The organism is Candidatus Methylopumilus universalis, from assembly GCF_006365315.1.
Lineage (GTDB): Bacteria > Pseudomonadota > Gammaproteobacteria > Burkholderiales > Methylophilaceae > Methylopumilus > Methylopumilus universalis.
Window position 1 is genome coordinate 628,602 of record NZ_CP040968.1, and the last position, 57,671, is coordinate 686,272.

60 protein-coding genes and 3 tRNA genes (2 of these 63 cut by a window edge) are annotated in these 57,671 nt (G+C 36.2%); 46 read left to right on the plus strand and 17 right to left on the minus strand.

Annotation, left to right across the window (positions count from 1 at the left end):
* The 5 genes from rpsR to radA all read left to right on the plus strand — a co-directional run.
* Positions 1-132 carry the 3' portion of a 30S ribosomal protein S18 gene (gene rpsR / locus FIT79_RS03405; protein ID WP_046487999.1) on the plus strand. It extends 96 nt beyond the left edge of the window, so 132 of the gene's 228 nt are visible here — the last part of the coding sequence; its start codon lies off the left edge, out of view; its stop codon occupies positions 130-132.
* Between the two features lie 12 nt (positions 133-144).
* On the plus strand, positions 145-597 hold the full coding sequence (gene rplI / locus FIT79_RS03410; RefSeq protein WP_139867652.1) for a 50S ribosomal protein L9: 453 nt from the start codon (positions 145-147) through the stop codon (positions 595-597).
* A gap of 67 nt (positions 598-664) precedes the next feature.
* Positions 665-2,044, plus strand: coding sequence for a replicative DNA helicase (dnaB, locus tag FIT79_RS03415; protein WP_139867654.1), 1,380 nt, complete (start codon positions 665-667; stop codon positions 2,042-2,044).
* Positions 2,045-2,049: 5 nt separating this feature from the next.
* Positions 2,050-3,126, plus strand: a complete 1,077-nt coding sequence (gene alr, locus FIT79_RS03420; protein WP_139875623.1) for an alanine racemase — start codon at positions 2,050-2,052, stop codon at positions 3,124-3,126.
* Complete coding sequence (gene radA, locus FIT79_RS03425; RefSeq protein ID WP_139870313.1) at positions 3,119-4,489, plus strand: DNA repair protein RadA; 1,371 nt, start codon at positions 3,119-3,121, stop codon at positions 4,487-4,489. Before alr ends, radA begins: the two co-directional genes overlap by 8 nt.
* Here radA and hpnD read toward each other — a convergent pair.
* Positions 4,471-5,328, minus strand: a complete 858-nt coding sequence (hpnD, locus tag FIT79_RS03430) for a presqualene diphosphate synthase HpnD (protein ID WP_139875624.1) — start codon at positions 5,326-5,328, stop codon at positions 4,471-4,473. The genes radA and hpnD overlap by 19 nt on opposite strands.
* The gene (locus FIT79_RS03435) at positions 5,325-6,161 is read right to left on the minus strand and encodes a squalene/phytoene synthase family protein (RefSeq protein WP_189644875.1); all 837 of its coding nucleotides are present in this window, start codon (positions 6,159-6,161) and stop codon (positions 5,325-5,327) included. Before FIT79_RS03435 ends, hpnD begins: the two co-directional genes overlap by 4 nt.
* Before the next feature lie 72 nt (positions 6,162-6,233).
* Here FIT79_RS03435 and FIT79_RS03440 point away from each other — a divergent pair, with 72 nt between their 5' ends.
* From FIT79_RS03440 to FIT79_RS03450, 3 genes are all read left to right on the plus strand, one after another.
* A complete protein-coding gene (locus FIT79_RS03440; protein WP_139875626.1) occupies positions 6,234-6,989 on the plus strand; it encodes an S-methyl-5'-thioinosine phosphorylase in 756 nt (251 codons plus the stop codon).
* On the plus strand, positions 6,990-7,523 hold the full coding sequence (def, locus tag FIT79_RS03445; RefSeq protein WP_139875627.1) for a peptide deformylase: 534 nt from the start codon (positions 6,990-6,992) through the stop codon (positions 7,521-7,523).
* A gap of 24 nt (positions 7,524-7,547) precedes the next feature.
* A tRNA-Ser gene (locus tag FIT79_RS03450) sits at positions 7,548-7,638 on the plus strand.
* A gap of 4 nt (positions 7,639-7,642) precedes the next feature.
* Here the strand turns inward: FIT79_RS03450 and glnD are convergent.
* Together glnD and map are read right to left on the minus strand one after the other, a co-directional pair.
* Positions 7,643-10,201: a [protein-PII] uridylyltransferase gene (gene glnD, locus FIT79_RS03455; protein ID WP_189644876.1), complete on the minus strand. Its 2,559-nt coding sequence runs from the start codon at positions 10,199-10,201 to the stop codon at positions 7,643-7,645.
* A gap of 3 nt (positions 10,202-10,204) precedes the next feature.
* The gene (gene map / locus FIT79_RS03460) at positions 10,205-11,005 is read right to left on the minus strand and encodes a type I methionyl aminopeptidase (RefSeq protein WP_420897689.1); all 801 of its coding nucleotides are present in this window, start codon (positions 11,003-11,005) and stop codon (positions 10,205-10,207) included.
* 163 nt (positions 11,006-11,168) lie between these two features.
* On the opposite strand from map, the gene rpsB reads away from it, so the two are divergent.
* From rpsB to rnhB, 15 genes are all read left to right on the plus strand, one after another.
* Positions 11,169-11,921, plus strand: a complete 753-nt coding sequence (gene rpsB, locus FIT79_RS03465; protein ID WP_139867674.1) for a 30S ribosomal protein S2 — start codon at positions 11,169-11,171, stop codon at positions 11,919-11,921.
* Positions 11,922-12,004: 83 nt separating this feature from the next.
* On the plus strand, positions 12,005-12,880 hold the full coding sequence (gene tsf, locus FIT79_RS03470; RefSeq protein WP_139875629.1) for a translation elongation factor Ts: 876 nt from the start codon (positions 12,005-12,007) through the stop codon (positions 12,878-12,880).
* A gap of 91 nt (positions 12,881-12,971) precedes the next feature.
* Positions 12,972-13,697, plus strand: coding sequence for a UMP kinase (pyrH, locus tag FIT79_RS03475; RefSeq protein WP_139875630.1), 726 nt, complete (start codon positions 12,972-12,974; stop codon positions 13,695-13,697).
* A 15-nt stretch (positions 13,698-13,712) separates the two neighbouring features.
* The gene (frr, locus tag FIT79_RS03480) at positions 13,713-14,270 is read left to right on the plus strand and encodes a ribosome recycling factor (protein WP_139875631.1); all 558 of its coding nucleotides are present in this window, start codon (positions 13,713-13,715) and stop codon (positions 14,268-14,270) included.
* Positions 14,270-15,010: an isoprenyl transferase gene (locus tag FIT79_RS03485; protein ID WP_223259617.1), complete on the plus strand. Its 741-nt coding sequence runs from the start codon at positions 14,270-14,272 to the stop codon at positions 15,008-15,010. The genes frr and FIT79_RS03485 overlap by 1 nt, the downstream gene beginning before the upstream one ends.
* A gap of 33 nt (positions 15,011-15,043) precedes the next feature.
* A complete protein-coding gene (locus tag FIT79_RS03490; RefSeq protein WP_189644842.1) occupies positions 15,044-15,811 on the plus strand; it encodes a phosphatidate cytidylyltransferase in 768 nt (255 codons plus the stop codon).
* Complete coding sequence (gene ispC / locus FIT79_RS03495) at positions 15,812-16,999, plus strand: 1-deoxy-D-xylulose-5-phosphate reductoisomerase (RefSeq protein ID WP_139875633.1); 1,188 nt, start codon at positions 15,812-15,814, stop codon at positions 16,997-16,999.
* Positions 16,996-18,315: an RIP metalloprotease RseP gene (gene rseP / locus FIT79_RS03500; RefSeq protein WP_139875634.1), complete on the plus strand. Its 1,320-nt coding sequence runs from the start codon at positions 16,996-16,998 to the stop codon at positions 18,313-18,315. The genes ispC and rseP overlap by 4 nt, the downstream gene beginning before the upstream one ends.
* Positions 18,315-20,642, plus strand: coding sequence for an outer membrane protein assembly factor BamA (gene bamA, locus FIT79_RS03505; RefSeq protein WP_139875635.1), 2,328 nt, complete (start codon positions 18,315-18,317; stop codon positions 20,640-20,642). The genes rseP and bamA overlap by 1 nt, the downstream gene beginning before the upstream one ends.
* A 34-nt stretch (positions 20,643-20,676) precedes the next feature.
* Complete coding sequence (locus FIT79_RS03510; RefSeq protein WP_139875636.1) at positions 20,677-21,171, plus strand: OmpH/Skp family outer membrane protein; 495 nt, start codon at positions 20,677-20,679, stop codon at positions 21,169-21,171.
* 21 nt (positions 21,172-21,192) lie between these two features.
* Positions 21,193-22,170: a UDP-3-O-(3-hydroxymyristoyl)glucosamine N-acyltransferase gene (lpxD, locus tag FIT79_RS03515; RefSeq protein ID WP_139875637.1), complete on the plus strand. Its 978-nt coding sequence runs from the start codon at positions 21,193-21,195 to the stop codon at positions 22,168-22,170.
* A 14-nt stretch (positions 22,171-22,184) separates the two neighbouring features.
* Positions 22,185-22,646 (plus strand): 3-hydroxyacyl-ACP dehydratase FabZ, encoded by a 462-nt coding sequence (fabZ, locus tag FIT79_RS03520; RefSeq protein ID WP_046489284.1) that lies wholly within the window; start codon positions 22,185-22,187, stop codon positions 22,644-22,646.
* Positions 22,647-22,666: 20 nt separating this feature from the next.
* On the plus strand, positions 22,667-23,440 hold the full coding sequence (gene lpxA / locus FIT79_RS03525) for an acyl-ACP--UDP-N-acetylglucosamine O-acyltransferase (protein WP_223259659.1): 774 nt from the start codon (positions 22,667-22,669) through the stop codon (positions 23,438-23,440).
* A gap of 2 nt (positions 23,441-23,442) precedes the next feature.
* The gene (gene lpxB / locus FIT79_RS03530; protein WP_139875639.1) at positions 23,443-24,579 is read left to right on the plus strand and encodes a lipid-A-disaccharide synthase; all 1,137 of its coding nucleotides are present in this window, start codon (positions 23,443-23,445) and stop codon (positions 24,577-24,579) included.
* Positions 24,580-24,581: 2 nt separating this feature from the next.
* Positions 24,582-25,157, plus strand: coding sequence for a ribonuclease HII (gene rnhB / locus FIT79_RS03535; protein ID WP_139875640.1), 576 nt, complete (start codon positions 24,582-24,584; stop codon positions 25,155-25,157).
* Here rnhB and FIT79_RS03540 read toward each other — a convergent pair.
* Genes FIT79_RS03540 through FIT79_RS03555 form a run of 4 tightly spaced genes read right to left on the minus strand, consistent with a single transcriptional unit; the run spans position 25,146 to position 29,719 of the window.
* Entirely contained in the window at positions 25,146-25,865 is a 720-nt protein-coding gene (locus tag FIT79_RS03540) for an SAM-dependent methyltransferase (RefSeq protein ID WP_139875641.1), read from the minus strand. The two genes, rnhB and FIT79_RS03540, sit on opposite strands and share 12 nt — an antisense overlap.
* Positions 25,865-26,440 (minus strand): Maf family protein, encoded by a 576-nt coding sequence (locus FIT79_RS03545; RefSeq protein ID WP_139875642.1) that lies wholly within the window; start codon positions 26,438-26,440, stop codon positions 25,865-25,867. The genes FIT79_RS03540 and FIT79_RS03545 overlap by 1 nt, the downstream gene beginning before the upstream one ends.
* A 12-nt stretch (positions 26,441-26,452) precedes the next feature.
* Positions 26,453-28,294, minus strand: coding sequence for a sodium-extruding oxaloacetate decarboxylase subunit alpha (oadA, locus tag FIT79_RS03550; RefSeq protein ID WP_139875643.1), 1,842 nt, complete (start codon positions 28,292-28,294; stop codon positions 26,453-26,455).
* Between the two features lie 6 nt (positions 28,295-28,300).
* A complete protein-coding gene (locus FIT79_RS03555; RefSeq protein ID WP_028817944.1) occupies positions 28,301-29,719 on the minus strand; it encodes an acetyl-CoA carboxylase biotin carboxylase subunit in 1,419 nt (472 codons plus the stop codon).
* Positions 29,720-29,830: 111 nt separating this feature from the next.
* Between FIT79_RS03555 and FIT79_RS03560 the strand changes: the two genes are divergently transcribed.
* The 17 genes from FIT79_RS03560 to FIT79_RS03640 all read left to right on the plus strand — a co-directional run bounded on the left by FIT79_RS03560 (position 29,831) and on the right by FIT79_RS03640 (position 41,761).
* Positions 29,831-30,322: a YceD family protein gene (locus FIT79_RS03560; RefSeq protein WP_139867707.1), complete on the plus strand. Its 492-nt coding sequence runs from the start codon at positions 29,831-29,833 to the stop codon at positions 30,320-30,322.
* Between the two features lie 14 nt (positions 30,323-30,336).
* Positions 30,337-30,516 carry a 50S ribosomal protein L32 gene (rpmF, locus tag FIT79_RS03565; RefSeq protein ID WP_028817942.1) on the plus strand — a complete coding sequence of 60 codons (180 nt, stop codon included), beginning with the start codon at positions 30,337-30,339 and terminating at the stop codon, positions 30,514-30,516.
* A 57-nt stretch (positions 30,517-30,573) separates the two neighbouring features.
* A complete protein-coding gene (gene plsX, locus FIT79_RS03570; RefSeq protein WP_139867709.1) occupies positions 30,574-31,605 on the plus strand; it encodes a phosphate acyltransferase PlsX in 1,032 nt (343 codons plus the stop codon).
* Entirely contained in the window at positions 31,602-32,555 is a 954-nt protein-coding gene (locus FIT79_RS03575) for a beta-ketoacyl-ACP synthase III (protein ID WP_139867711.1), read from the plus strand. The genes plsX and FIT79_RS03575 overlap by 4 nt, the downstream gene beginning before the upstream one ends.
* A gap of 36 nt (positions 32,556-32,591) precedes the next feature.
* The gene (gene fabD, locus FIT79_RS03580; protein ID WP_139875644.1) at positions 32,592-33,521 is read left to right on the plus strand and encodes an ACP S-malonyltransferase; all 930 of its coding nucleotides are present in this window, start codon (positions 32,592-32,594) and stop codon (positions 33,519-33,521) included.
* Between the two features lie 18 nt (positions 33,522-33,539).
* Positions 33,540-34,289 carry a 3-oxoacyl-ACP reductase FabG gene (fabG, locus tag FIT79_RS03585; RefSeq protein WP_139875645.1) on the plus strand — a complete coding sequence of 250 codons (750 nt, stop codon included), beginning with the start codon at positions 33,540-33,542 and terminating at the stop codon, positions 34,287-34,289.
* A gap of 93 nt (positions 34,290-34,382) precedes the next feature.
* Positions 34,383-34,619, plus strand: coding sequence for an acyl carrier protein (acpP, locus tag FIT79_RS03590; RefSeq protein ID WP_028817778.1), 237 nt, complete (start codon positions 34,383-34,385; stop codon positions 34,617-34,619).
* 51 nt (positions 34,620-34,670) lie between these two features.
* Positions 34,671-35,903, plus strand: a complete 1,233-nt coding sequence (fabF, locus tag FIT79_RS03595; protein WP_139875646.1) for a beta-ketoacyl-ACP synthase II — start codon at positions 34,671-34,673, stop codon at positions 35,901-35,903.
* A 63-nt stretch (positions 35,904-35,966) separates the two neighbouring features.
* Positions 35,967-36,782, plus strand: coding sequence for an aminodeoxychorismate lyase (gene pabC / locus FIT79_RS03600; protein ID WP_189508901.1), 816 nt, complete (start codon positions 35,967-35,969; stop codon positions 36,780-36,782).
* Entirely contained in the window at positions 36,779-37,759 is a 981-nt protein-coding gene (mltG, locus tag FIT79_RS03605) for an endolytic transglycosylase MltG (RefSeq protein ID WP_139875647.1), read from the plus strand. The genes pabC and mltG overlap by 4 nt, the downstream gene beginning before the upstream one ends.
* 2 nt (positions 37,760-37,761) lie before the next feature.
* A complete protein-coding gene (tmk, locus tag FIT79_RS03610) occupies positions 37,762-38,370 on the plus strand; it encodes a dTMP kinase (protein WP_189644880.1) in 609 nt (202 codons plus the stop codon).
* Positions 38,367-39,359, plus strand: coding sequence for a DNA polymerase III subunit delta' (locus tag FIT79_RS03615; RefSeq protein ID WP_139875649.1), 993 nt, complete (start codon positions 38,367-38,369; stop codon positions 39,357-39,359). The genes tmk and FIT79_RS03615 overlap by 4 nt, the downstream gene beginning before the upstream one ends.
* Positions 39,356-40,138 carry a TatD family hydrolase gene (locus FIT79_RS03620; RefSeq protein WP_139875650.1) on the plus strand — a complete coding sequence of 261 codons (783 nt, stop codon included), beginning with the start codon at positions 39,356-39,358 and terminating at the stop codon, positions 40,136-40,138. The genes FIT79_RS03615 and FIT79_RS03620 overlap by 4 nt, the downstream gene beginning before the upstream one ends.
* Positions 40,129-40,893 carry an MBL fold metallo-hydrolase gene (locus tag FIT79_RS03625; protein WP_139872350.1) on the plus strand — a complete coding sequence of 255 codons (765 nt, stop codon included), beginning with the start codon at positions 40,129-40,131 and terminating at the stop codon, positions 40,891-40,893. Before FIT79_RS03620 ends, FIT79_RS03625 begins: the two co-directional genes overlap by 10 nt.
* 8 nt (positions 40,894-40,901) lie before the next feature.
* A complete protein-coding gene (locus FIT79_RS03630; RefSeq protein ID WP_028817771.1) occupies positions 40,902-41,273 on the plus strand; it encodes a hypothetical protein in 372 nt (123 codons plus the stop codon).
* 5 nt (positions 41,274-41,278) lie between these two features.
* Positions 41,279-41,527, plus strand: coding sequence for a hypothetical protein (locus FIT79_RS03635; RefSeq protein WP_139875651.1), 249 nt, complete (start codon positions 41,279-41,281; stop codon positions 41,525-41,527).
* A gap of 9 nt (positions 41,528-41,536) precedes the next feature.
* Complete coding sequence (locus FIT79_RS03640) at positions 41,537-41,761, plus strand: hypothetical protein (protein WP_028817769.1); 225 nt, start codon at positions 41,537-41,539, stop codon at positions 41,759-41,761.
* Between the two features lie 60 nt (positions 41,762-41,821).
* Here FIT79_RS03640 and FIT79_RS03645 read toward each other — a convergent pair whose 3' ends face one another.
* From FIT79_RS03645 to smc, 4 genes are all read right to left on the minus strand, one after another.
* The gene (locus tag FIT79_RS03645) at positions 41,822-42,682 is read right to left on the minus strand and encodes a tetratricopeptide repeat protein (RefSeq protein WP_139875652.1); all 861 of its coding nucleotides are present in this window, start codon (positions 42,680-42,682) and stop codon (positions 41,822-41,824) included.
* Between the two features lie 5 nt (positions 42,683-42,687).
* Complete coding sequence (gene ligA, locus FIT79_RS03650) at positions 42,688-44,703, minus strand: NAD-dependent DNA ligase LigA (RefSeq protein ID WP_139875653.1); 2,016 nt, start codon at positions 44,701-44,703, stop codon at positions 42,688-42,690.
* Positions 44,704-45,672 (minus strand): cell division protein ZipA C-terminal FtsZ-binding domain-containing protein, encoded by a 969-nt coding sequence (locus FIT79_RS03655; protein WP_190243282.1) that lies wholly within the window; start codon positions 45,670-45,672, stop codon positions 44,704-44,706.
* Positions 45,673-45,748: 76 nt separating this feature from the next.
* Positions 45,749-49,249 (minus strand): chromosome segregation protein SMC, encoded by a 3,501-nt coding sequence (gene smc / locus FIT79_RS03660; RefSeq protein WP_189644843.1) that lies wholly within the window; start codon positions 49,247-49,249, stop codon positions 45,749-45,751.
* 77 nt (positions 49,250-49,326) lie between these two features.
* On the opposite strand from smc, the gene queF reads away from it, so the two are divergent.
* From queF to ppa, 4 genes are all read left to right on the plus strand, one after another.
* On the plus strand, positions 49,327-49,773 hold the full coding sequence (gene queF / locus FIT79_RS03665; protein ID WP_139870355.1) for a preQ(1) synthase: 447 nt from the start codon (positions 49,327-49,329) through the stop codon (positions 49,771-49,773).
* 55 nt (positions 49,774-49,828) lie between these two features.
* Positions 49,829-49,904: transfer RNA gene (locus FIT79_RS03670), tRNA-Ala, on the plus strand.
* 53 nt (positions 49,905-49,957) lie between these two features.
* Positions 49,958-50,033 (plus strand) — tRNA-Glu (locus FIT79_RS03675).
* An 80-nt stretch (positions 50,034-50,113) separates the two neighbouring features.
* On the plus strand, positions 50,114-50,644 hold the full coding sequence (ppa, locus tag FIT79_RS03680) for an inorganic diphosphatase (protein WP_139875656.1): 531 nt from the start codon (positions 50,114-50,116) through the stop codon (positions 50,642-50,644).
* Positions 50,645-50,647: 3 nt separating this feature from the next.
* Here ppa and FIT79_RS03685 read toward each other — a convergent pair whose 3' ends face one another.
* Genes FIT79_RS03685 through FIT79_RS03695 form a run of 3 tightly spaced genes read right to left on the minus strand, consistent with a single transcriptional unit; the run spans position 50,648 to position 53,544 of the window.
* Positions 50,648-51,025 carry a hypothetical protein gene (locus FIT79_RS03685; RefSeq protein WP_139875657.1) on the minus strand — a complete coding sequence of 126 codons (378 nt, stop codon included), beginning with the start codon at positions 51,023-51,025 and terminating at the stop codon, positions 50,648-50,650.
* Complete coding sequence (locus FIT79_RS03690; protein WP_139875658.1) at positions 51,026-51,763, minus strand: pseudouridine synthase; 738 nt, start codon at positions 51,761-51,763, stop codon at positions 51,026-51,028.
* A gap of 17 nt (positions 51,764-51,780) precedes the next feature.
* Positions 51,781-53,544, minus strand: coding sequence for a pyrroloquinoline quinone-dependent dehydrogenase (locus FIT79_RS03695; protein ID WP_139875659.1), 1,764 nt, complete (start codon positions 53,542-53,544; stop codon positions 51,781-51,783).
* Positions 53,545-53,735: 191 nt separating this feature from the next.
* Here FIT79_RS03695 and mnmC1 point away from each other — a divergent pair, with 191 nt between their 5' ends.
* Together mnmC1 and FIT79_RS03705 are read left to right on the plus strand one after the other, a co-directional pair.
* Entirely contained in the window at positions 53,736-54,938 is a 1,203-nt protein-coding gene (gene mnmC1 / locus FIT79_RS03700) for an FAD-dependent 5-carboxymethylaminomethyl-2-thiouridine(34) oxidoreductase MnmC1 (protein ID WP_139875660.1), read from the plus strand.
* 9 nt (positions 54,939-54,947) lie between these two features.
* Entirely contained in the window at positions 54,948-56,804 is a 1,857-nt protein-coding gene (locus FIT79_RS03705) for an O-linked N-acetylglucosamine transferase, SPINDLY family protein (RefSeq protein WP_139875661.1), read from the plus strand.
* On the opposite strand, the gene FIT79_RS03710 is transcribed toward FIT79_RS03705, so the two are convergent.
* Positions 56,801-57,661, minus strand: a complete 861-nt coding sequence (locus FIT79_RS03710) for a DMT family transporter (RefSeq protein WP_139875662.1) — start codon at positions 57,659-57,661, stop codon at positions 56,801-56,803. The two genes, FIT79_RS03705 and FIT79_RS03710, sit on opposite strands and share 4 nt — an antisense overlap.
* A protein-coding gene (gene miaA / locus FIT79_RS03715; protein ID WP_139875663.1) for a tRNA (adenosine(37)-N6)-dimethylallyltransferase MiaA crosses the window boundary here: on the minus strand, positions 57,658-57,671 show its end. 928 nt of this gene lie beyond the right edge of the window; 14 of the gene's 942 nt are visible here — the last part of the coding sequence; the start codon falls outside the window, past its right edge; its stop codon occupies positions 57,658-57,660. The genes FIT79_RS03710 and miaA overlap by 4 nt, the downstream gene beginning before the upstream one ends.

A 57,671-nucleotide genomic window follows, 5' to 3' on the forward strand; every position in this document is an offset into this window, starting at 1 on the left:
TTTATTACCGAAAATGGAAAACTTATTCCAGCTCGTATTACAGGTACTAAGGCGATTTATCAACGCCAACTCAATATTGCGGTGAAGCGCGCTCGTTTTTTAGCGCTTTTACCATACACTGATAAGCACTAAGGAGATTACAAGATGCAAGTTATTTTATTAGAGAAAGTAGCTAATTTAGGAAACCTTGGTGACATCGTTAAAGTTAAGGACGGCTTTGGCCGTAATTTTTTAATTCCACAAGGTAAGGCTAAACGCGCGACAGATTCAAACAAGGCTGAATTTGAGGCAAAACGTGCAGAGCTTGAAAAACAACAAGTGGTACTTCTTGACGCTGCTAAAGAAAGAGCGAAAGCGCTTGCTGGTTTCACTTTATCTGTCACGCAAAAATCTGGCGTGGATGGCAAACTTTTTGGGTCAGTTACAAATACAGATATTGCTGAAGGCTTAACTGCAAAAAATATCAAGGTTGTGAAAGCTGAAATTCGTATGCCAAACGGTCCACTTAAAACAGTGGGTCAACATCAAGTGACTATTGCTTTACATCATGATGTAACAGTTGATATTTCAATTGACGTGATTGGTGAACCTGCTTAATAAAAAGCAATCTATTTTTTTAAAGGCTGCCTAGAGCAGCCTTTTTTTATTCCGTTATAATTAATCCATGGCAGACGATATTCTAAATAATCTTAAATTACCACCTCACTCTATAGAGGCAGAGCAGTCCTTATTGGGCGGCTTGCTGATTGAAAATGAAGCGCTCGATAAAATCGCCGATCTTGTATCGCCAAATGATTTTTATCGTCAAGATCATCGCTTAATTTACCAACATATTATTAAGCTTGTTGAGCAAAATAGCCCAGCCGATATTGTGACGGTTGCCGAATCCTTAGAAAAGAATGCTGAATTGGTGACGGTAGGGGGTATAAGCTATTTGGGCTCATTGGCACAGAATACCCCAACTTCTGCAAACATACGTCGATATGCCGAGATTGTTCGCGAACGTTCAATTATGAGACATTTAGTTGAGGTGGGATCTGATATTGCTGATAGCGCATTTGCTCCTCAAGGACGAGATGCTCAGCAGCTCCTTGATGAGGCAGAGGCAAAGATCTTCCAAATTGCTGAAAAAGAGAAGCATGATCAATCAGGCTTTAAAGATATTAAAGAGCTTTTACCCCAAGTAGCTCAAAGAATTGATGATTTATTCACTGCGGGAGCTAGTGATGTTACAGGTGTTCCTACAGGCTTTTCAGATCTAGATGCCATGACTTCAGGACTTCAGCCTGGTGATCTTGTGATCGTTGCAGGACGCCCTTCAATGGGTAAGACCTCATTGGCACTTAATATGGCAGAGAATGTAGCATTAGATACAGGGTTGCCGGTTGCAGTATTTTCAATGGAAATGGCATCTACTCAATTAACGATGCGTCTTTTAGGTTCCGTTGGTAGGCTGGATCAGCACAAAATGAGAACAGGGCGCCTAGAGGATGATGATTGGGAAAGATTAACACATGCATTAGGCAGGCTTAATGAGGCGCCTATACATATTGATGAAGGCGCTGGTTTAAACTCTTTTGATATCAGAGCGCGCGCCAGAAGACTTTCAAGGCAGTGCGGTAAATTAGGCTTGATTGTCATTGATTATCTTCAGTTGATGTCGGCACCTGGTGGTCGACAAAGCGAAAATCGTGCGACAGAAATTTCTGAAATGTCACGATCGTTAAAAGCATTAGCAAAGGAACTAGATGTACCAGTTGTCGCATTATCTCAGCTTAATCGAAGCGTTGAGCAGCGACCTGATAAACGGCCTGTAATGTCAGATTTAAGAGAATCAGGAGCGATTGAGCAAGATGCCGATTTAATACTTTTCATTTATCGAGATGAAGTCTATAACCCTGATACGCCAGAAAAAGGTGTGGCAGAGATCATTATCGCAAAACAAAGAAATGGCCCTATTGGAAGAGTAAAACTGACATTCTTAGGCGAGTATACGCGCTTTGAAAATTTTGCTAACCCAGGCTTTCAATCTTACGACGAATAAATTAAATGCGTCCTCTTAAGGTATTTGTTGATCAGACTTCGCTGCGACATAATTTCGCCATTGTTAAGCAATTAGCTCCTAAATCAAAGATCATGTCAGTTGTAAAAGCAAATGGCTATGGACATGGGCTTATTAATGTCGCGCAAGGCTTAAGCGAGAGCGATGGTTTTGCAGTGCTTAATTTAAATGAAGCTATTGATTTGAGAGAGCATGGTTTTGAGCAAGATATTTTATTGCTAGAGGGTGCATTTGAATCTTACGAAATTTCTATTGCAGCAAAAATGCGTTTTAATCTTGTAGTTCATAATCTTCATCAATTACAAATGATTGAAAAATTAAAACTTAATCATCCAATCGACATTCATTTTAAGATTAATACGGGTATGAATCGTTTAGGTTTTAATCCTAAAGAAGCAAAAGACATCCTTAAATCCATGAAAAAAACATCTTATTTTAAATCAATTACATTGATGACTCATTTTGCAACTGCGGATGAGCCTAGAGCTGTTGATTGGCAATTTGACGTTTTTAATGACATTGCTAATGATTTTGATTTTTCTCGTTCAGTTGCAAATTCTGCATCTATTATAAATTTTAAAAATACTCACCTTGATTGGGTGCGTCCTGGGATTATGCTTTATGGAGCGTCGCCGATTGTGGGTCGAAAAAGCAGTGCACTAAACCTTAAACCAGTTATGTATTTGAAAAGCAAAATTATTGCATTACAAAATTTATCTAAAGATGATTCAGTTGGTTACGGTGAAACTTTTAAAGCTAAAAATGATATGCGGATAGCTGTTGTTGCATGTGGCTACGCTGATGGTTATCCCCGTCATGCACCATCGGGAACGCCTGTATATGTTGAGGGAAAAAAAACATCGACAGTTGGAAGAGTTTCGATGGACATGCTTTACATTGATGTTACCGACATACCTCATGCATCCATTTCAAGTGATGTTGAGTTATGGGGTAAAAATATACCTGTAGATGATGTTGCAGAAAAAGCCGGTACAGTTGGTTACGAACTGCTCTGCGCTATGTCAGCTTCAAAAAGAGTTCCTATAGAAATAATCCATGGCTAAAAATAAAGTTGCCTATGTTTGTACTGAATGTGGCGGCCAATCAACTAAATGGCAAGGTCAATGCCCACATTGTATGACATGGAATACAATGGCTGAAAGTATTATTGAAGCCTCTGTTCCCAGTCGATATGCTTCTTTGACACAAACTTCAGAATTAAAAAAACTTAATGAAGTGAAAATGTCAGCCGTTTATAAAAGAACGACTTGTATCAGTGAATTTGATCGAGTCCTCGGAGGTGGTTTTGTTCCGGGTGGCGTCGTTTTAATTGGCGGTGATCCAGGTATAGGTAAATCAACACTTCTTATTCAAGCACTTTCTCACATGACGAATGATAAGACTCAAACGCCATGTAAAGTCATTTACGTAAGTGGCGAAGAATCTCCCCAGCAAATTGCGATGCGAGCAAAACGATTAGAGCTCGAAGTTTCAGATATTTTTATATTGTCTGAAATCAACTTAGAAAAAATTATTCAGTCAATTGAAAAAAATAAACCAGATGTAGTTGTTATTGACTCCATTCAGACAATATATTCAGAAGAGTTACAGTCTGCTCCAGGTTCAGTCACACAAGTAAGAGAGTGCTCTGCACAATTAACGCGTATCGCAAAACAATTAGAAGTAAGCATGATATTAGTAGGGCATGTTACAAAGGAAGGTTCCTTAGCAGGACCTCGCGTGTTGGAGCATATTGTAGATACTGTGCTTTATTTTGAGGGTGATCAAAATTCAAGTTTTAGAATGGTTCGAGCATTTAAGAATCGTTTTGGTGCTGTGAATGAGCTTGGGGTATTTGCTATGACAGAAAAAGGTTTACGTGAAGTGACAAACCCTTCTGCATTGTTTTTATCACATCACCACGAAGAAGTTTCTGGATCATGTATCACAGTGACACAAGAGGGCACAAGACCACTTCTGATAGAAATTCAAGCTCTTGTAGATAACGCCCACGGAGCTTCACCTAAACGCTTAGGCGTAGGTTTAGAGCAGAATCGACTCTCCATGCTTCTTGCAGTATTAAATCGACATGGTGGTATTGCATGTTTTGATCAGGATGTTTTTGTGAATGCAGTGGGGGGCGTCAAAATTACTGAGCCAGGTGTGGACCTTGCTATTTTATGTGCCATCGTTTCTTCATTTAAAGATCAGCCCATTAATCAAAAGACAATTATTTTTGGTGAGGTAGGCTTAGCAGGAGAAGTAAGGCCTATTCAAAGAGGCCAAGAGCGGATCAAGGAAGCCGCAAAATTAGGATTCACACGAGCAATTATTCCCAAAGCAAATATTGCAAAACAAAAAATTGCAGGTATTGAGGTATTAGGTATCGAATACCTTTCTCAAGCACTTCAGTTACTCAAAGCGTAAAATTTATTTTTAAAGAAACATGCAAGTATGACGAGCACTTTTCTAAAAGGGGGCAGTAAGACTTTATGATTGAGTGTTTGTTCTGGCTTGTCTCTCTTAATTTCAAGGAGTAATGTTTCATAAATTTTACCCATGATCAATCCAGGAATCTGAGGATTAATATCTTCTTTCGGTAGTTTTTGGTAAGCGTTTTTATAAAAAACTTCTGCGCGTGCAATTTGATGAAACATTAAGTTTGATAGATGATTGCTTTCCTTAAATTTTAGAATTTCATCCTCAGACACACTGAATTCTTTAAGTTCGTCGAGCGGAATGTAGATTCTATTTTTTCTTGCATCCTCTCCAACATCTCGAATAATATTTGTAAGCTGAAGCGCAATGCCAAGATCATGTGCATATTTTAAAGTCGCTTGATTTTTAAAGCCTAATATTTTCACGCTGAGTATACCGACCACACCTGCAACTCGATAACAGTATAGTTGAAGCTGTTTAAAGTTTTCGTAGCGGTTAAATTTTAGATCCATTTCCATACCATCTAACATTTCTATGAAATAGGCTTCATTAAGCTCATAGATGTGGATAAATTTTAAAAGTGATTTCGTCACAGGGTGCTGAGGTGTTTCATGAAATAAACGATTGATTTCAGCTTTCCACCAATTTATCTTTGCTGTAGCAACCTCAAGTTCTAAAGTCTCATCGACAATGTCATCAATTTCTCTGCAAAAAGCATACAGTGATATCAGTGCATCTCGCCTATCCTGGCTAATAAAGTAAAAAGCCCAAGTAAAATTTGATTTACTTGTTTTGACTTTTTCGTAGCAATATTTAATAGGGGTCATATTGAGCGCAGTGCAACTTTAAAAAAAATGAAAATCCAATCTGATGTATTAATTTTAGGTGGGGTAATGAATAAATTACAGCTATTTCTTCCCAGTTTTTTTAAAAGCAAGAGTGCTGCACATTCGACCATTTGTATTTCAAAACCTAGTCTACCCTTTATTTTTTTTCCAAGACCCAGTCCTTTCTTAAGGATTTCATAATTACGCTCGACCCAATATTTTTTATACTTTACCCACTGACTCGTAAAATTTCTTTTTTGGATGTCCTCAACCTTTAAATTAAATCTTTTCATTTCGTTTTTAGGTATATAAATTCGGCCTTTCTCAAAATCTTCCACAACACCTTGAGCGAAATTAATAAGGGCTAATGCTGTGCAAATCGCATCGGATTGGCGAACATTTTCTTTGTTATCTAGCTCTACAAGACTTAAAATAAGTTCGCCTGCAGGATTTGCAGCGTCATCACAATATCGCAATAAGTTATTAAATCGAGCGTATTGTTTATGATTAATATCTTCATTAAATGCGTTAATAAATCTTTCTAAATTATTGATTTTAAATCTATATTTTAAGTGTAATTTATGTAATAAATTAAAATAACTATCATTAGTTTTTTGATTTAATTCAATTTTTTTGAGATGATTTTTGAGATACAGGATTTCTTTAGAACGTTCTTTTTTTGACTTATTTCCTTCATCCGCAATGTCATCACCAAGTCTAGCAAAAGCATATAGAGTAATAATTGCCTCTCGCATTTCTTTACCTAGCACTAAAGACCCTACGGTAAAATTTTCGTAATGGTTTTTTGATTGAGCAATTTTGTAACGGCTCATTATCGATTGTGTCGGTTTCATATGCGCTAGTATGTTATAGAATAGAAATCTTTAATAGATAAGGTGAGTTTCATGTTCGGTATTATTGGTGGTACTGGGTTGGCATCAATCCAGGAACTAAAAGTTTTAAAGCGAGAACTTATTAGGACCCCTTACGGAGAACCATCTCAACCCCTTATTTTTGGAACTTTGTCTGGCAAAAGTGTTGTTTTCTTAGCTCGTCACGGCTCAGGTCACACGATTCCGCCCCATGAAATTAATTATCGCGCCAATATATGGGCATTACAATCAGTCGGTGTTACAAAAATAATTTCTGTAGCAACAGTTGGCGTGATTGACGACAAAGTAAAGCCTGGCACCATTTGTATTCCTGATCAGATCATTGATTACACTTATGGTCGAAAAAATACTTATTTTGATGGCACTGAAATGCCGGTGAAGCATATTGATTTTACTTACCCTTATGACGAACCTTTAAGAAAAGTTATTATCAATATCGCACAATCTTTTTTAAATACATTAATAGCTGAGGGCGTATATGCTGCAGTTCAGGGGCCAAGATTAGAAACAGCCGCCGAGATTAATCGTCTTGAAAAGGATGGGGTTACTATCGTTGGCATGACTGGAATGCCAGAAGCTGTCCTAGCAAAAGAACTCAATATAGCTTATGCGGCAATATGTCCTATGGTAAATCACGCTGCAGGAAGAGGGCAGAGTAAAGATGCTATTTCATTTTCTAGTATCAATGAACTTTGTGATAATGATGTATGTCGCTTAATGATGACGGATGTGGTTAAGTTGATTCAAGAAGTCATCTTAAAAAATTAAATGACTATTAGGCAAGTATTAAAAATGGGAGACCCGTTGCTCTTGAATATTGCAGAGCCGGTTCATGATTTTAAGAGTCAAGCCTTAAAAGTTCTCATTGAAGATATGCAAGATACGATGTATGCTCTAAATGGCGCAGGTCTTGCAGCACCGCAAATAGGCGTTAGCTTAAGAGTTGTTATCTTTGGTGTAGAAAAAACACCAAGGTACCCAGATGCAGAAGAAGTACCCTACACCATTTTAATTAATCCAAAACTTACTTTCCTTGACGATGAAATAGAAGAGGGTTGGGAGGGATGTCTTTCTGTTCCTGGCATGAGAGGATTAGTGCCAAGATTTAAAAAGCTTCGCTACCAAGGCTATGATTTGAATCACAATCCAATTGATCGCACAGTGAGTGACTTTCATGCACGAGTTGTTCAACATGAGTGTGATCATCTGGATGGTGTTCTCTATCCTATGAGAATTGAAGATTTGAGTAATTTTGGATTTTCTGAGGTTTTATTTCCAGATTCAGACCTTCAAGATGATTAAAGGATATGATAGAATTCTCGCTCCGGAAGAGTGGCTGAGCGGTTTAAGGCAGCGGTCTTGAAAACCGTCGAGGGTTCATAGCCCTCCGTGAGTTCGAATCTCACCTCTTCCGCCATTAATTATTTTATTGATGCTTTAAGCATTCTTATCAAGTTATCCTTCTTTATTTTACTTAGCGATTTATTATTTTTATTTGAAATCAAAAAAGTATCTTCTGCACGAGACCCTAACGTGTTTATTTTTGCATGATTGATTGATATATCTTCTTTTGATAATTGATCGGATATAAGACTTAATAAACCATGTCTATCGTCTGTAATCACATCCAATTGGTATATAGGTGATTTTTCAATTTGAGTGATGGTAATTTTTGTGTCAATAGAGTGGTGAATTGCATGTCTGCTTTTTTCAGAAAGTTTCATGGCTTTATTTTCTTTATTTCTTTCCAATCGAATAATTAATTCATTTTCAATAAATTTAAATAAGCCTTCATAGCTAACTGATTTTGGGTTGGCGTCAAGCAAATCAAAAAGATTGAGCGCGTAATTATGTTGGGTTGTAAAAATCTTTGCTGCTACTATGTTGTATCCAATTTCATCAAAGAAATGGCAGGTCTTATTAAAAATATACATTGTATTTTTTTGGTAAACAAGAACTTCAATACCTTCGCCATTTGAGCGATGCCTAACTCGGATGATAGGTTCTTTTGGTGTCGTATGAGAAAACAATAGTCTTGTTTGCCACGCAATTTCTTCTTCTGTATATTTGTAAAAGTAATTTTCACCAAAACTCTGCCAAAGATCCTTGTAGTGATGATCTCTTATATCGTATGTATTAAGTATTAATGCTGCTTTTTCTTTTCGTTTTGCAATCGAATTCTCATGAGATAAATTGTCTTGCTCTAAATAATTGAGCGTATATTTAAAAAGATTTTTTAGCAGAGTGGCTTTCCACTGGTTCCAAACATGCGGGCTGGTAGCTCTTATATCTGCGACCGTTAATAAATAAAGTGAAGTCAAATTTTCTTTATTGATAACTTTTCTTGCAAACTCTTCAATAACCCTAGGGTCTGATAAATCTAATTTTTGTGCTGTATGTGACATCACCAGATGTGATTTAACTAACCATTTGATCAGCCCTTCATCATGTGATGGTAAATGATTTAATTTTGAAAATTCATGAACATCTTTAGCTCCAAGTTCAGAATGATCTCCACCTCTACCTTTTGCAATGTCATGAAATAACGCTGCAAGATAAAGAATATGTTTATGGGGATAGTTTTTAAATAAATCATGGCAGTCAGGAAATTCATGTTTCAACTCATCTTTTGCAAATCTTCTTAAATTTTGAATGACATTGAGAATATGTTCATCAACTGTATAAATATGAAATAAATCGTGCTGCATTTGACTTACAATTTCTCCAAAGGCAGGAATGTATGATCCAATAAGATTACATTTATTCATGATTCTTAACGATCGATTGACCTTCTCATTTGACTTAAGTATCGATAAGAACTTTGCTTGTTGGTTCTTATCTTTTCTAAAAGTGTCATTTATTCTGTTTGCAGCACTTCCAAGTAGCAAGAGCAAGTTGGGACCTAGAGAATTGAGCTGTTTATATTTTTGAAAGGTCATAAATACATCAAAAATATATGGCGTTATATTTTTATTTTGAAATTTAGGATTTATTTCAAGATAATTATTTATGATAATTAAGAAATGGCTATCAGTAATTTTAATTATCTTGTCGGACTCGATTGGATTAAGTTTTTTTAAAAGCACTTCATTAATGAATGTTGTAAAATTAATGGCCTCATAAACATCCTTCATAAATAACTCACTTCTTTTCCTATGAGTAGTTTTTTTATATTTCAATAACAATGCCAATTCATTCTGGTAATCAAAAAGTAATCTATCTTCACTTTGTTTTGCTGTGACATGAAGAAGGATTCTCAGGTTTTTAAAAAAGATGTCAGTTTTAATAAGTTGCTGATAATTTTTCTTATCAAGATATTTTTTTTGATTTAACTTTGCTGATGTAAATCTTTTAATGCAACTTTTGCCTAGCCATTGAATCATTTGCAGGTCCCTTAAGCCGCCAGGACTTTCTTTTATATTTGGTTCTAATTGATAGGCAGATTGATTGTATTTTTGATGACGACGATCTTGTTCTTTTATTTTGCCTTGATAGAACTTTGCAGGAATAAGGGTTTCATTAATAATTTTTATTAGATTTTTATAAAGCACCTTATCGCCATTAAGATACCTGTTCTCCAAAAGGTTTGTTTGTACCGTAATGTCCTTTTTGATTTCAATTTTCGTTTGATTTATATTTCTAACGCTGTGGCCGACTCGTAAGCCAAGATCCCATACCAAACTAATAAACTGTTCAATTTTTTGACTTAGAGACTTGTTAAGACTCTTTGGGATTAATATTAGTAAATCAATATCAGAGTAAGGAAAAAGTTCTTGGCGGCCATAGCCTCCGCAAGCTACAAGAGTTGCCCTATTTCTTAATTCTAGATCTTGCCAAAGTCTGCTTAACGTTTTATCAATAAGCTGTGAGTGATTATGAAGATAAGAAATGCCATCTCTTTTTTTTAAAAATACTTTAATGAGATTTAACTCATTTAAAGCTAATTCTTTTTTTAATTTTAGTATTTCTTTTTGAATCAAGATTTAATTAGCAAATGCTGGAGGAGGGGGTGTTTTTTCAGAAACTGTAAGGACTTCATAGCCGCTATCCGTAACTAATATTGTATGTTCCCATTGTGCTGATAGGCTTCGATCTTTGGTGACGATAGTCCAGCCATCGGGCATTTGTTTTATATCTCTTTTGCCTGCATTAATCATAGGCTCAATCGTAAAAATCATACCCGCTTCTAGAGTAACTCCTGTGCCAGGTTTTCCGTAATGAAGGACTTGAGGCTCTTCATGAAAACGCTTACCAATGCCATGACCACAAAACTCTCTCACAACACTAAACCCATTTTTTTCAGCAAAGTCTTGAATGACAAATCCGATATCACCTAATTTTGCACCTGGCTTAACTTTTTGAATACCAAGCCACATAGCTTCATAGGTGAGTTTACATAAACGCTTAGCTTGAATGGAAGTATCTCCCAAAAGAAACATGCGGCTTGTATCTCCATGGAAACCATCTTTAATAACCGTAATATCTATATTTACAATATCTCCATCTTTCAGTGCCTTTGGGCCTGGCACACCATGGCAAATTTGATGATTAATGGAAGTGCAAATAGATTTTGGATATGGAGTATGTCCATCCGGTGCGTAATTTAAGGGGGCTGGGATTGTTTTTTGTACATTCACCATGAAATCATGACAAAGCTTATCAATTTCTTCAGTGGTAATGCCTGGGATAACAAAAGGTGTAATATAATCAAGTACTTGTGATGCTAGCGCACCAGCAATACGCATTTTTTCTATTTCTTGGGAATTTTTGATGTGTATTGTCATGATTACTACGTTTAGATTACGTTTGAACTTGTTTTTCGTGCTATTATAGCGCGCTTCTTCAAGGTTCTTGAGGAAATAATTTTGCATTACCTAACGTTAGGGTGTCTATGAAAATAGATGTAATTAGGTGATGTTTTTTTAACCCATAACAACGGAGTCAATTATGTCAGTTACTATGCGTCAAATGTTAGAAGCGGGGGTCCATTTCGGCCACCAAACCCGTTACTGGAATCCAAGAATGGCACCATATATTTTTGGCGACAGGAATAAAATTCATATTGTTAACCTAGAAAAAACATTACCAATGTTCCAAGAGGCCTTGAAGTATATCCGCACTCTTGCTGCAAACAAAGGACGAATTCTTTTTGTAGGTACGAAAAGACAAGCCCGAGAAATTCTTAAAGAAGAAGCTTCTCGCGCTGGTGTTTCTTACGTTAATCATCGCTGGTTAGGCGGTATGCTCACAAATTTTAAAACAGTGAGACAGTCTATTAAGCGTCTTAATGATTACGAAGCGATGCTTGAAGATGGAAGTTTACTTAAGTTTAATAAAAAAGAAGCGTTAGGCTATAAGCGTGACTATGAAAAATTACAACGCTCAATTGGCGGTATTAAAGATATGACAGCACTTCCTGATGCAATTTTTGTAATCGACGTAGGTCATGAGAGTGGCGCTATAGTTGAAGCAAATAAGCTTGGTATACCTATCATTGGTGTTGTAGACACTAATAATTCACCTGATGACATTTCATATGTGATTCCTGGCAACGACGACTCAAGTAGAGCCATTAGACTCTACGCAAGAGGTATGGCTGACGCAGTATTAGAAGGTAAAAGTCAGGCATTAAATGAACTTGCTAAGTCAGTATCGCAAGAAGAAGAATTTGTAGAAGTGACTGAGGCAGTCGCTGAGTAATTTTTAAAGCATTATTTAAAAGGGGCTTCATGCCCCTTTTTTAATAATAAATTTATTCATACAGTTTTTAAGGAGTAATCAAAGTGGCAGAAATAACAGCAAGCATGGTCAAAGACCTACGTGATCGCACAGACGCACCTATGATGGATTGTAAAAAAGCATTAACTGAAGCTGATGGTGACAGCGTGCGCGCTGAAGAAATTTTAAGAGTTCGTTTCGGAAATAAAGCAAGTAAAGCTGCCGGAAGATTGGCCGCTGAGGGTATTGTGATTGCTTTTGTAGCTAAAGACGGCAAAACAGGAACGCTGCTTGAAGTTAACTCAGAGACAGATTTTTGCGCGAAAAATGAAGACTTTTTAAAGTATTCAAACGAACTTGTAAGCACCATTAATGAAAAGAATCCAGCTAACATCGAGGCTTTAACAAGTTTAAATATGGCTTCTGGTAATGCTGAGGAAGTTCGCACTCAGCTTGTGGGTAAAATTGGTGAAAATATTACACCGCGTCGATTTGTTCGTTATCAAACAACGGGTCAAATATTTAGTTATATTCACAGCGGAAGAATTGGCGTGCTTTTAGACCTTCAGGGTGGAGATGAGGCTTTAGGAAAAGATTTAGCCATGCATATTGCAGCAAATAAACCCAAAGCACTTAATGCATCTGGCATTGATGCTGCATTAATTGAGGTTGAGAAACGTGTAGCGATTGAAAAAGCAAAAGAGGCTGGAAAACCAGAAGCTATGTTAGAAAAAATTGCAGAAGGCACAGTGCAAAAATTCCTTAAAGAGGTCACATTACTGAATCAACCTTTTGTGAAAGATGACAAAGTAAGCGTTGAGCAATTATTGAAAGCTAACAACGCAACTGTGAATGCTTTTAGCATTTATTCTGTAGCTGAAGGCATTGAAAAGGCGGTAGTAGATTACGCCGCAGAAGTTGCAGCGGCAGCAAAGGTTTAGTCTTATCAAAGCATTTAAAGGATTGTATGATTTATACAGTCCTTTTTTTATGCCCCCTGGTTTAAAAATACGTTAAACTTTAAGGAAAATTATGGCCCAATCTGCATACAAAAGAATTATGTTGAAAATATCAGGCGAAGCCTTGATGGGCGAAGATCCGTTTGGTATTAATCAGCATACTATTTCAAATATAGTTCATGAGATTAAAGAAGCGCTCGATTTAAAAATTCAAATGGGTATTGTGATTGGTGGCGGCAATATTTTTAGAGGTGTAGCTTTAGGCGCTGCAGGTATGGATAGGGCGACTGCAGATTATATGGGCATGATGGCTACTGTGATGAATGCATTGGCTCTTCAAGATGCCATGAAACATGTAGGAATTGTAGCCCGTGTTCAATCAGCGCTAAATATCGAACAAGTGGTAGAGCCATATATTCGTGGCAAGGCTATTCGCTATCTTGAAGAGGGTAAAGTGGTTATATTCGCTGCAGGAACAGGTAATCCCTTCTTTACGACTGATACAGCAGCAGCATTGCGAGGCGTAGAAATGAATGCAGATATTATGATTAAAGCGACCAAAGTCGATGGTATTTATTCAGAAGACCCTAAAAAAAATCCAAAGGCAAAGCGATACGAAGTTGTCAGTTTTGATGAAGCCATTCAAAAGGATTTAAAAGTCATGGATGCCACAGCCCTGACTTTATGTCGAGACCAACAATTACCGATCGCAGTATTTAATATATTTAAATCAGGGGCATTAAAAAATATTTTATTAGGACAAAATGAAGGTACGCTCGTGATGCCTAATATACATTGATTAAAGAGGATGGTCATGACTGAAGCAATTAAAGTAAATGTAAGTGAAAAGATGCAAAAATCTCTAGACTCTTTTAAGTCTGATCTTGCAAAAGTTAGAACAGGTAGAGCACATACTGGACTTTTGGATCATATTGTCATTGATTATTATGGTTCTATAGTTCCTATTAATCAGGTAGCTGGTGTTAATTTAGGTGATGCAAAAACAATCAATGTGCAGCCTTATGAGAAGAGTATGGTCGCGAAAATCGAAAAAGCGATTCGCGATAGCGACCTTGGATTAAATCCCGCAACATCTGGTGACCTTATTCGCGTCCCTATGCCCACACTGACAGAAGAGCGTAGAAGGGATCTTATAAAAGTTGTTCGAACAGAAGCTGAGTCAGCTAAAGTAGCAATGCGAAATATTAGGCGCGATGCAAATGACTCCCTAAAAAAATTAATCAAAGAAAAAGAAATCAGTGAAGATGATGAACGAAGATCGCAAGATGAAGTTCAAAAAATTACAGATAAGTTTATCGCCGAAATCGATAAACTTCTTCAAACAAAAGAATCTGAATTACTCGCAATTTAGTGTTTAATTTCTTTCGTCCATTACGAGCCAAAGAAGCGCTATTAGAAAAACCTAAACATATCGCTATTATTATGGACGGTAATGGGAGATGGGCAAAGAAACGACTAATGCCACGCATTTCCGGCCATAAAAAAGGTTTAGAATCAGTTAGAACAGTCATTACGCAATGCCAAAAATTAAACATACCTTTTCTAACATTATTTGCTTTTAGCACAGAAAATTGGTTGAGACCTACACAGGAAGTTAATTTTTTAATGTCATTGTTTCAAGAATCAATTAAAAAAGAATCGTCAGCCCTCATTAAGCATAATGTCAGATTTAAGTTAATTGGTGACCAAAAACCGTTTCCAAAAAAACTCGTTGATAAAATAAAAGAACTTGAAAAGCTTACTGAAAAAAATACTGGACTAACATTAAGTGTTGCAATAAATTATGGTGGAAGATGGGATATTGTGAATGCAGTTAATAAATATCAAAAAGAAACGCTTTCTAAAAAACCATTAACTCAAAAAAATCTCATTCAAAACCTATCTTTAAATTACGCACCAGATCCGGACCTCTTAATTAGAACCGGCGGAGAAAAACGTATTAGTAATTTTTTAATTTGGCAGTTTTCATATTCTGAGCTTTATTTTACAGAGACGTTATGGCCTGATTTTAATGAAAGCGCACTTATGACTGCATTGCTTGAATTTCAAAAAAGAGAGCGCCGGTATGGTAAAACAAGCGAGCAATTATAAATGTTGATATCAAGAATATTCTCAGCTTTTATTATGCTTTTAGTTTTTTTATCCTCCCTTTTTCTATTTTCAGGAAGTTTTTTTTCATTTGTCGTCTATATAACTTCACTCTTAGCGCTCTATGAATGGTCAAAACTTTTATATTTCAAATCTCTTGAAAAAAAGATTTTTTTAGCCATCTCGTTATGCTTCATTTATCTAATTGATAAATTTATCACTTATGATCAGGCTAGATTTATTTTAATAGGCGCCTCCATCTTTTGGATTTTTATAGCACCTTTATTTTTAGTATTTAAAATACATCTTAAAAATTTCTACTTTAGTTCTTTGATTGGCTGGATGTTGATCATTCCGCTTATTGTTGCTTTAAATTATTTGATTCAATTAAGTCCTTGGGCTGTGCTTCTCGTTTTAATGACTATTTGGCTCGCAGATTCGGGTGCTTATTTTTTTGGAAAACAATTTGGTAAGAGAAAGCTTGCGCCGTCTATTAGCCCCGGTAAAACATGGGAAGGCTTTATAGGAGCTCTATTTGTTGTTTCATTATTTTCGATCACACTGACTTATTTTGGCTTTGTTAATTCTTACGAATCTATTTTATTTTTTATTTTAATTTTATTGTTAAGTGTTGAAGGCGATTTATTTGAGTCATACATTAAGAGAGTGGCTAAAGTTAAAGATAGTGGAGATTTAATCCCTGGTCACGGTGGCGTTCTTGATCGGATTGATAGTTTGTGTTCTAGCCTTCCTCTCGCGACTTTAATGCTTGTTTCACCATCTTTTTTCGGGCGACTTATTTAAGTGGAAACAATTGTTATCTTAGGCTCAACTGGAAGTATTGGTTGCAATGCACTTCAAGTTATAAAGCTTCATCAAGATAAATATAAGGTTTTTGCGCTCACAGCAAATGGAAATGTTGATCTATTAACAGAGCAATGTAGGGAATTTGAACCTCAATTTGCCTTTGCTTTAAATCGAGAGGCAAACCAACAACTTAAGAAAAATTTACTTGCATTTAATTCAAAAACAATTGTTTTAGATGATGAAAATTCTCTAGATTGGCTTGCTTCTCATAAAGAAACGAACACAGTTATTTCAGCTATTGTAGGTGCGGCAGGACTTAAGCCTACAATGGCAGCCGCAAATAGTGGAAAAAAGATTTTGTTAGCCAACAAAGAAACGCTTGTCATGGCCGGGGAATTGTTTGTTAAAGCTGTAAAACAATCTAATGCCACCTTAATACCTATAGATAGCGAACATAATGCGATTTTACAAGTGCTGCCACAAAGTAAAAAATTAAACTATAAATCCAATGGCATTAGAAAAATTTTATTGACTGCATCTGGTGGACCTTTTAGGACTTCTACTAAGGAAGAGCTTAAATATGTGACACCGAAAGATGCTTTACGTCATCCAAATTGGATTATGGGCAAAAAGATTACGATCGATTCCGCAACGATGATGAATAAAGGTCTAGAAGTAATTGAGGCTTGTTGGTTATTTAATATTCCATCTTCAGATATTGAAGTGGTTATTCACCCTCAAAGTATTATTCATTCCCTTGTAGAGTATGTTGATGGAAGTACGCTTGCGCAATTGGGCAATCCCGATATGAGAACGCCTATTGCTTATGCATTAAGTCACCCCGAAAGAATTGAATCCGGAGTTTTGGGGCTTGATCTTATTAAAACAAAAAGACTTGATTTTGAAGCACCTGATTTAGATAAATTTCCTTGCCTTGGATTGGCTTACAAAGCGCTTCATATAGGCAATAATGCACCTACTATTCTCAATGCAGCTAATGAAGTAGCTGTTGAAGCTTTTTTAAACGAATCTATCACTTTTAATCAGATCGCAGAATTGATTGAATTTTGTATGGATGCTGTTGAGCCTCAAAGCTTAGATTCCATCGAAACAGTTTTAGATGTGGATAGTAAGACACGTCACCTTGCACTTTCTTGGATTGATTGTCATAACTTAACTTCATGACAACTTTTTTTGTCTTTATTCTTACGATTAGTATTGTTGTAGGCATTCATGAATTTGGTCATTTTCAAATGGCACGTTGGTGCAATGTTAAAGTATTAAAGTTCTCAATTGGATTTGGCAAACCTCTTTTTACTTTTCGTTTTGGCAAAGATAGAACCGAATTTGTTATATCTTCTATCCCCTTAGGTGGCTATGTAAAGCTTTTAGACGAAAATAATATTGAGACAAGTGAAAAAGTTAACAAAATTGATCTTAAAAGAGCATTTAATCGACAGCCTTTAATCAAACGTTTTCTTATTGTGGCTGCCGGCCCCTTAATTAATATTATTTTGGGTATTTTGATTTTTTCTTTTATCTTTATGCATGGTTCAAAGCAAATTAAGCCATGCATTAGTGAACTTCCAATTTCGAGCGAAGCTTACCAGTTAGGACTTAGAGCGGGGGATGAGATCGCATCCCTTGATGGCAGTGAAATCAAATCCTTAGAAGACTTACTTACTTCCATAAAAGACCAAAAAAAAGTATTTCAAGATGTAGGCTTGAAGCGGAATGGCGAGATCACCCATATTAAAAATCTTTTATGGACCGATGAAATCAAGGTTTTTCCATACGGACTCCCCATTTTAATTCAATCAGTGGAGGCAGGAAGTATTGCTGAAAAAATAGGGTTACGGACACATGATCAAATGCTTATGGTAGATCAAATTCCCATTAAAGACATTCCAGATTTGATCGCTAGTGTGCAAAAAAACTGGTCACAGTCTTATTCTTTAACGATAAAAAGAGAAAATATTATTCAATGTATTCATATAGATAAAGAAATATTTGAAAGTAAAGTCGATAAAAAAAGAATTGGGATTGCACTAGGTTATGATGATGTAATTATTAAGACTCATTTAGTTGAAGTAAAGCGCACATTTGAAGAGTCTATTAAAAAATCATTGGTCCAAACTTATGCTTTTTTCAACCTAACCTTAAAAACATTTAAGAATCTACTTACACAAAAAACCGATTTTAAAGATTTGGGTGGGCCTATAGCAATTGCACATATGGCTTCTTCTTCATTTGTGGAAGGGACTTTCCCTTACATTCAGTTTATTGGATTGATTAGTTTAAATATTGGGATATTGAATTTATTGCCTATCCCATTATTAGATGGGGGTTATTTACTTTTCTATCTCATTGAGTTTGTTAGAAGGAAGCCCTTATCAAACAAAAAAATGATGATAAGTCAAAGGGTTGGAATGTTAATTTTGGGTTTACTTACTGGAATAGCGATGTATAATGACGCCTGTCGATACCTGTTAGGAAGCTAATGACATTAAGATCTAAACTAGCTTTATTCATTTCACTCCTCCTACTCTCTATAGCAGCCTTTGCTATGGAGCCTTTCGTCATCAAAGATATTAAAATTGAAGGCCTTCAAAGGACTGAGCCTGGCACCGTTTTTAATTACCTTCCAGTGCAAGTAGGCGATACGATGACTGAGGATAAATCATCCGAAGCCATTAAATCACTTTATCGCACAGGATTTTTTAAAGACGTGCGTATAGAATCTGATCAAAATATTCTTCTTATTACTGTGCAAGAGCGACCTTCGATCGCTGATATTCAATTTTCTGGTAATAAAATGTTTCAAACAGACAAATTAAAAGAAAGCTTAAAATCCATAGGATTGGCTGAAGGCCAAATTTTTGATAAGACAAAATTGGTGTTTATGGAACAAGAAATAAAAAAACAATATTTATCTCTTGGTAAATATTCAGCCAACGTAAAAACATCCTCATTCCCGCTTGAAAGGAATAGAGTGGCTATTAGATTTGATATTGAGGAAGGGATTATTTCAAGAATAAAAGAAATTAATATTGTTGGTAATCAAATTTACAGTTCATCTGATATCACATCAAGCTTTGAACTTAAAACAACTAATTGGCTTTCATGGTGGTACAAAGATGATCAGTATTCAAAACAAAAACTTACAGCCGATTTGGAATCTCTTAAATCTTTCTATATGAATCGTGGGTATTTAGAATTTTCAGTTGATTCAACGCAAGTATCTATTACACCAGAAAAAGATGACGTCTATATCACTATTAATATTTCAGAGGGTCCGAAATATAAAGTGTCTGATGTAAAGCTTGCGGGTGATCTTCAGCAAGTACCTGAAAGCGAATTGCAAAGATTAATTAAAATTAAAAAAGATGATATTTTTAGTCGACAAAAAATCACCGAATCAACCAAGGCGATGAATAGTCGCTTGGGTAATGATGGTTTTGCCTTTTCGAATGTCAATGCAATACCAGAAATTAATAAAGATGAACAAACTGCATCATTTACTTTCTTTGTAGATCCTGGACGTAAAGTTTATGTTAGGCGTATTGATATTGAAGGTAATCAACGTACCCGTGATGATGTGGTTAGGCGTGAATTCAGACAAGTTGAGTCTGGCTGGTATGCAGCCGATAAAATAGACCGATCTAAAGTAAGATTAAATCGAACACAATTTTTCTCTGACGTAAATACTGAAACGCCAGCTGTTCCTGGAACCACGGACCAAGTAGATATTAAGGTTAAAGTTACCGAAAAAAATACTGGTAGTGTTATGCTTGGAGCCGGCTTAAGCAGTGCTGAAGGATTGGTCGGCAGTTTTAATGTAACGCAAGCAAATTTTCTTGGTACTGGCGACAGAGTTTCTGCCCAAGTTAATACCGGATCAATAAATAAAACCTACGCATTGAACGTAACAAAGCCTTTTTTTACCCCTGAAGGTATAGCTTTAAATTACGGAGTATATAGGCGTGATGTAAACACTTCATCACTTAGAGTAGTTTCTTACAACACTTCCTCTTATGGACTTTCGCTCGGCTTAACAGTGCCTTTATCTGAAAAAAATGCAATAAGTTACGGGATAATTTTAGATAATACGGAAGTCAGCAATCTTGTAGTTGGAGTCTCTCCTGATAGATACATTGACTTTTGTAATCGTCTCACCGGTACAAATAATTCATCAGCTTGCTCAATGACTCAGCTGGGTGCTTCACTTGGTTGGTCTTTAGATACCCGAGATAACTTAATGATGCCTAAGGAAGGTCGTTTAACAAGAGTGAATGGAGAATTATCTGTTCCCGGATTTGATATTCAAACCTATAAAGTTTTTCTACAAAACTCAGAGTACACTAAAATAAATAATTCTATTACCTTTGGTTTAAATGGGCAATTTGCTTATACTGATAGCTATGGTGATAAACCGTTCCCCTTCTTTAAAAATCTTTTTGTTGGAGGTGTTAATAGCGTTAGGGGGTATCGACAGTCTGCAATTGGTCCATATCAAATGAATACGGCTAATGGACAAAATTTATTCTTGGGTGGTAACAAGCAACTTGTTGTCAATGCTGAATTGTTTATGCCTATGCCGTTTATAAAAAATAATGATCAATTTCGCTTGAGTACTTTCATTGATGCTGGTAATGTTTATACTGAAAATGAAGGGGTTGATTTAGCCTCTTTAAGGTATTCTGCAGGTGTTGGTGTTATGTGGGTATCGCCCTTTGGACCTCTAAAATTGGTTTATGCTAAGCCTTTTAATAATCAAGCTACTGATGTCACTGAAAACATTCAATTTCAAATGGGCCAGCAATTTTAATTTTTATCTATAAATATATTAGGAGATAATTTAAGTGAAATATAATTTTTTGATTTTAGCAGTTTTACTTACTGCAAGTATTACTTCCCACGCAGAACTAAAAATAGGTTTTGTACAAGTAGATAAAATCTTACAAGAAGCACCACAAACCATTGAGAGTAATAAAAAACTTGAAAAAGAATTTAGTTCGCGCACAGATAAATTAAAAGCAGACGTTAAATCTTTAAAAGAAAGAGAATCTTCTTTTTCTAAAGATGCTTTAACAATGAAAGAATCTGAACGTGACACCAAGGAAAAGTCACTGTCTCAACTCCGCGTTGATGTTCAGCGCAAAGAACGTGAATTAAGGGAAGATATTAATATTAGACGAAATGAAGAGCTTGGCGGCCTTCAAGAGCAGATTAATAAAGCTGTTACATCTGTTGCTAAAGCAGAGGGATTTGATCTTGTTCTATATAATGGCGTTGCTTATGCTAGTGAAAAAATTGATATTACAGATAAGATCTTAAAATCATTAGGTAAAAAATAATAGCTGGCCTAAATTGTTCTTATGGGCCAAACAATCACATCTGGTGATCTAGTAAAAAAATTAGGCGGCGAGTTAATAGGCGATTCAAACTTACTTATTAACTCTGTAGGCTCACTTGAGTCAGCTCATCAAAATTCAATTTCTTTTTTTAATAATCCGAAATATTCAGATTTATTAAAAAGCACAAAAGCAGCAGTTGTTATAATTAATAGAGTTGACCTCCCTGATCGTTCAGGCACCTCCATAGTCATAGATAATCCATATTTGTATTTTGCGAAGGTATCTCAGTTACTAAATCCTAGCAAAACTTTAAAAAAAGAAATTCATAAATCTGCAATTATTCATTCGAGTTGCAAGTTGGGTCAGGATATATACATTGGCCCCAATGTTGTTATTGAGGAAAATGTTTCTCTTGGTGATGAAGTCGTTATTCATGCAGGCTCAATAGTTGAGGCTGATAGTGCAATTGGTAATGCTTCAGTTATTCACCCCCATGTTGTCATAAAGGCAAATACAATCATCGGTAAAAACTGCATCCTTTATGCCGGCTGCATCATTGGCTCAGATGGTTTTGGTTATGCAAAAGATGATAGCAAGTGGCTAGCTATTCCTCAAATAGGAAGAGTGATTTTAGGTGATAACGTTGATATTGGCTCAAATTCAACCATAGATCGAGGTGCTTTAGATGATACTATTATCTCTAGCGGCGTTAAAATTGATAATTTAGTGCAAATTGGTCACAACTGTTTGGTTGGTGAAAATACGATTATTGCAGGATGTGTTGGTATTGCAGGCAGTGCTAAAATCGGCAAAAATTGTGCTATCGGAGGAGCTGCTATGATCTTAGGGCATTTATCAATTACAGATAATGTGACTATCTCACCTGGCTCAATGATTACAAGATCAATCAAAACTTCCGGAACTTACACTGCGCTTATGCCTTTCCAAGATCATGAAAAATGGCTTAAAACAGCAGCAAAAATTAAAAGACTAAAATAATAGGAATAGTAAAGATGGCTGAAAATACTGCAATGGACATACATGAAATTTTAAATCACTTACCGCACAGATATCCTTTTGTGCTTATTGATAGAGTAATTTCAATGGAGCTCGGGAAAGAAATTTTCGCCATAAAAAATGTTTCAATTAACGAACCTTTTTTTCCAGGTCACTTTCCTTACTATCCTGTAATGCCAGGCGTTTTAATTGTAGAAGCAATGGCACAAGCTGCAGCTATTTTATCTTTTAAAACAATGGATACAAAACCATCAGATGATTCAGTTTATTATTTTGCCGGAATAGATAGCGCACGTTTCAAAAAACCAGTTTCCCCTGGTGATCAACTTATTATCCATGTAAAGATAGATCGCGTTTTAAAAGGTATATGGAAGTATATTGCAGTTGCCAAAGTTAATGATGAAATCGTGGCTGAAGCGAGCATGATGTGTATTTTAAAGCCTATCGAAAAAAAATAAATTTATAGAGTTGTAATATTATTTTGATTCATCCTACCGCAATTGTTAGCCCTAAAGCCAGTTTAGATTCCAGCGTTAAAGTTGGGCCTTATTCTATTATTGATGCAGAAGTTAAAATTGGAGCAGGTTCAGTTATTGGAAACCATGTAACCATAACTGGGAATACTACAATTGGAAAAAATAATCATATCTACCACTACAGCTCAATCGGCGAAGCGCCTCAAGATAAAAAATACAATCAAGAAAAAACATTCCTAGAAATTGGTGACAATAATACCATTAGAGAATTCTGCACTTTTAATCGAGGCACAGCGCAAGATCATGGAATAACAAAAATAGGTAATGATAATTGGATTATGGCCTACGTCCACATAGCCCATGACTGTGAAATTAAAAATCAAATCATACTTGCGAATAACACATCCCTTGCAGGCCACGTGTCGATTGATGATTACGCGATACTTGGAGGATTCACTCTTGTTCATCAGTTTTGTAAGATTGGCAGCCATATCATTACAGCAGTCAATACAGTAGTCTTTAAAGACATCCCGCCTTATGTTATAGCAGCTGGTTATGATGCAAAGCCGAATGGTATTAATGCAGAAGGGCTAAAAAGAAGAGGCTTCGATCCGAAGATTATTGCAAAAATTAAAGAAGCTTATAAGATTTTATATCGCCAAGGCCTCTCTCTAAACGAGTCTCAAGAAAAAATTAAATTGCTAAGTAAAGATACCGACGCTCTGAATCTTTATATCGATTTTATTGCAAAATCTACCCGCGGTATTATTCGTTAATTATGAAAACGATTGCCATAGTTGCCGGAGAATCTTCCGGAGACTTGCTAGGAAGTCACTTAATTAAGTCGTTAAAATCAATCCGTTCTGACCTTAAGTTTATAGGTGTCGCTGGACCAAAAATGGTTAAAGAGGGTGCCTTATCATATTTCCCAATGGAAGAACTTTCAGTAAGGGGTTATTTTGAAGCCATCAAAAAATTATTTCACCTTTTAAAATTAAGAAAAAATCTTTTAAATCAAATTCTCAATGCAAAACCTGATTTGTTTATTGGCGTTGATGCCCCTGACTTTAATTTTTGGATTGAAAGACAGTTAAAGAAAAAAGGTATTCCTGTGATTCACTACGTTAGTCCATCTATATGGGCGTGGAGAGAGGATAGACTTAAAATGATTAAAAAATCGATAGATCATATGCTGACTATATTTCCCTTTGAAAAAAAAATTTATTCAAAAGCTAATATCGAAGCAACTTTTGTAGGGCACCCGCTTGCTGAGATGATTCCCCTCAACCCAAACAAAAAGAAAGCTCAAGCTAAACTTAAAATTATTAAAGCTACTAGAGTTATAGCGCTTCTTCCTGGAAGTAGGCAAGGGGAAGTGAAATGGCATGCGCAACTCCTTATTGAGTCAGCGATTGAACTTTCAAAAAAAATACGAGATGTGAAATTTTTGGTACCACTGCCTACCAGGGAGACATATGATATTTTTTCGAGAGCTTTATTTAAGAATACGCATGCAGAGTTAGATATCCAGATTCTTATTGGCCACGCATCAGATGCAATTAATGCTGCTGACCTTGTTATTGTTGCATCAGGAACTGCAACGCTTGAAACAGCTCTTTATAAAAAGCCTATGGTAGTTATCTATAAAATGTCATCGATCAGTTGGCAAATTCTTAAGCGCATGCGTTATTTGCCTTATGTAAGCCTTCCAAACATACTTCTAAACAAATTTTTTGTACCGGAGCTTTTGCAAAAAGAAGCTACACCGGAAAATATCACTTCAAAAGCTATCGAAATTTTAAAAGATGCGCCTTATAGAAAAAATCTTTTAATTCAATTTACGAAAATACATCATCAACTAAAACAAAATACATCTGAGCGCTTAAATAAAATTATTTTAAAATTCATTAAATAAAAATGCATACAAATTTAATTTGTGGTGTTGATGAAGCGGGAAGAGGACCTTTGGCAGGGCCAGTTTATGCAGCTGCCGTTATTTTGGGCCCTGATTTCGACACCGAAGGTTTGCGTGACTCTAAAAAAATATCCGAATCTAAAAGATATACTCTTGCAGCACATATAAAGAAAAATGCTTTAGCTTGGTCTTTAGGTATATGTAGCGCATCAGAAATTGATAAGCTTAATATCCACCAGGCAACATTATTAGCTATGAAAAGAGCAATTGAAGGTTTAAACGGCTACGTCTCAATCAAAATTGTGGTAGATGGATTATTTTGTCCTCAAGTAGAGCATCCTTGTGAGGCGATTGTCAAAGGTGACGATAAAGTTGCCGAGATTTCAGCAGCTTCAATTATTGCAAAAACAGAACGTGATCTTGAAATGATAGAGATTGATAAGATTTATCCTAAGTATCAATTTAAAAAACATAAGGGTTACCCAACAAAATTACATATAGAAATGATTAAATACGAAGGTCTTTGTGAGTATCACCGAAGAAGTTTCTCACCTATAAAAGAAATGCTAGCATTCTAGTAAAAATACACAGGGCTTATTTTTTAAATCTGGCGTCATTTCTTTTTTCCAGTCTTTTATATTTTTCGTTAAAATAAATTCATTTTCTGATGAGATATCTAATGCAACACAAAGCTTTGTTCTGTCTTGAAGTTTACTTATCAAATCATTAAAAATATGCTGGTTTCTGTAGGGCGTTTCAATAAAAATCTGAGTCTCATGATTCTTGCTTGAATCATTTTCAATTGAAATAATTTTCTTTATTCTGTCTTCTTTTTCTGAAGGAAGGTAGCCATGAAACTTAAATTGCTGCCCATTAAGGCCTGATGCCATAAGGGCTAAAATGATTGACGACGGGCCTATCATGGGTATGACCTTAATATTTTTTTGGTGGGCCAAAGCAACCATTTTTGATCCAGGGTCAGCTACTGCTGGGCAGCCTGATTCAGAAATTAAACCAATATCAAAACCTTCCAAAAGCGGCCTTAAATAATTTGTAATTTCTGCTTCAATTGTAGATTTATCTAATACTTCAAAATGTAATTGATTAATAGGTTTTTGAAGATTAAGAGCGCTTAAATGAAAACGTGCTGTTTTCTCATTTTCCACTACAAAATAATCCAGACGTTCGACAATTTTTCGATGGTTTTCTAAAAGAATAGATTCCTTAGCATTTTGATCAATCGGAACAGGGATGAGGTACAAACACCCATTTGTCTTATCTGTCATTACAATGCTAAACCTTCATTTTCAAGCATGTTCGATAGCTTAATGAGTGGCAGTCCTATCAATGCTGTAGGATCTTCGCCTTTAATATATTCAAGAAGAGTAATACCCAGGCCTTCAGACATGACGCTTCCTACGCAATTATATGGCTGTTCTTTCAGCAAATAAGATTCAATTATTTTCTGATTTAATTTTTTATATTTCACCTCAAAATCAACGACACATTCTTGTACTTGTTTTGTTTTTGTATTTAACAAACAAAGTGAGGTGTAGAAAGTTGCAATTTTCCCACTTAAAAATTGGAGTTGTTTTACAGCATTTTCATGTGTATTTGGTTTTTCGATAATTTGATTTTGACATTCTGCTGTTTGGTCGGAGCCGATGATCAATGAATTTGCATAGTGCGGCGCTACTTTAAATGCTTTTTCTCGTGCAAGTCTGAAGGAGATGTCTTTTGCTTTTTCACCCCTATGAGGTGTTTCATCAATATCGGGACTAAAGACATCAAAAGGTAATTTAAATCGTGATAGTAATTCTCTTCTATAAGGCGATGATGAGGCCAAAACAATCGTTAACATGCATTGGTTTCTTTATGATTCAGGTTGAATTTCAAGTAGCGTTTCATCTGGGGATACCGCTTCACCTTTTGCTACATGAATCGCAACTACAATACCCGAAGTAGGGGATTGAATTTCATTCTCCATTTTCATGGCCTCAATCACAATTACACTGCCTCCAGCCTCAACTCTGTCGCCAATTTTAACTTTAACGTCAATAATTGTTCCTGGCATAGCTGTAGTAATACAGCCCTCGTGATTGGGCCTAGGTCTTGCTGATTTAGATGTTTCTTGAGACTGTTTTTTTGAAGATTTTTTTCCATTCGTCACTTCAACTTCATGCAAAGTTTCGACTAACACCTCTTCCGAAATGCCATCTACGGATACATAAAATGGCCTTCTTGCTTCACCGGTATAGCCTGATCCCGTTAATTTGATATTGAATGTTTCACCATGAAGCGTGACATTAAATTCACTAGGTGCGAATTTTTCAGCAGACGAAAATACATTGTCTTTTGGAAGAAGTGGTTCGGGTTTAATGCTACCTGCATTTCTTTCTTGTAAGAATATCTTGGCAACGTCAGGAAACATGGCATACGTTAAAATATCTTCATCAGATTTTGTAATTTGCTCTGCTTCAATTTTAAGTTTTACAAGTTCAGGCTCCAAAAGATCGGCAGGTCTGGATGTCAATGGTTTTTTTTCACCGATGGCCATCATTTGAATTTTTTGATTCACTTTGCCGGGTGCTTTTCCATATTCACCCATGAAATAACTTTTTACCTCATTGGTAATCGATTTATATCTAGCGCCTGTTAAAACATTTAAGACTGCTTGTGTGCCTACAATCTGGGAAGTTGGTGTCACAAGTGGTGGGTAACCTAAATCTTCACGTACTCTAGGAATTTCAAGAAGCACTTCGTTCATACGATCAAGTGCACCTTGCTCTTTAAGCTGATTAGACAAATTGGAAATCATACCGCCAGGGACTTGATTACTAAGCACCCTTGTATCTACGCCAGTGTAATCAGATTCAAATTGCCAATATTTTTTTCTTACAACCTTTAATTGCTCGCTAATCTCTTCAACTTTTTTAATATCAATACCCGTTTCGTAGCCTAAATCCTCTAAGACAGCAATTATAGATTCTGTCGATGGATGACTTGCGCCTTCTGCAAAGCTTGAATTACATGTATCAATAATGTCCGCACCATTTTGTACAGCAGTTAAAAGATTAATACTTGCTAATCCTGAAGTTGCGTGTGAATGAACGTGAATTGGTAAAGAGGTAGATTTTTTTAAAGACGTTACAAGCTCTTTAGTGGCTGACGGCGTTAAAAGACCCGCCATATCTTTAATGGCTATTGTGTCACATCCGTAACTTTCCATTTCTTTTGCAAGATTAACGAAATAAGGGATGTTATGCACAGGGCTTGTGGTATAGCTTAATGTACCTTCTGCGTGTTTTTTATATTTTTTGACTGCTTTTATTGATGTTGTAAGATTTCTTACATCATTCATGGCATCGAAAATTCTAAAAACATCGACACCATTATTGGCTGATTGTTTGACGAATGCGTCAACAACATCATCTGAATAATGACGATAGCCTAATAAGTTCTGACCTCGAAGTAACATTTGTATACGAGAATTTGGGAGAGCTTTTCTTAAAAGCTTTAAACGCTCCCATGGATCTTCTTTTAAAAATCTTACACAAGCATCAAACGTAGCTCCACCCCATGCTTCAATTGACCAAAAGCCAAGTGAATCTAATTGCGGACATATGGGAAGCATGTCCTCAGTGCGAAGTCTAGTTGCAATTTGACATTGATGCCCATCTCTTAAAACTAATTCTGTAATATGTATTTTTTTCATAGCTATTTAAATACCTTCATGTGCTGCAATCGCTGCTGAAATAGCTGCAGCCATTAACTCAGGTGGAAATTGACTTTGATAATTTATAAGCTCCGGATGGTCGTCCACAAAGCTTGTATTGAAATTCGCTTCTTTAAACTGTTTATTATTCATAATTTCTAAATAATAAGGGATTGTTGTTTTAACTCCAAATACAACAATATCATTGAGGGCTCTCTTGCCACGTTGCATCACACTTTCCCAGTTTAACGCCCATACAGTTAGCTTTGCGCACATAGAGTCATAATATGGGGGAATGACATAGCCAGTATATATTGAAGCATCAATTCTAACGCCGGGTCCGCCAGGTGCATAATAACGCGTAATTTTTCCAAAGGATGGCATGAAGTCATACTTCGGATCTTCCGCATTAATTCGATATTCAATCGCAAAGCCTCGAAACTGAATTTCTTCTTGTTTGTATTGTAATGATAATCCAAAGGCAATTCTTATTTGCTCTTGAACAATATCAATACCGGTAATTGATTCAGTAATTGTATGTTCAACTTGAAGACGGGTATTCATCTCCATAAAGTAAAAATTATTTTCAGCATCCAAAAGGAATTCTACGGTACCCGCATTCTCGTAATTCACAGCTTTGGCAGCTTTCACTGCAAGTTCACCCACATAATTTCTTTGAGCGTTTGTAAGCTGAGGGGAGGGTGCGATCTCAATGAGTTTTTGATTGCGCCTTTGAATAGAACAATCCCTTTCAAAAAGATGAACCACATTGCCAGAGCTATCAGCCAGAATTTGAACCTCGATATGCTTCGGCGATACGATACATTTCTCAATAAAAACCTCGGGTTTGCCAAAGGCTTTTGTAGCTTCAGAAATCACTCGATCATAATTAGCAATGAGCTCTTTTTCGTTATTACAACGTCTAATACCTCGTCCACCACCACCGTTAGTCGCTTTAAGCATGATAGGGTAACCAATAGAAGAGGCAAGTTTTTTAGCTTCATCAAGACTCTCAATATTGCCTTCACTTCCAGGAATAACAGGTATTGCGGCTGCAATCATTGCTGTTCTTGCTTGAATCTTATCTCCCATTTGACGAATAATATCGGCATTAGGGCCAATAAATTTGATATCTCGTCTGGCACATATTTCGGCTAATTCTGGGTTTTCAGATAAAAACCCATATCCTGGATGGATTGCATCACATCCGGAAGTAACGGCGATATTCACAATATTATGTGCGTTTAAATAGCCGGCAAGGGGGTCTGCGCCTACATTGTAGGATTCATCGGCTTTTTTGACGTGAAGCGCATGGCGGTCAGCATCTGAATAAATGGCTACGGAAGTGATATCGAGCTCAGAACAGGCACGAATCAGCCTAACCGCTATTTCACCACGGTTCGCTATGAGAATTTTTTTGAACAATGAAAAGCCTTAAGTTTTTAGTGAAATATCACTAAATTAGGGTTAATTTAAGAAAATTATAACATGTCATTTCTTATATAATAATGATGTCTTTTACCCCGAAATCTATTGATGGAACAGCATATAGACAATATTGATTTTTCAAGAAAATCGAGAGAAATTCGTGATATAATTCGCCTCTCTGATTTTGAGCGATTGCAAGATTTATGCTTAAATCTCGAAGACTCAATTGCTTTTGTTTTAAGAGGCTTCGAAAATAAACATAGAGAAGCTTGTTTGGAACTATTCATCGAAGGTAAATTAGATTTAATTTGCCAAAGATGTTCGGAAAAATTAGAGCATACGATTTTTTTAAAATCAGGATTTTTAATTAAAGAAGAGACGCAGTTAACTGATTTTCAAGTTGACGATCATGCGGATTACGACTTAATTGAGGGTAGTGCAAAGATGGATGTATTAAGTCTTATTGAAGACGAAATCTTACTTTCTATGCCTGGTGCACCAAAACATGAAAATGATAAGTGCTACTACAAAAAAACTGATGGTGTGTTAGATCGCATTCATCCGTTTGCTGATTTAAAACAAAAATTATATAAAAATTAAATTTAGGAGTTGCTATGGCTGTTCAGCAGAATAAAAAATCACCTTCAAAACGTGGAATGCATCGTTCTCACGATTTTTTATCAAATCCCCCACTTGCTGTAGAACCAACTACTGGCGAAGTTCATTTACGTCATCACGTTAGCCCAACAGGCTACTATAGAGGCAAAAAAGTTATTCAGAATAAATCAGAATAATTCTTCTTAATTATTCTGATTTATTACTTTCATTGCTCTTAAACGTTAAGAGAACAAATGACAATTACCCTAGCAGTTGACGCAATGGGAGGGGATCATGGTCCCTCAGTCACTATCCCAGCCTCCATAAATGCGTTATCAAAATATGACCAACTTCACATTATTTTAGTTGGCGATCAAGAGCTTATTCAAACAGAGCTCCAAAAAAATAAATATACCAATACCCGTTTATCTATTCAGCATGCAAGTGAAGTGGTTGAAATGGATGAATCTCCTCAAAGCGCTTTAAAAAATAAAAAAGATTCTTCCATGCGTGTTGCAATTAATTTAATTAAGGAAGAGAAGGCTCAGGCTTGCGTAAGCGCTGGCAATACCGGTGCACTTATGGCAACCGCCCGTTATGTATTAAAAATGTTGCCAGGGATTGATAGACCTGCCATCGCATCGAGCTTGCCTAGTCAAAAAGGTACAACTTACATGCTGGACCTAGGCGCCAATACAGACTGCACGGCCGAGAATTTATTGCAATTTGCAGTCATGGGCGCCATGCTTGTCAGTTCTGTGACGGGCAATCCAAAGCCTTCCGTAGGGCTTCTCAATATTGGCTCAGAAGATATGAAAGGTAATGAAGTTGTAAGGCAAGCAGGAGAATTACTTCGTCGAAGTCACCTTAACTTTTATGGTAACGTTGAAGGTAATGACATCTTTAAAGGGACAACTGATGTCGTTGTATGTGATGGGTTTGTGGGGAATGTTGCATTAAAAACAGCTGAAGGTATTGCGCAGCTTATGGGCCGATTTTTAACACAGGAATTCAAACGTAATTGGATTACAAAATCTATGGCATTTGTTTCTTTGCTTGTACTTAATCGATTCAAAAAAAGGCTTGATCCTAGAAGATACAATGGCGCTAGCTTTTTAGGTCTTAAAGGTATTGTAGTTAAAAGTCATGGTGGGGCTGATAGTTATTCTTTTTTCTATGCTATTCGGACGGCCATTGAAGAATCCAAAAATAATGTTTTAGAGAACATACAAAAACAACTTGAATTAGAAATGCCCCTAGATATTTCATCGTCAGAAAATTTATGATTTATTCAAAAGTTACAGGGACTGGAAGCTATCTTCCCGAAAAAATATTAAGTAATCTTGATCTTGAAAAAATGTTTGAGACGACGGACGAATGGATTACGACAAGGACAGGTATTAAAGAAAGACATATTGTTTCAGCACATCAATATACAAGCGATTTAGCGACAGAAGCGTCTAAACAAGCAATAAAAGCTTCTGGTATTGATGCAAATAAAATTGATCTTATCATTGTGGCAACAACTACGCCAGATAAAGTATTTCCAAGTACAGCTTGTATTGTTCAGACAAAGCTTGGCTTATCTTTATGTCCAGCATTTGATATTCAAGCGGTATGCAGTGGTTTTGTGTATGCGCTATCTGTTGCAGATAGTTTCATTAAAACAGGTGCAGCAAAATGTGTGCTAGTGATTGGCGCAGATACTATGTCTCGCATTACAGATTATTCAGATCGAAGCAATGCTATTCTTTGGGGTGATGGCGGGGGTGCTGTTATTCTTGAAGCATCAGATGAACCGGGTATCTTGTCTACACATATTCATGCGGATGGCGCTTATGAGAAATTACTCCATGTCCCCAGCGGTGTATCTCACCAAAAAGGTAAATCTACTATAGAAATGCAAGGTAACCAGGTTTTCAAAATAGCCGTGAATACATTAGACTCTATTGTAGATGAAACACTTGAAATGAATCAATTAGATAAGTCAGACATTGACTGGCTTGTTCCCCACCAAGCCAATATTAGAATTTTAGAAGCAACTGCAAAAAAATTGAATATGAGCATGGATCGCGTCATTGTTACTATAGACAGACATGGTAATACTTCAGCTGCTTCGATCCCTTTGGCCCTTGATACGGCCATTCGTGAGGGTAAAATAAAAAGAGGGGAAACGCTGTTGATGGAAGCATTCGGTGGTGGATTTACCTGGGGATCTGCTTTAATAAAGTATTAAAAATCATATAGTTAATAATAATATATCAAGTAAATTATGAATAAGTTTTCTTTTATTTTCCCTGGTCAAGGCTCACAAACTGTCGGCATGATGGCGGATTTTAATGGCCATCCATTAATTCAATCAACCTTTAATGAAGCATCTCAAATTCTTAATATTGATTTTTGGAAAATGGCGACTGAGCCTAATGAAGACATAAACCAAACAGTTCATACGCAACCTATACTTCTTACAGCCGGCATAGCGACGTGGCGAGTCTGGAAATCTAAAACAGATTTACTCCCGAGTTATCTTGCAGGCCATAGCCTGGGTGAATATACCGCTCTTGTTGCTTCAAATGCGATGGAATTTAAAGACGCGTTAAAGCTTGTTAAATATAGAGCTGAAGTCATGCAAAAAGCTGTTCCTGAAGGTGTAGGTGCTATGGCTGCTATTCTTGGTATGTCTGACTCAGATGTCATGAATGCATGCAAAGAAGCTCAAGGAAATGAGGTTGTAGAAGCAGTCAACTTTAACTCGCCAGGGCAGGTTGTGATTGCTGGAAATGTTTTAGCAGTAGAGCGGGCTATTGAAATAGCAAAATCAAAAGGTGCTAAGCGAGCCATTCTACTTCCCGTTAGCGTTCCCTCACACTGCTCTCTTATGCAAAAAGCATCTGAAGAATTAAAAGAATATTTAACTAATATTACAATTAAAAAACCAAATATTCCTGTTATCCATAATGTGGATGTTTTGGAACATAATGATGCAAATGAAATTAAAGATGCACTTTCAAAACAACTCTGTCATCCAGTAAGATGGGTTGATACCATTGAAAAGATAGCATTCAATAAAATTAGTGATATTGCAGAATGCGGCCCAGGCAAAGTTCTTACAGGCCTAACCAAGAGAATCTCTCCTGAATTAAAAGGTGTTGCTCTTGTTAATGAAAGTGCAATAGATGAATTTAAAGCACTTATAGAATAAAACTATCTAGGGAAAATTATGTTTATTAATCTTGAAAATCAAGTTGCACTTGTCACTGGCGCTAGCCGAGGTATTGGACAATCAATTGCTTTAAGTTTAGGAAAACAAAATGCTTTTGTCATTGGCACCGCAACAACGGAAGATGGCGCTCAAAAAATTTCATTATTTCTCAAAGAGCAAAATGTTTTAGGTAAAGGTATTAAATTAGATGTGAATGATAATGAAGCTATCTTAAAAACTGTTGATGGCATTATTAAGGAGCATGGCGATATATCAATCCTTGTAAATAACGCCGGGATTACTAAAGATATGTTACTCATGCGCATGAAAGAAGAAGATTGGGATGATGTTATGTCAACCAATTTAAAATCTATTTTTCGCATGAGCCAGGCCCTCATTCGCAGCATGATGAAAAGTCGCTACGGTAGAATTATTAATATCACTTCTGTAGTTGGCCATATGGGTAATGCAGGTCAAACAAATTACGCTGCCGCAAAAGCTGGCGTAACTGGATTCACAAAATCATTAGCTAAAGAAATTGGTAGTCGAGGTATTACTGTCAATTGTGTTGCGCCTGGTTTTATTGATACGGATATGACAAGGGGATTGTCAGATGAACATAAAAAGCAGCTTCTCGATCATGTGCCATTAGGACGACTAGGAAGTCCTGAGGATATTGGTGCTGCAGTAAGCTTTTTAGCTTCAAAAGAAGCTTCTTATATCACAGGTGAGACACTTCATGTCAATGGCGGAATGCTAATGATTTAGTTATTTTTTTAACTTTATTACAAAATTCTTAACAAGATTTGTTAAAATAACGCATGGCCTGAGGGTCATTTCTTAAATAAAGGGGTATTTTAGATGTCTGACATCGAACAACGTGTAAAAAAAATTGTTGCAGAACAACTTGGCACTAAAGAAGCTGATGTAAAAAATACATCATCATTTGTAGATGATTTAGGTGCTGATTCACTTGATACAGTTGAACTCGTAATGGCTTTAGAAGAAGAGTTTGATTGTGAAATTCCTGACGAAGAAGCTGAAAAGATCACCACAGTTCAGCAAGCTGTTGATTACATCAACAAAAATCTAAAATAATTCATATGTTATTTAACCTTTTCTAAATATTGAAAGGGTTGGGTTTATTCCATGACGAAGAGAAGAGTTGTAGTCACCGGTTTAGGTTTGATTACTCCTGTTGGTATAGGGGTAGCAGAATCATGGGCTAATATCATCAATGGTCAATCAGGTATAGGTAAAATTACCAAATTTGACTGCTCAGCATTTCCTTCACAAGTTGCAGGTGAGGTCAAAAATTTCGACCCGCTTGCGTACATTCCTCCCAAAGATGCAAGACGCATGGATACCTTTATTCAATTTGGTATCGCAGCAGGCATAGAGGCATTTAAAGATTCCGGTATTGAAGTAAATGACAGCAATAGTGAGCGCATTGGCGTATCGGTTGGGTCTGGTATTGGTGGCATTAATTTGATTGAATCTACAGGTGAAGTATTTGATGAAGGTGGTGCTCGGAAGGTATCGCCATTTTTTATTCCGGGCACGATTATCAATATGATTTCCGGCAATCTTTCTATTATGCTTAATTTAAAAGGCCCTAATGTTTCTATTGTTACTGCATGTACAACAGGAACTCATTCAATAGGTGATGCGGCACGTATGATCGAATATGGCGATGCAGATGTGATGTTAGCTGGGGGTTCGGAAGCTGCTATTACTGAATTATCAGTCGCTGGATTTTCTTCAGCCAAAGCACTTTCATCACGCAATGATGATCCAAAAACAGCAAGTCGCCCATGGGACAGAGACCGCGACGGTTTTGTTATTGGCGAAGGTGCTGGAGTAATGGTGCTTGAGGAGTATGAGCATGCAAAACAAAGAGGCGCTAAAATTTATGCAGAACTATCAGGCTACGGAATGAGTGCTGATGCATATCATATTACCGCGCCCAATATGGACGGTCCAAGACGCTCAATTGTCAATGCATTGAAAAATGCGCATGTGAATACAGATAATGTGCAATATATTAATGCGCATGGAACATCTACACCTCTTGGCGACCTTAATGAAACTAATGCGATTAAAGCCTCATTTGGAAACTACGCAAAAAAACTTGTTGTAAATTCTACAAAATCAATGACAGGGCATTTATTAGGCGGGGCAGGCGGCATTGAGTCCGTATTCACTGTGCTAGCTATTCATAACCAGATTTCTCCGCCCACTATTAATATTTTCAACCAAGATCCTGAATGTGATCTTGATTATTGTGCCAATGAAGCCAGGCCAATGAAAATTGAGGTTGCACTTAAAAATAACTTTGGCTTTGGTGGCACTAACGGAAGCCTTGTATTTAAAAGGCTATAGATTTTTATAAATGGGTTTAATCCAAAATGAACTCATTGATTAATTCACAACTGGCCGTTTAACTTGTCAAAACAATTCCTCATTAACGGTAAATTTCAGCATATCAGTCCATTTGACCGTGCATTCCAATATGGCGATGGTATTTTTAGAACTTTTGTAGTGGAAAATAAAAAGCCTCGCCATTGGAAATATCACTATAAAAAAATAGCTCAAGATTGTCTTGCGATTAAAATCAAGCCTCCCAAAGAAAAAGAATTGCTTTCTGATATTGCTTCTTTGTTTAGAAGTAATAAAAAAGCAGTAGGAAAGTTTATTATTTCGAGAGGCCTTAGTGAGCGAGGTTATAAATTCAATAAGGACATCGTTCACAATCGTTTTTTAATTAAAACTAAAATGCCAAGCTACCCAAAGGCGATCTTTAGGTCAGGCGTCAATCTTTATGTATGCAAGCACAAACTTAATCCTACTGTTCTTTCAGGAGTTAAACATCTAAATAGACTAGAGAATATTATGGCAAGACAGGAGTGGAAAAGTGATCAGTATGCCGATGGTATTCTTCTTGATAGTGATGGTAATGTCATCGAATGTATTTCAAGCAACATATTTATGCGCATCGGTAAAGTTATTTACACTCCAAAAATAAGCGACATTGGCATTAAAGGAGTCACAAGAGAATTAATCATTAAAATATCAAGTCAGTTAGGCTTTAAAGTGAAAGAAGCTATATTTAGTTTAAATAAACTTTTAGAGGCTGATGAGGTCCTAATAACAAACAGTTTATTTGGTGTCTTGCAGGTTAAAAAAATTAAAAATATATCTTGGAAACATCAAGATTCAGCGTCACTATTTAACCAGTCGCTCGAGAGTTTAAATACATGAAAAAATGGTTAATTCGATTAATGATTATTTTCATACCTTTATTGGTTTGGATCATTCATTTCTTGGTAACACCACTTAATATCAATAAAGCAGATTTAGCTATTGAAATTGAACCTGGCAGCAGTCTTAAAGCGATAGCCTTTCAACTTGTTGATGAAAAAATACTTAATGAACCATGGCGATTTATTATCCTCGCTAAAGCGTTAGACCAATCTAAAAAGCTAAGACCAGGCAATTACAACCTTAATCCAAATATTACGCCTTATCAGTTATTAAAATCATTCGCAGAGGGAAGGGCAACCGAAGGATCAATAACTTTTATAGAAGGACAAGACTTTCAATCAATGTTGGAAAAAATAAAAGCTAACGATAGTATTAAAAAAACAATGAAGCCTTATGATACTAAAGCTATTGCAGCAGCAGTCGGTATTCCATACGAATCAGTTGAAGGACAATTTTTCCCTGATACTTATTATTTCAGTAGAAATACTTCAGACATTGAAATTTTAAAAAGAGCTTATAAGGCCATGCAAAAAAAATTAAATTATGAGTGGGCCCGCCGAGCAGAAGAGGTCCCCTATAAGAATAGTTATGAGGCGCTGACGATGGCATCCATTATTGAAAAAGAAACAGGAAAATCCATAGAGGCTAATCTTATTTCAGGCGTATTTATACATCGATTAAATATTAAGATGAAACTTCAAAGCGACCCTACAGTCATTTATGGGCTTGGTAAAAAATTTACGGGTGATATTACAAAAAAAGACTTGCTTACAGACACCCCTTATAATACTTATACAAGAGAAGGATTGCCTCCAGCTCCTATTACTATGCCAGGTTTAATTTCTATTCGGGCCGCACTTCACCCTACAAAAACTGATGCACTTTATTTTGTGGGAAAAGGTGATGGAACCCATTATTTCTCTGCAAGTTTAAATGAACATAATAGCGCTGTTAGAAAGTATCAGATCAAATGACAATTAAAGGTAAATTTATTACGTTTGAAGGTGTCGATGGCGCAGGGAAAAGTACACATATAGATGAAGTTATTTCATTCTTTGAGTCACAAAAAATTGCAGTGAAAAGAACAAGGGAGCCTGGTGGAACAAAACTTGGAGAAAAATTAAGAGAATTGCTTCTTTATGAGGATATGGATCCAGAAACAGAAACGCTTCTTATGTTTGCCGCTAGAAGGCAACACATAGCAGAAATAATTAAGCCAGCCCTAGATGCAGGAATTTTTGTACTGTCTGATCGATTTACTGATGCAACTTATGCATATCAGTATGGTGGTAAACAAGTGGCCTACTCTAAAATACAAACACTAGAAGCATGGGTTCACCCTGACCTTAAGGCTGACCTTACATTGCTATTCGATTTACCTGTTGAGATAAGTATTGATCGGTTAAAGAGGAATAGAACACCTGATAAATTTGAAAAAGAAAGTGAAGCTTTTTTTAACCGGTTGAGAAATGTCTACCTAGATCTTGCAAGGCAAAATCCTATTCGCTATAAAATCATTAATGCAAATCAACCCATTGAAGCTGTGTCTCAGGATGTTATTGAGGCTATTAAAACTATCTTATGATCGATTCCATTTACCCTTGGTTTCAAGATACTTGGACTGCCATTTATAAAAATGAAAAATTACCGCATGCATTAATTTTTAAAGGCAAAGAGGGAATTGGGAAATACGATTTTGCAATCACATTTGCAAAGTCTTATTTATGTCAAACTCCTCTTTCTAATCATTTGCCTTGTAAGACATGTTCAAGTTGTGAGTGGTTTCCAGATTCGCATCCAGACTTTAAACATATTGCACCTATTGAAAGCGACGATGATACGTCTTCAAAAAGAAAAACTATTCGTAAAAAGAGTATTGTTATTGATCAAATTCGTGAGCTTTCAGAATATTTAGAACTTTCAGCTCATCAAGAAAAAGGTAGGCGTATTATTTTAATTGAACCAGCAGATTCACTTAACCAGTCTGCGTCGAATGCACTCCTGAAAATTTTGGAAGAACCACCAGAAAATACTCTATTTATTCTGATAACCAGCCAAGCACAAAAATTAATTGCTACTATTCGTAGTCGCTGCCAATTGCTAGATCTTCGAGGTCCATCATTAGATGAGGCGAGACTATTTTTGGATGGAAAAAAAATAGCGCATGAGGAAAGTTTGCTTTCATTTACTGGTGGCTCGCCATTCAACGCTATTAAAGAGTTAGAAAATCAATCCGAGAGAACTGTTATTACACAACTATTATCTCAGGGACATAAGATTGATATTACTAAAATCAATTATACGATTCTGACTCAAGGATTAGATTGGACAGTAAATATGATTCAAAAATGGGCTTTTGATTTATTGCTTAATTTCCATACACAGCAAAGTTATTATTTTAAAAGCGAAGAAGCACGAATCCATTCACAAGCTAAGCAGATTAACTTAGGTGCATTACTTATATTTGCAAATGAATTGAATGAATTAAAAAAAATTGCATCTCACCCCATTAATCAAGAACTTCAATTGCAAAATATTTTTATTAAATATAAACAGATTTTCGAGCCGTCATGACTAGTTTTGTTGATTCTCATTGCCATATTAATTTCCCAGAGCTTTACGCAAACATAGATACTATTTTTTCTAAAATGGTGTCTAATAAAGTCACACATGCCTTATGTGTGAGCGTAACCTTAGATAAGTTTCCTGATATTTTTAAAATAGCGAATACCTACCCACATATTTTTGCTTCCGTAGGTGTCCATCCTGATTATGAGGACATTGTGGAGCCTACCGTTGAAGAGTTATGCCGATACGCTAAAGAGAAAAAGGTGGTAGCTATTGGCGAAACTGGACTTGATTACTTCAGAGTACAGGGTGATCTTACATGGCAAAGAGATCGTTTCAAAACGCACATTCAAGCTGCTATTCAATCAAATTTACCCCTTATTATTCATACACGAAATGCTGCAGAAGACACTTTAAAAATTATGAGAGAACAGGGCGCTGATAAAGTAGGTGGCGTGATGCACTGTTTTACAGAGTCTCTTGATGTAGCCTTAGAAGCTATTAAGCTTAATTTTTATATTTCATTTTCAGGCATTGTGACCTTTAAAAATGCCACTGAACTGAAGGAGGTTGCAAAATCTATTCCTCTTGATCGCATCCTTATCGAAACTGATTCACCTTATTTAGCGCCCGTGCCTTATCGAGGAAAAATAAATGATCCATCAAATGTAATTCATGTGGCAGAAGAAATAGCTAGATTAAAAAATATTTCAGTGAAAGAAGTGGGTCAAGCTACAACCAATAATTTCTTTAAGCTTTTTTCGAAATGCAGCCAATCGAATTAACAATACTCGGCGCTGGTTCAAGTGCAGGCACTCCGGTAGTCGGATGTCATTGTCATACTTGTATGTCAACTAACCCCAAAAATAAACGTACCCGCTGCTCTTCACTTATTAAATTGGGAACAGGGGAGCATATTCTTATTGATACGAGCCCAGACTTACGTTTTCAATCTTTACGTGAGTCCATCCCTAAAGTTGACGCAGTCCTTTATACCCATACCCATGCTGATCATCTTCATGGCATTGATGATTTAAGGGCTTTTTGTCAAATACACAAAATGCAAATACCTATTTACGGAAAGAAAGATGCGCTTGATCATATTGCTTTAAAATTTGGCTATGCTTTGGGAGAGCCTAAGGGCTTTTGGGAAATGCCCGTTTTAAAAGCTATGCCTATCCAATCGCCATTTCATCTCTTTAGTGAGATTGTTACCCCCATACCCGTCATGCATGGAAAATCAGAAATTTATGGTTATCGCATCGGAAACTTTGCTTATTTGACTGATGTATCTCATATCCCTGAAGATTCATTGAAACTTTTAGAGGGGCTAGATATCCTATTATTAGACTGTTTGCGCATAAAGGAACATCACACACACATCAATCTTGAACAAAGCTTGATGTTTGCAAATCAAATAAAAGCAAAGAAAACATACTTGATTCATATGACACATGATTTAGAATATGAGTCACTAAAAAAAGAATTACCTGATCATATCGATGTGGGGTACGACGGGCTTAAAATTACCATTAATTAAAGGTCAATATGTCAAAATTATTTAAAAAATTATTATTTATATTCATAGCTTTAGGATTATCTTTTCAAGTATTAGCTGAAGGAAAGAAACTCTATACTGAAAATGAATTTCTCGATGCATTTGGAGCTAAATCTAAAGAAAAAGTGTTGCAAATTCTAGGTGAGCCAGCCAGAAAAGAAATGTCTGTTAAGCCTACAAATGCGAGCTCTGTTATTGGAAGACCTACAGAGAATCGAGTGGGCTCTAGCAAACGTGTCAATATTGAGATGTGGTATTACAACAATCTTGTGAAATCTGACGATAAAAATGTCTGGAAACAAACCGAGCTTACGATTATGGATGGTAAAGTAAATAACATTGGCTTCTTTAATATTCGTTAATAGTCATGCGTGGCTCCGAAGATAAAGAGATCCTTGACCAAGCAATTGTTTTCGCAATCAACGATTCATGGGATGCCTCCCACCAAATTGTTCAGGACCTTCACTCCTCAAAAGCTTACTGGATTCATGCAGTGCTTCATAAGATTGAGGGTGATGAATTCAATAGTCGTTATTGGTATGAAAGGGCACAACAATCTTACGATGCTTATAATGACCCAAAGCAAGAACTCACCTTCATACAAAACAACTTATAGGAAGGCTTTATGGACAATCAAGATGCTGTTGACGTTACCTGCACGGATAATGGGAAGAAGGTCACTGGATATATCTTAAATTACAGAGCTAAAGACCAATTAGAAATTTCCTTAAATACAGTTAAGATTCGAATGCAATATAAATCAGGTATTTTTGTAGGCTCTATGGCAGGAATGGAATTTGTGGTGCAAGAAGAGGCTTTACCAAGGCAATTTAAAGACTTTCATCGATAGATTTAAACTTACATTACTTCGTATAATGTATATTATGTAAAATAGAATATACAGTCTTACTTAAAGCGTCTTAAAAAACGTTTTTAAGTCCTCTGCTCCAATATCGTTAGCAATCTTATTTGCTTCATCTAACTTAGACTTACTAAGATCCATATTTGATTTCTTTTTGTAATAATTACTTTGGGTGAACAATACTTTAGCAAGATAATACATTCCCCCGTTCTCTCGAGAAAACTTCTCAAATTTTAAAAGTGTTCTTTCAGCTGAGGCTTGATCATTAGCCTCTGAATAATACAAAGCGAGATTGATACCCGACTCTACATATTCTCCTAACAAACCCGTACGATCGAAAGCCATATTAGCCTTTAATTCGTACTCAACAGCTTTTGTGTAATTTTTAAGTAACGCATATGAAAAGGCAGTTCGATCTAAATTAGAGGCACGTTCTTCATCATTGGCAGCAAATGCGTAAGCCTCAAGGAATGTGTTTACTGCTTCATCATATTTACTAAGGAGCAATAAAGTCTCAGCAATTTCAACTAAATAAAGGCGCTTAAAGGTTTTATTAGCTTTAATGAATGAATAAGAATTATTAAGATGTATAAGAGCATCATCTAATCTTCTAGCTTCTTTTAATGCCATGCCTACAAGTAAATCAGCCATAAAATGATCAGTATCACTTTTGGATAACTTACCCGCTAACTTAAAGTTTTTTATAGCTTCATCGAAATTTTTAAGCCTTAAATTAACTTGTCCGTGACAAAAGATCGACTTAAATTCACTTTTTTTTGTTTTTAAAGCTTCTTCATATTGGTTATCACTTAATAACTCATCGCAAGTTTTGATCGCCTCTTTAGAATAAATATTTGTTGAAATAAATAGACTAAGTAGCATCAATAAAAATTGTGTTGTAAATTTCATAGTTTTTAAATTATAAGTTTTAAAAGTTCTTGTTGCGAAATAATTTTAAGACCAAGCTCTTGTGCTGTGGTTAATTTACTACCAGCATCTGATCCAGCAACAACATAATCAGTCTTCTTAGAAACGCTTCCTACAACCTTTCCACCGTTCATTTCAATGATAGATTTTGCTTCTTCACGCGACATGGAAGGCAAGGTGCCAGTTAGTACAAAAGTTTTGGTTGCAAAAATTCCTGAAGAAGATTTTTTAATATCGTACTTGGGCCAATGAACGCCTAATCCTATCAAGGAATTAATAACTTCCCTGCTCTTGGTTTGTCTAAAAAAATCACTGATTGATTTTGCAACTGTAGGGCCAATATCTGGAACAATCTGTAAACTTTCCTCCGTTTGTTTCATAATTTCATCCAGATCACCATAAAAGCCAGCAAGATCTTTAGCTGTAGACTCGCCTACATTACGGATACCAAGCGCATAGATAAATCGAGGTAGTGATGTTGATTTGCTTTTTTCAATAGCGTCTAATAAGTTTCGGCTCGACTTTTCTGCCATACGATCAAGGTTAATTAATTGTTCAAGTTTTAACTTAAAAATATCAGGTAACTCATGAATCAAACCTACGGTAACTAATTGCTCAACAGATTTATCTCCCAGCCCTTCTATATCCATAGCTTTTCGAGATGCAAAATGAATAATAGATTGTTTTTGTTGTGCAGGACAGACTAGCCCTCCAGAGCAACGAATGATGGCTTCATCATCAATTCTGACAAGAGCCGAACCACATTCAGGACATTCTGTTGGCATTCTAAATTTCTTAATTGTCTTGGGCCTTTTATTAATAAGCACCCTTACAATTTCAGGGATCACATCCCCCGCTCTTCGAACGCTTACTATATCTCCAATATGAACATCTTTGCGAGTCATCTCATCTTCATTATGAAGGGTTGCATTCGTGACAGTCACTCCACCTACAAAAACTGGTTTCAACCTTGCTACAGGTGTTATAGCACCTGTACGACCAACTTGAACATTGATGTCTAAAATTTCAGTTAAGGCTTCTTCTGCAGGAAATTTATGTGCTATAGCCCATCGAGGAGCACGAGATACAAAACCCAGCTCATTTTGATAGTTAAACGAATTAACTTTGTATACAACACCATCAATATCATAGGCTAATGCGTTCCTTAGCTTTGATACTTTGTCATAAAAACTTTGCAACCCTTTTACACCTTTAACACTTGTAGACAAATCAGAAGTAGGCAAATTAAATTGCTTTAGAAGCTGAATTGTTTGTGTATGAGTTTTTAAATTTAAATTGGGTTCGCATACACCGAGACCATAAGAAAAAAATGTAAGTGGTCTTGTTGCAGTTATCCTTGGGTCAAGCTGCCTTAAACTTCCTGCTGCAGCATTTCTCGGATTTGCAAATTTTTTTTCGCCCAAAGACTCCTGTTTTTGATTTAGCAATTCAAAATCTTTCTTAAGCATTAAGACCTCACCCCTTACCTCTAGGAGCTTAGGTGGATGAATGTGATTTAGTTTGGTTGGTATGGAGCGAATAGTTTTTAAATTATGTGTGACATTTTCCCCTGTATAGCCATCACCACGGGTTGCTCCTTGCACAAAAATACCATTCTCGTAAGTAAGTGTGATTGCAAGTCCGTCGAATTTTGGTTCAACCGCATACTCAACTTCGTCGATGCCAATATCATCTTTTATGCGCTTATCAAAGGCTATAAGCTCATCCTCATCGAAAGCATTATTTAAAGACAGCATTGCTTGACGGTGAATGACGCTTTCAAAAGCATCTATTGCCTTACCCCCTACCCTTTGAGTAGGAGAATCTGGCCGAATGAGTTCTGGATTCTCATTCTCTAAATCAACAAGTGATCTAAAAATTTTATCGTATTCAAAATCTGAGATAGAAGGGTTATCTAAAACGTAATATTGATAATCGAATGCGCTTATCTTTCCGATTAGCTCTTGAATTTTATCCTTAATATTTTCTTTATTTGCTTTCATTTAAGAAAATAATCTTCGAGCGCATGAGCTTCCAGGGGGAATATTTTTAGCTACCATTTGATTTTCAATTTTTTCAACTTGATATCTAATGCGTTCAATATGGTTAATATTTAGTTCTTTTTTGTTGGAATCAACTAGCATACATTCAAGTTCTTTTTGAAAATTAGTAATAGATTCCAACATTGCATCAAACGAATCTTTACAACTTAAAGTAAGTGGTAGATCCATTTGAAAAAGAATACCTTGAATGTATGGATCAAGATTAAAGCTTAAGGGCTGTTGATTCAAAGAAGTCACTCGAAATAAAGGGTGCTTATCGCGCCCCTTGAAAACATGATAGCCATCTTCATCTACTTTAAAACCATCTACTTTTAATGTTTCAATAAGTTTTTCGTTATCGAACATGCCATTATTTTTTGGGATGAGAGTTAAGGTCATCATATGATCAACAAGAGCACAAAATTGATTTAGCTCATTTGCATCTTCTTCAATATTTGCGTGAGAAAGCCAAATCAGACTACCGTCTAAATCATTCTTGGTTTTCTCTGATAGCATTCTAAATGTTTGTGTGTGTGCTTGTGAAATTGGGCCTTGGCGATCAACCAGCTGAATAGCTAGAAGTATTTGGTCGAATGAAGCTGAGCCACTTAAGTCACCTGTAGACTGCCATACATCTTCATTTCTACGAATGAAACTATGAGCATTTGGAAGCTCAACAAAGTCTCTTAGGCTTAATTTAGAAATAGCATGACTTGGTTTGTTAAGTTTTATAAAAGCAATAGCATCGATATCACGATAGATATCTTGAGGTAAATTTGAAAGTAAATATTTTTCTGAGATGCTTAAATCTTGAACGTAAGGATTTTTTTCTTCTGGGCTTAAACCATTTTCATCTCTATATAAAAAAGAATTTTCTGCATGGTTTTTTTTACGGTACTGGATAAGACGAATCCAGTTAAAAATGATCATAATAAGGATAATTATTACAGCTAGAATCGTCAGGGCAAACTGAATGTCAGACATGCTTGTAATAAGTCCTGTTAACTTAATTTGCGAGCTCCATCTTCTCGACTTCCTCCAATGACACCTCAACAATTCTTGATACACCAGATTCTTGCATCGTAACACCAATGAGTTGCTGGGCCATTTCCATCGCTATTTTATTATGTGACACGTAAAGAAATTGTGTATTTTTAGACATCTCTGTAACCATATTTGCAAAGCGAAGTGTATTACTATCATCAAGTGGTGCATCAACCTCATCCATAAGACAGAATGGTGCTGGGTTTAGTTTAAATAAGGCAAATACAAGGGCTGTAGCAGTTAATGCTTTTTCTCCACCGGACAATTGACTGATGGTTGTATTCTTCTTGCCTGGGGGCTGGGCTGTAACTTGAATACCTGTATCTAAAATCTCTTCGCCTAATAGTTCAAGTTTTGCTTGGCCTCCATTAAAGAGCACTTTAAAAAACTCTGTAAAGTTCTTATTTACTTCATTAAAAGTTGCGATTAATCTATCCCGCGTTTCTTTATCAATACGTTTTATAGCGTCTTCTAAGGTGTTGCTTGCTGAAGTTAGATCCTCCACTTGACTATCAAGATAACCTTTTCTTTCTTTTTCAGAGGTAAGTTCATGAATAGCAGCGAGATTGACAGGACCTAATAAATTAATTTCTTCTTGAAGTTTGTTACAAAACTCTTGCACTTCTTTAACGGTTGTTTTGTCTGTGATTGATTCCGAAAGTATCACCTCATCTAATTGCGACTCATTGATCTCATTTTGAAATTGTTCAAATAATAATTTTGATTCTTGCTCATTCAAGCGAGATTGTTCGAGTTTGTCGCGAATTGGGTGAACTGCTTGTTCAGTTTGTAAGCGCTTTTGTTCACTTTCACGTAGATCAGTTTCTTTTTGAGCAAGATTATCGCGGGATGCAATAAGGACTTTTTCACGCCCATCTTTCACCGTAAGTTTTTCTCCTAAACTAGCTTGCAGTGTATCAATTTGTTCAGTGTTGATTGAAGCTTTAGCAAGATTTTTTTTATTATTAAGGGAATTATTATCTTCAGATAACAGGGTTACTCTATTATTTAATTCGCCAATTTTATTATCAATAATTTTTAAATTGAAATGGCTTTCTTGAAGTTGAATTTCTGCTTCGTTGACTTGCTTTCTAGCGCTTTCGTATTCAAATTCATGGTTCTTTTTAATCTCTTCAGCAGCAGTTCTTTTCTCCAAAAATCTAAGTAAATCACCTTCTAAATTTTGAATAAGGCTCGATTTAGATGTCTTATCTATCTCAATTTGAGTCAGTTTCGCCTGCAGTTCATTTTGCTCGCGCGTAATATTGCTATGCTTTTCATTAGCATAAGCAATGCTTTGTTGAATTTTTTCTACTTCAATCTCTTTTTGATGAAGCTCATTTAAAGCATCTTTCAATTCTTCACTGTACGAGTCTGCCTGCTCTTCATAGTCACTTAATTGGATTTCGGCTTCATTGAGCTTATTTAATACATCTTTATAATTATTTTCTATAGACGGAAATTTAACCTGAAGCGCTTTGAGTCTCTCTTGGCGGATAAGAATCCCATTGAGGGATGCATCTTTGCCGTAGAAAGAAACGCTATTTTTAGTAAAAATATCACCTTGTTGGTTAACTAAGAACTCACCCTGCTCTAAATTACCAATGAAATTTTTATAACTTTCTCCCTTTGGAATAAGATAACAATCCGATAGCCATTCAGATAAAAGATTCATCAAAAGTGGATCGCTAATTTCAATAGCATCTAGGGCGGAATTTAATTTATTATTTTTTGGCTTGTAAGCATGAGTAGCATTTAAATTAGCAAGTACCATAGACGCAGGTGGTCTATGAGCTATTGATTCATATTGAGCTAAGATCGCATTTAATTTTCCGCCCAGTGCAGATTCGATAGCTGTTACCCAGTCTGTTTTAATCTTGAGCTTTTCCCACAAGCGATTTGAAGTATTTATATTATGCTGAGAAGTCCAACTTTTAAGACTTTCATTTCCTTGGGTATCATCCTGAATTTGAGCAAGCGTTTTGATCTCTCCCTCAATTTGACTTAATTCCTTTTGTATTTCAATTTGATGCTGTCTTAAAGTATCAATTTCTTCTTCAAGATCGGATGAGAGTGATTTGTTTTCACTTATCTTTTCTTCAATTTTTTCTGCATCTGATCGCTTGTCATTTAAATCAGTTTCTTTATCTTCAAGTTGAGATTTACCAGACAAATCAATATTGATAATCTCATTATTTAGAAATGAGATACGTGCATTTGTTTCTTCTTCAGTTTTATGAATAAAGTCTATCGTTGCCTTCTCAAGATTTATTTTTTCTTGCGTTGACTGGAATTGATTTACAGTTTGATTAAATTGTTCTGACGATGAAAGATATTGTGCTTCTACTGATTGAATAGATGACTTAAGAGTATTAAAGCTCTCTTCTTTCGTCTTAAAGAGTTCGCTTAATGCATCTTTCTCAATAACTGCTTCTTCAATTTCTTTTGTAAATTTAAGCTGGTCTTCCGAATTCTTAGCAAGATTAGCTTCAATTTCAACCAACTCTTTTTTACTTCGCTCTAAAAGCTCATTTTGATTTCTAATGTTATTTTCAATATTAGAAACTTCAGAATTGATTTCATAAAAGCTTGCTTGGTTCTTATTGATTTCATCAGAAGCATTAATATGAGCTTGTCTTAAATTTTCGACCTCAGCTTCTATCTTTCTTAAAGCTGCGGTTTGCTGTTCTAACTCATTTACAAGCTTTTCAACTTGAGACTGATGTTTTTTCCAAACGATACTAGCATCACGTTTTTTTAAAACCCAAACTTGTGCTTGATGAAATTTATTTTTCTCGGTTAATTCGTTATACTTTGTTGCAATAACTGCTTGAGATTCAAGCTTTGCAATCTGCTGAATAATTTCATTTACAACGTCCTGAATGCGGCTTAAATTTTCTCGCGTGTCTCTGAGTCTGAATTCTGTTTCACGACGACGCTCTTTGTATTTACTAACGCCCGCAGCTTCCTCAAGATAATTTCTTAATTCCTCAGGTTTGGCTTCAATAATTTGTGAGATGGTATTTTGGCCGATGATGGCGTACCCTCTTCCACCTAAGCCTGTTCCTAGAAAAAGATCAGCAATGTCTTTACGTCTTACAGCTAAATTATTGATGTAATAGGTCGAACCCTTTTCTCTTTCGATAACTCGCTTTACAGATATTTCTGCATACTGTGCCCATTCTGTAGGGGCTTTCCCCAAAGAGTTATCAAAAATAAGCTCTACGCTTGCACGAGAAATCGGCTTACGATTTTCTGACCCATTAAAAATAACGGAATCCATATTTTCACTTCGCATCTCCTTAGCTGAAGACTCACCGAGAACCCATTTGACAGATTCCATGATGTTGGATTTCCCACACCCGTTAGGGCCTACAATGCCGACTCTTTGACCTTGAAGTTGAATAGTGGTGGGATCTACGAAAGATTTAAAACCGGCTAATTTAAGTTGTATAAGTCGCACAATATTCTTTTATTGAAGTGAAGTAGGTGTTATCTATTAACAGTATAATAACTTTTTTTACTTTCTTATTTTAATCTATGAACGCACTTTCTTTGGGAAAAAAACCAAGCGCAAAACCTACTAAAAAGCTTGAAACTTTCGTTAATCCATGCCCTTCTCGTGACTTCCATATTCATATGCAAATCCCTGAATTTACGTGTTTATGCCCTAAGACGGGGCAGCCAGACTTTGCGACTTTATATCTTGATTACATTCCCAATAAAAAATGTGTTGAGTTAAAAAGTCTTAAGCTTTATATCTGGTCTTTTAGAGATGAAGGCTGCTTCCATGAGGCCGTTACTAATCGAATTTTAGATGATTTAGTAAAGGCAACAGAGCCTCGATTTATGCGTCTTCGAGCTGAATTCTTTGTACGTGGCGGTGTCTTTACGAACGTTGTAGCTGAACACAAGAAAAAAGGTTGGAAGCCTGAGCCTACAATTGACTTAACGCAATTTTCAAAACAATCTAACACCCGATCCTAAAAGGATTGACGCGCCTATCACTAGAACCTAAGATGGCGTCTTTGATAAATTACCTGGGGGTATAGCTCAGCTGGGAGAGCGCTTGCATGGCATGCAAGAGGTCAGCGGTTCGATCCCGCTTATCTCCACCAAATACCTTATATCAAACGCTGTTCTATAGTAGAATAGCACCTTCTTTTCTTAGGTCCCCATCGTCTAGAGGCCTAGGACACCTCCCTTTCACGGAGGGAACAGGGGTTCGACTCCCCTTGGGGACGCCAATTACCAAGCTAGCTCATCAATTCAGAGATAGCTTCAAACATGCTAGAATCACTTTTTTTAAATTTTCCCATAAAAACTTATGAGCTTAGATAACGTCCTTCCTGGTAAAGATGTTCCAACACATTTCAACGTCATTATTGAAATTCCCATGAATGCTGATCCAATCAAATATGAAGTAGATAAAGAGTCCGGTGCGATCTTTGTAGATCGATTTATGGGTACTGCAATGCACTATCCTACTAACTATGGCTACGTTCCCAAAACAATTGCAGGCGATGGTGATCCTGTGGATGTGCTTGTTGTTACACCATTACCTTTAATTCCAGGCATCGTTGTGAGTTGTCGCGCTGTTGGCATATTAGATATGGAAGATGAGCAGGGTCAGGACGCAAAAATTTTAGCAGTTCCTGAAGATAGAATTCTTTCAATCTATTCCCACTGGCAAAAACCTGAAGACATGAATCCTCTGCGCCTCAATCAAATTCAACACTTTTTTGAGCACTATAAGGATTTGGAAAAAGGTAAATGGGTTAAAGTTAAGGGATGGAAAGGTCCTCAGGATGCTCACAAAGAAATTCTCGAAGGCATAGAAAGATACAAAAAGAGTTAGTTATTAAAATCCATGGCGACCCACAATCTCAGACGGGTCTTCATCTTTAAGAAATACGTATTCGCCTGTGACATCAATTTCTACCCAGTCACATACCAAAGACAAAGTTTCGAAGTTTTCATCAATGACGCAGCAATCCAGCCACTTTTTTTCGCCATTAATTAAAATAGCTTGAAAGCCAATTTCTCTCCAAGCATTCACTAAATTTTCCATATCAATAGGATTCATAGCGCCATCACGAAAGAGGTATTCATCGTACCAAACTCTAGTGCCTAGCGAAGAAGCATGGTCAATCAAGCACTGATCCCATCCGCCAGGATATTTATCTTCTATGGTTGATCTTCGAACAATAAAATTAAAATGCTCTAATGCAATAGCCATTTAAAAATTTTCTTTCTCTTCTAAAAAACGCCACATGCCTGTAGGCAGATCACCAAGTAAAACATTTCCAATTCTCACCCTTTTTAATCCAGTCACATGAAGCCCAACAAGCTCGCACATTCTTCTAATTTGTCTATTTCGCCCCTCAGTTAAAACAAAGCGCAATTGATCGTCATTTTGCCATTCAACTTCAGCATGTTTTAGCTTGTAGCCATCGAGCGAAAGTCCATATCTTAATAACTCCAAACCTTGACTCACTAATTTTCCTTCAACTCGAACTAAGTATTCTTTTTCGATAGCGCTCTGCTCACCAATAATTGTTTTAGCAATTCTTCCATCCTGTGTAAGCACCAATAATCCGGAAGAATCAATATCAAGTCTTCCAGCTGGAGCTAACCCATCAGTATTAAATCTTGGATTTCGAGACGATTTCTGTTTAGAAACTTGAAAATTATCTTGGGTCACTAGACTGGCGGCAGGCGTAAAAGCTTTATCGTCATCAAGATGTGAAATATAACCCACGGGTTTATTTAAAATAACGGTAGCTTTGGAAGACTGCTGAATAGCTGCTTGCTTTTTTAATTCAACTTTTTGTGATCGGTAAGCGCGTGTACCTAATTCAGTGACAACCTTACCATCAAGCATGACAAGGCCTTGTTCGATATAAGTGTCAGCTTCTCTTCTCGAACAAAGGCCAAGCTCAGATAGTATTTTTGAAATACGAACAGCTTCTTCCATTTATATAAGCTTTATGATTATTTAAGTTTGTAAACCAGGATGTTGTCACCCTCTTTAAAACCAAAGATAGAATTTCCCCCTGCAGCAACAGCAACATATTGCGCTCCATCAATCTCATAACTAATAGGTGGTGCATTAACCCCCGCATCCACTTTATTTGTCCAAAGCAACTTTCCAGTTTTAGCATCGTAAGCATTAAAATTCCCATTACCCTCACCCATGAAAACAAGATTACCTTCAGTTGCTAATAAGCCCCCTGTTAAAGGTTGAGGTGTCTTAACTTGCCATTTAATTTTCTTAGTATTTAAATCAATAGCAGAAAGTAGCCCCCATCTCTCATCTTGTGTAGGTTCGGAAGAAGCATATCTAATAGCAGGTAAATCATCACGCGCAGGCTCATCAACTAATGTGTATTTAATAGGAGCATGAATAGCTGAAACAAATGCAATTTGATTTTTTTCATCTAAAGAAGTTGGGCCCCAATTAGCACCGCCTAAGATACCGGGATACAAAACAGTACCTTCTGTTGTGGCTTTTGCAAAAAGATTTTTTTGCGGTACAAAGGGTTCTGATTTTGCCAAGAGATCCCCCGTGATACGATTGTGTATATAGTACCAACCAGTTTTACTAGCCTGACCTACCGCAGGAATCGTTTTACCATCTTTTTTATATTCAAATAATACTGGAGGGCTTGCAACATCATATCCCCATACATCATGAGGAACCTGCTGATAAAACCATTTTAACTTACCTGTGGTTGCATCTAGCGCTACAAGGGAAACTGTATACAGATTGTCCCCAGGTCTTGAAATATCATTCATTTGCGGTGAAGGATTACCAGTACCAAAATATAAAGTATTTGCCTCTGCGTCAATAGCTGGGGTGCTCCACGCTGAACCTCCTCCATACTTCCAAGCTTCTTTATTATTTTTAAGGCTTTCTTTCTCATAAGGAATGTTACGGTTTAGAGAAATGTTCCCTTCAATTGTTTCTCTAAACTGCCCCTCCCATCCTTCTGATGGAATAGTATCGAACTGCCAAATACGTTTACCTGTTTGAATGTTATATGCTGCCAAAAATCCTGGGCGCCCAAATCGGCCATCCACCCCAATTACGGCACCCATTGGTGCATCTGGTCTTGGGGTATCGACATGCAATCCATATCCCACGCCTGTAATCCCCACGATCACTAAATCTTTATAAGTCACCGGAGCCATAGCTATACCTACGCCGGTTTGCCCATAAATATCCTTTTGACTTTTGCTATCGGACTGACTTAGCGAGTTGCTGCTTTCAAATTTATTATCATTATCAGCAACATCAATATCCCAGACTTTTTTACCTGTTTTAGCGTCTAAAGCAACAAGTCTTGCATCAACGGTACCTATAAAAATTTTATTGCTTGAATATGCCAACCCTCGGTTCGCAGGGCCACAACACATTCTCCAGCTATCTCTTTTTTTGTGGTTATAACGCCATAATTCTTTGCCTGTTTTAGCATCCAACGCGACTACATGGTTATGCGGAAGACTTATAAACATCACATTATTAATAACTAATGGGGATGCTTGAAATGTTGCTGCAACACCCGATTTAAATTTCCAGGCTAGTTCAAGATTTTTAACGTTGTCTTGATTGATTTGAGTTAAAGTCGAAAAACGTTGGTTGGTAAGATTTTTGCCATATGAAGGCCATTGTTCGTCTGAGCCAAATTTAAATGACGGGAGCTTGGGTAGGGAAATCTTATCCAAAGAAAGGGAGTCTAAGGAAATAGAATCCATAGATGCGCAGCTACTTATGATGATAAAAAGGAAGCTTAATGATGCCGCTCGGATAAATTTCAAGTTAATACCTTTCAAAACGATAGTATGAAAATGCTAGATTAAGAAAGCATTTTATAGATAATGCCTAATACTGATATCTTATCTCAAGCAATCTTTTTTTAATACCAGATATAGACTGACAACTTTATATGCAAAAAAAAATATTAATCATTGGAGCAGGCATTGCCGGTTGTTCATTGGCTTATTTTTTAGCTAACACTGGATGGGATGTGACATTGCTAGAGAGTCAAGAACACATAGCTCAGGGAGGATCAGGAAATCCAGCTGCAGCAATTTACCCTAAATTTACGCTTAACGATAAAACATACAATGATTTCATGATGAAGAGTTTTATTTTTACAACAAAATGGATAAATCAATTAGGTCTTAATAAAGATGATTATAGTTTTAATGGTGCGATTGAAATTTTAGAGGACGCATATGCTCATAAATTAGAAATTAACTTATTAGGGAAAATGTCAGGAAAAGAAAAATTTTTAAGCTTAATAGATGAGTCTATGCATAAAAAATATCTAATGAAGAAGGATTTGAGTGGTCTTTTCTTTCATCAAGGGGGTTGGGTAAATCCAATTGCTCTATGTAGCCATTTAACAAATCATTCGAATATTAAAGTAATCGCAAACCAGGAAATAGTATCAATTGAAAAATTAAATGATCAATGGACGCTTAAAACTAAACACCAAAAGAATTTCAATGCTTATCATGTTGCTATCTGCAATGCAGAACATCTGCATCAATTCGATTTAACACAACATCTCCATACAGATGCATTCCGAGGACAGATCAATTGGGTAAATTCAACTTCATTCCAAATGCCGTCAGTCGTGATTTGTGATGAGGGATACTTATCTCCCCTCATTAGAGATAAGCATATTTTTGGTGCAACTTACGCCATGAATGACTTTAATAAAGACCTAAGAATAAGCGATACAAAAAAGAATATAGCGTCTATTAAAGAAATACATCAAGGGTTTCATAAACATTGTCTAGCGCAAAAAATAATAGCTGGTAGAGTGGCTTGGCGAGCATCTACAAAAGATAGAAAACCGTATGTAGGTCGTATATTTAATAATCAAATATTTGAAAAAATGCGCATAAGAGAGCTAGCCCAAGCAGATCGTCTTCCATGGTTAGAAAATTTATATATTGCAAGTGGATTTGGTTCTAGAGGGTTTACATTTGCTCCCTACTGCAGCTCTGTGCTCGCAAATTTAATTAATGATAATTTATCACTAGAAGATAAAAAAACATTAAATTATACAAATCCAGAAAGATATCGACTTAAAAAAATGAGTTTAAAAAAAGTGGCGAGCCAAATTTTTAGGGTATAAATTTATATCATGTCGAAAATATTGATTCAAGAAGCAAAAAAATACGAAAGCGAAGGAAATATTTCTCAAGCTATTATTTCATTTAAGAAAGTCCTGCAATTAGAGCCTGAAAATTACATCATTCAATTGGAATTAGGAAATCTTTGTACTTCTAACAAACAATTTGAAGAGGCTGCCGGCTATTTTAGAAGATGTCTGTATCAGTTCAAAGATAATATAGAAATTAAAAATGCACTTTGTTTTTCTCTTACTTCATTCGGTAACGAATATTATTTAGAATCAAATTTTCAATTATCAGAAGCTTGCTTTGAAGAAGTTTTAGAATACGAAAAAAATAATTGGGTTTACTACTACAATCTTGCAAATACACAAGATAAGCTTAATAAAATTTCTAAAGCTTATGAGAATTATCAAAAAGCTATCCAACTAAATCCGAATGATGCTGATCTTTGGAATAACAATGGCAATTCAGAACGCAAACTGGGCTATTTGGATAAAGCATTAATATCCTACGAGAATGCCTTGAAGATCAGGCCTGCTCTTTTTCATGCACTAGCCCACCTTACTCATCAAAAACAACATATGTGTAACTGGCATGATATTGACAAATATTTCCAAAAAATATGTTCTGTTGTAAACACAAATGCAGAAGCACTAATTTCACCTTTTGCTTTCGTTGCAAATCCCCTATCGTCTTCTCAAGATCAGCTAATATGTGCAAACCAATGGACACAAAATCATTTTAAAGACCGACCTTTTAAAAAAGAAAAATGGAAACAAAAAAATAAAGTACGTATCGGATATTTATCTTCAGACTTTAAACTTCACCCGCTATATTTTTTAATTCGCGATGTTATCAGATATCACAATCGGGATATTTTTGATATTTATGCATATGATGCAAGCCCACATGAAAATACCAATGAGCGAAATACACTTATTAGCTTATTTGATTTTTATAGGGATATCTCAAGCCTCAATGATGAAAAGGCTATAAGCCTTATTAATAACGATGAAATTGATATTTTTATTGATTTAACAGGCTATACCAATAATAGTCGTGCATTTATTGCACCGCAACTTAAAAATACAACGACTATAAATTGGCTAGGCTATCCAGGCTCGATGGGATTAACCCAAGAAAAACCACTTTATGATTTTATCCTGGCTGATGACTTCATTATTCCTGAAAATGATGAAAAATATTATGCAGAATCTATTTTAAGACTACCCTTTGCCTATCAGCCGAATATAGAAAATCGTTACCAATTGAATCATAAAAATCGCCAAGATTACGGCATACCCTCAGATGCATTCGTATATTGTGCATTTAATCAATCATTCAAAATTACTGAATTCATATTCAAAGCCTGGCTTACTCTTTTAGAAAAATATCCGAAAAGCATTCTTTGGCTGACAGAATCTAATAGCTGGGCAACAAATAATTTAAAAAACTACGCAGAGAGGCACGGGATTAACTCTGAGAGAATTATTTTTGCCAAACGGGTTCCCAATGAAGAGCATATTGCTCGTCACGCCTTGGCAGATATTTATTTAGATACCTTACCTTATAACGCACATACCTCAGCAAGTGATGCATTAGCTATGAATATACCTATCGTCACACTTAAGGGCAAAACATTCCCTTCGAGAGTGGCGGGAAGTTTGCTTCATAGCTTAAATTTAGATGACCTTATTACGGAAGACATTGAAAGTTATATTAAATGCGCTTCTAAGCTGACTGAAGATTCAACATATAGACAAGATATTACTCGCAGACTAACAGAGGCCAAATCAACTTCGCCGAACTTCAAGCCGCAGTTATTTGTAAAAACTTTGGAGAATATCTATCAAAAACTCATTTAATTTTTCGAAGCAAGAATAACACCAGCGATAATTAAAATTCCACCTAGCCACTCTTGAAGCGCAATAATTTCTCCTACAAGAAAATAAGATGAAATTGCAGCGACCACAATTTCAAATAGAAAAAAACTAGAAGCCTCTACTGCTTTAATTTGTGTAACGCCAAATTGTACAAGTAATGTTGAAAAAAAAAGGCTTAATGCAATCACCATCATAATCATGGCATCCACCGGTGTAAAAAAATCCAATGTTGGCATAGTGTTTCTATCAAACATAATACATATAGTAGCTACTAAGATTACACCAAGCCATATTGCGAGTGCTTTTTGGTCGATCGTCATATGTTCATGCTTCCGTGTCATAACATTTGTTATGGCAAAGCCTATACCTGAGCTAAGAGCTAACCAATCACTTTTTGAATCTAAATGAATCAGATAGCCAGGCTCCCAAAGCATAATGAAAGCACCAATAAGAGAGATAAAAATAGCAATGTAGTGCCGTTTTTGTGTATCTTCATTCAACATAAAATGCGCTAAAAAAATAGTCCAAACAGGAGATAGATAAAATAAAAGCATGACACGCACTACCTCTCCGTCAATAACAGCAAGCACATAACTAATATTTGTATAACCTGCGACGAGAGAGAGAAGCCAAAAATCTCTTGACCATATAGGAATCTTTTTCTTAGCAATAAAAAAATAAGGCAGCGCTATTGCAAGTGTCAAAGTAAAAACATAAAGACTGGAATAAATACCTGAAACCCCTACTTTTGCCATCAAGCGATAGGGATACCAAATAATTCCCCAGACAAGAGCACCAAAAAGTAGGGCAAAAATTGGAGGGTAAAGTTTTGTGTTCATGAGAGTCTTG

What these genes read in the sequence shown, in the direction of transcription:
- rplI (WP_139867652.1), top strand. Translation starts at nt 145, where the DNA reads ATGCAAGTTATTTTATTAGAGAAAGTAGCTAATTTAGGAAACCTTGGT.
- dnaB (WP_139867654.1), top strand. Translation starts at nt 665, where the DNA reads ATGGCAGACGATATTCTAAATAATCTTAAATTACCACCTCACTCTATA.
- alr (WP_139875623.1), top strand. Translation starts at nt 2,050, where the DNA reads ATGCGTCCTCTTAAGGTATTTGTTGATCAGACTTCGCTGCGACATAAT.
- radA (WP_139870313.1), top strand. Translation starts at nt 3,119, where the DNA reads ATGGCTAAAAATAAAGTTGCCTATGTTTGTACTGAATGTGGCGGCCAA.
- hpnD (WP_139875624.1), bottom strand. Translation starts at nt 5,328, where the DNA reads ATGACCCCTATTAAATATTGCTACGAAAAAGTCAAAACAAGTAAATCA.
- FIT79_RS03435 (WP_189644875.1), bottom strand. Translation starts at nt 6,161, where the DNA reads ATGAGCCGTTACAAAATTGCTCAATCAAAAAACCATTACGAAAATTTT.
- FIT79_RS03440 (WP_139875626.1), top strand. Translation starts at nt 6,234, where the DNA reads ATGTTCGGTATTATTGGTGGTACTGGGTTGGCATCAATCCAGGAACTA.
- def (WP_139875627.1), top strand. Translation starts at nt 6,990, where the DNA reads ATGACTATTAGGCAAGTATTAAAAATGGGAGACCCGTTGCTCTTGAAT.
- map (WP_420897689.1), bottom strand. Translation starts at nt 11,005, where the DNA reads ATGACAATACACATCAAAAATTCCCAAGAAATAGAAAAAATGCGTATT.
- rpsB (WP_139867674.1), top strand. Translation starts at nt 11,169, where the DNA reads ATGTCAGTTACTATGCGTCAAATGTTAGAAGCGGGGGTCCATTTCGGC.
- pyrH (WP_139875630.1), top strand. Translation starts at nt 12,972, where the DNA reads ATGGCCCAATCTGCATACAAAAGAATTATGTTGAAAATATCAGGCGAA.
- frr (WP_139875631.1), top strand. Translation starts at nt 13,713, where the DNA reads ATGACTGAAGCAATTAAAGTAAATGTAAGTGAAAAGATGCAAAAATCT.
- FIT79_RS03490 (WP_189644842.1), top strand. Translation starts at nt 15,044, where the DNA reads ATGCTTTTAGTTTTTTTATCCTCCCTTTTTCTATTTTCAGGAAGTTTT.
- rseP (WP_139875634.1), top strand. Translation starts at nt 16,996, where the DNA reads ATGACAACTTTTTTTGTCTTTATTCTTACGATTAGTATTGTTGTAGGC.
- bamA (WP_139875635.1), top strand. Translation starts at nt 18,315, where the DNA reads ATGACATTAAGATCTAAACTAGCTTTATTCATTTCACTCCTCCTACTC.
- lpxD (WP_139875637.1), top strand. Translation starts at nt 21,193, where the DNA reads ATGGGCCAAACAATCACATCTGGTGATCTAGTAAAAAAATTAGGCGGC.
- fabZ (WP_046489284.1), top strand. Translation starts at nt 22,185, where the DNA reads ATGGCTGAAAATACTGCAATGGACATACATGAAATTTTAAATCACTTA.
- lpxB (WP_139875639.1), top strand. Translation starts at nt 23,443, where the DNA reads ATGAAAACGATTGCCATAGTTGCCGGAGAATCTTCCGGAGACTTGCTA.
- rnhB (WP_139875640.1), top strand. Translation starts at nt 24,582, where the DNA reads ATGCATACAAATTTAATTTGTGGTGTTGATGAAGCGGGAAGAGGACCT.
- FIT79_RS03540 (WP_139875641.1), bottom strand. Translation starts at nt 25,865, where the DNA reads ATGACAGATAAGACAAATGGGTGTTTGTACCTCATCCCTGTTCCGATT.
- FIT79_RS03545 (WP_139875642.1), bottom strand. Translation starts at nt 26,440, where the DNA reads ATGTTAACGATTGTTTTGGCCTCATCATCGCCTTATAGAAGAGAATTA.
- oadA (WP_139875643.1), bottom strand. Translation starts at nt 28,294, where the DNA reads ATGAAAAAAATACATATTACAGAATTAGTTTTAAGAGATGGGCATCAA.
- FIT79_RS03560 (WP_139867707.1), top strand. Translation starts at nt 29,831, where the DNA reads ATGGAACAGCATATAGACAATATTGATTTTTCAAGAAAATCGAGAGAA.
- rpmF (WP_028817942.1), top strand. Translation starts at nt 30,337, where the DNA reads ATGGCTGTTCAGCAGAATAAAAAATCACCTTCAAAACGTGGAATGCAT.
- plsX (WP_139867709.1), top strand. Translation starts at nt 30,574, where the DNA reads ATGACAATTACCCTAGCAGTTGACGCAATGGGAGGGGATCATGGTCCC.
- FIT79_RS03575 (WP_139867711.1), top strand. Translation starts at nt 31,602, where the DNA reads ATGATTTATTCAAAAGTTACAGGGACTGGAAGCTATCTTCCCGAAAAA.
- fabD (WP_139875644.1), top strand. Translation starts at nt 32,592, where the DNA reads ATGAATAAGTTTTCTTTTATTTTCCCTGGTCAAGGCTCACAAACTGTC.
- fabG (WP_139875645.1), top strand. Translation starts at nt 33,540, where the DNA reads ATGTTTATTAATCTTGAAAATCAAGTTGCACTTGTCACTGGCGCTAGC.
- acpP (WP_028817778.1), top strand. Translation starts at nt 34,383, where the DNA reads ATGTCTGACATCGAACAACGTGTAAAAAAAATTGTTGCAGAACAACTT.
- fabF (WP_139875646.1), top strand. Translation starts at nt 34,671, where the DNA reads ATGACGAAGAGAAGAGTTGTAGTCACCGGTTTAGGTTTGATTACTCCT.
- mltG (WP_139875647.1), top strand. Translation starts at nt 36,779, where the DNA reads ATGAAAAAATGGTTAATTCGATTAATGATTATTTTCATACCTTTATTG.
- FIT79_RS03615 (WP_139875649.1), top strand. Translation starts at nt 38,367, where the DNA reads ATGATCGATTCCATTTACCCTTGGTTTCAAGATACTTGGACTGCCATT.
- FIT79_RS03620 (WP_139875650.1), top strand. Translation starts at nt 39,356, where the DNA reads ATGACTAGTTTTGTTGATTCTCATTGCCATATTAATTTCCCAGAGCTT.
- FIT79_RS03630 (WP_028817771.1), top strand. Translation starts at nt 40,902, where the DNA reads ATGTCAAAATTATTTAAAAAATTATTATTTATATTCATAGCTTTAGGA.
- FIT79_RS03635 (WP_139875651.1), top strand. Translation starts at nt 41,279, where the DNA reads ATGCGTGGCTCCGAAGATAAAGAGATCCTTGACCAAGCAATTGTTTTC.
- FIT79_RS03640 (WP_028817769.1), top strand. Translation starts at nt 41,537, where the DNA reads ATGGACAATCAAGATGCTGTTGACGTTACCTGCACGGATAATGGGAAG.
- FIT79_RS03645 (WP_139875652.1), bottom strand. Translation starts at nt 42,682, where the DNA reads ATGAAATTTACAACACAATTTTTATTGATGCTACTTAGTCTATTTATT.
- ligA (WP_139875653.1), bottom strand. Translation starts at nt 44,703, where the DNA reads ATGAAAGCAAATAAAGAAAATATTAAGGATAAAATTCAAGAGCTAATC.
- FIT79_RS03655 (WP_190243282.1), bottom strand. Translation starts at nt 45,672, where the DNA reads ATGATCATTTTTAACTGGATTCGTCTTATCCAGTACCGTAAAAAAAAC.
- queF (WP_139870355.1), top strand. Translation starts at nt 49,327, where the DNA reads ATGAACGCACTTTCTTTGGGAAAAAAACCAAGCGCAAAACCTACTAAA.
- ppa (WP_139875656.1), top strand. Translation starts at nt 50,114, where the DNA reads ATGAGCTTAGATAACGTCCTTCCTGGTAAAGATGTTCCAACACATTTC.
- FIT79_RS03685 (WP_139875657.1), bottom strand. Translation starts at nt 51,025, where the DNA reads ATGGCTATTGCATTAGAGCATTTTAATTTTATTGTTCGAAGATCAACC.
- FIT79_RS03690 (WP_139875658.1), bottom strand. Translation starts at nt 51,763, where the DNA reads ATGGAAGAAGCTGTTCGTATTTCAAAAATACTATCTGAGCTTGGCCTT.
- FIT79_RS03695 (WP_139875659.1), bottom strand. Translation starts at nt 53,544, where the DNA reads ATGGATTCTATTTCCTTAGACTCCCTTTCTTTGGATAAGATTTCCCTA.
- mnmC1 (WP_139875660.1), top strand. Translation starts at nt 53,736, where the DNA reads ATGCAAAAAAAAATATTAATCATTGGAGCAGGCATTGCCGGTTGTTCA.
- FIT79_RS03705 (WP_139875661.1), top strand. Translation starts at nt 54,948, where the DNA reads ATGTCGAAAATATTGATTCAAGAAGCAAAAAAATACGAAAGCGAAGGA.
- FIT79_RS03710 (WP_139875662.1), bottom strand. Translation starts at nt 57,661, where the DNA reads ATGAACACAAAACTTTACCCTCCAATTTTTGCCCTACTTTTTGGTGCT.